51 protein-coding genes and 1 tRNA gene (2 of these 52 running past the window's edge) are annotated in these 57671 nt (G+C 69.1%); 28 read left to right on the top strand and 24 right to left on the bottom strand.

Annotated features, from left to right (window positions below; all coding sequences use genetic code 11):
- The 5 genes in view from ACIPV2_RS06825 to ACIPV2_RS06805 are tightly spaced (at most 32 nt apart) and all read right to left on the bottom strand, a layout consistent with a single transcriptional unit that may run on beyond the window.
- A protein-coding gene (locus ACIPV2_RS06825; protein WP_400839596.1) for an SIS domain-containing protein crosses the window boundary here: on the bottom strand, positions 1–495 show its 5' portion. 126 nt of this gene lie to the left of the window's left edge; 495 of the gene's 621 nt are visible here — the first part of the coding sequence; the start codon lies at positions 493–495; its stop codon lies beyond the left edge, outside the window.
- The gene (locus ACIPV2_RS06820) at positions 492–1736 is read right to left on the bottom strand and encodes a glycosyltransferase (protein ID WP_400839594.1); all 1245 of its coding nucleotides are present in this window, start codon (positions 1734–1736) and stop codon (positions 492–494) included. The genes ACIPV2_RS06825 and ACIPV2_RS06820 overlap by 4 nt, the downstream gene beginning before the upstream one ends.
- Complete coding sequence (locus ACIPV2_RS06815; RefSeq protein WP_400839592.1) at positions 1733–2773, bottom strand: glycosyltransferase; 1041 nt, start codon at positions 2771–2773, stop codon at positions 1733–1735. The genes ACIPV2_RS06820 and ACIPV2_RS06815 overlap by 4 nt, the downstream gene beginning before the upstream one ends.
- Positions 2770–3825 (bottom strand): glycosyltransferase family 9 protein, encoded by a 1056-nt coding sequence (locus ACIPV2_RS06810; protein WP_400839951.1) that lies wholly within the window; start codon positions 3823–3825, stop codon positions 2770–2772. The genes ACIPV2_RS06815 and ACIPV2_RS06810 overlap by 4 nt, the downstream gene beginning before the upstream one ends.
- A 32-nt stretch (positions 3826–3857) precedes the next feature.
- Complete coding sequence (locus ACIPV2_RS06805) at positions 3858–4409, bottom strand: HAD family hydrolase (RefSeq protein ID WP_400839590.1); 552 nt, start codon at positions 4407–4409, stop codon at positions 3858–3860.
- Between the two features lie 138 nt (positions 4410–4547).
- On the opposite strand from ACIPV2_RS06805, the gene ACIPV2_RS06800 reads away from it, so the two are divergent.
- Positions 4548–5498: a glycosyltransferase family 9 protein gene (locus ACIPV2_RS06800; RefSeq protein ID WP_400839588.1), complete on the top strand. Its 951-nt coding sequence runs from the start codon at positions 4548–4550 to the stop codon at positions 5496–5498.
- A gap of 41 nt (positions 5499–5539) precedes the next feature.
- Here the strand turns inward: ACIPV2_RS06800 and ACIPV2_RS06795 are convergent, their stop codons facing one another.
- Complete coding sequence (locus ACIPV2_RS06795; RefSeq protein ID WP_400839586.1) at positions 5540–6580, bottom strand: sigma-70 family RNA polymerase sigma factor; 1041 nt, start codon at positions 6578–6580, stop codon at positions 5540–5542.
- 18 nt (positions 6581–6598) lie between these two features.
- On the opposite strand from ACIPV2_RS06795, the gene leuS reads away from it, so the two are divergent.
- From leuS to holA, 4 genes are all read left to right on the top strand, one after another.
- Positions 6599–9091, top strand: a complete 2493-nt coding sequence (gene leuS / locus ACIPV2_RS06790) for a leucine--tRNA ligase (RefSeq protein WP_400839584.1) — start codon at positions 6599–6601, stop codon at positions 9089–9091.
- A 106-nt stretch (positions 9092–9197) separates the two neighbouring features.
- A complete protein-coding gene (locus ACIPV2_RS06785) occupies positions 9198–9860 on the top strand; it encodes a helix-hairpin-helix domain-containing protein (RefSeq protein WP_400839582.1) in 663 nt (220 codons plus the stop codon).
- Positions 9857–12115, top strand: coding sequence for a ComEC/Rec2 family competence protein (locus tag ACIPV2_RS06780; protein WP_400839580.1), 2259 nt, complete (start codon positions 9857–9859; stop codon positions 12113–12115). Before ACIPV2_RS06785 ends, ACIPV2_RS06780 begins: the two co-directional genes overlap by 4 nt.
- A gap of 29 nt (positions 12116–12144) precedes the next feature.
- Positions 12145–13185, top strand: a complete 1041-nt coding sequence (gene holA, locus ACIPV2_RS06775; RefSeq protein ID WP_400839578.1) for a DNA polymerase III subunit delta — start codon at positions 12145–12147, stop codon at positions 13183–13185.
- A 125-nt stretch (positions 13186–13310) separates the two neighbouring features.
- On the opposite strand, the gene rpsT is transcribed toward holA, so the two are convergent.
- From rpsT to ACIPV2_RS06745, 6 genes are all read right to left on the bottom strand, one after another.
- Positions 13311–13571: a 30S ribosomal protein S20 gene (rpsT, locus tag ACIPV2_RS06770; RefSeq protein ID WP_101186779.1), complete on the bottom strand. Its 261-nt coding sequence runs from the start codon at positions 13569–13571 to the stop codon at positions 13311–13313.
- 166 nt (positions 13572–13737) lie between these two features.
- Complete coding sequence (locus ACIPV2_RS06765; protein WP_400839576.1) at positions 13738–14460, bottom strand: alpha/beta fold hydrolase; 723 nt, start codon at positions 14458–14460, stop codon at positions 13738–13740.
- Positions 14461–14527: 67 nt separating this feature from the next.
- Positions 14528–16234, bottom strand: coding sequence for an ABC transporter family substrate-binding protein (locus ACIPV2_RS06760; RefSeq protein ID WP_400839574.1), 1707 nt, complete (start codon positions 16232–16234; stop codon positions 14528–14530).
- Positions 16235–16378: 144 nt separating this feature from the next.
- The gene (locus tag ACIPV2_RS06755; RefSeq protein ID WP_400839573.1) at positions 16379–18316 is read right to left on the bottom strand and encodes a dipeptide ABC transporter ATP-binding protein; all 1938 of its coding nucleotides are present in this window, start codon (positions 18314–18316) and stop codon (positions 16379–16381) included.
- Positions 18313–19245 carry an ABC transporter permease gene (locus tag ACIPV2_RS06750; protein WP_400839571.1) on the bottom strand — a complete coding sequence of 311 codons (933 nt, stop codon included), beginning with the start codon at positions 19243–19245 and terminating at the stop codon, positions 18313–18315. The genes ACIPV2_RS06755 and ACIPV2_RS06750 overlap by 4 nt, the downstream gene beginning before the upstream one ends.
- Position 19246: 1 nt before the next feature.
- On the bottom strand, positions 19247–20230 hold the full coding sequence (locus tag ACIPV2_RS06745) for an ABC transporter permease (protein WP_101186774.1): 984 nt from the start codon (positions 20228–20230) through the stop codon (positions 19247–19249).
- A gap of 260 nt (positions 20231–20490) precedes the next feature.
- On the opposite strand from ACIPV2_RS06745, the gene lepA reads away from it, so the two are divergent.
- The 13 genes from lepA to leuA all read left to right on the top strand — a co-directional run bounded on the left by lepA (position 20491) and on the right by leuA (position 34468).
- Positions 20491–22359 carry a translation elongation factor 4 gene (gene lepA, locus ACIPV2_RS06740; protein ID WP_400839568.1) on the top strand — a complete coding sequence of 623 codons (1869 nt, stop codon included), beginning with the start codon at positions 20491–20493 and terminating at the stop codon, positions 22357–22359.
- Positions 22360–22419: 60 nt separating this feature from the next.
- A complete protein-coding gene (locus ACIPV2_RS06735) occupies positions 22420–23070 on the top strand; it encodes a DUF1990 family protein (protein WP_101186772.1) in 651 nt (216 codons plus the stop codon).
- 33 nt (positions 23071–23103) lie between these two features.
- The gene (gene hemW, locus ACIPV2_RS06730; RefSeq protein ID WP_400839566.1) at positions 23104–24351 is read left to right on the top strand and encodes a radical SAM family heme chaperone HemW; all 1248 of its coding nucleotides are present in this window, start codon (positions 23104–23106) and stop codon (positions 24349–24351) included.
- A gap of 93 nt (positions 24352–24444) precedes the next feature.
- Entirely contained in the window at positions 24445–25479 is a 1035-nt protein-coding gene (hrcA, locus tag ACIPV2_RS06725) for a heat-inducible transcriptional repressor HrcA (protein WP_400839564.1), read from the top strand.
- A gap of 43 nt (positions 25480–25522) precedes the next feature.
- Positions 25523–26632, top strand: a complete 1110-nt coding sequence (dnaJ, locus tag ACIPV2_RS06720; protein WP_400839562.1) for a molecular chaperone DnaJ — start codon at positions 25523–25525, stop codon at positions 26630–26632.
- A 28-nt stretch (positions 26633–26660) separates the two neighbouring features.
- On the top strand, positions 26661–27389 hold the full coding sequence (locus ACIPV2_RS06715; protein ID WP_400839560.1) for a 16S rRNA (uracil(1498)-N(3))-methyltransferase: 729 nt from the start codon (positions 26661–26663) through the stop codon (positions 27387–27389).
- 38 nt (positions 27390–27427) lie between these two features.
- A complete protein-coding gene (locus tag ACIPV2_RS06710) occupies positions 27428–27775 on the top strand; it encodes an HIT domain-containing protein (RefSeq protein WP_400839558.1) in 348 nt (115 codons plus the stop codon).
- Between the two features lie 130 nt (positions 27776–27905).
- Positions 27906–28931 (top strand): PhoH family protein, encoded by a 1026-nt coding sequence (locus tag ACIPV2_RS06705; RefSeq protein WP_400839949.1) that lies wholly within the window; start codon positions 27906–27908, stop codon positions 28929–28931.
- On the top strand, positions 28928–29386 hold the full coding sequence (gene ybeY / locus ACIPV2_RS06700) for an rRNA maturation RNase YbeY (RefSeq protein WP_101186767.1): 459 nt from the start codon (positions 28928–28930) through the stop codon (positions 29384–29386). Before ACIPV2_RS06705 ends, ybeY begins: the two co-directional genes overlap by 4 nt.
- Positions 29383–30675 (top strand): hemolysin family protein, encoded by a 1293-nt coding sequence (locus ACIPV2_RS06695; RefSeq protein WP_101186766.1) that lies wholly within the window; start codon positions 29383–29385, stop codon positions 30673–30675. The genes ybeY and ACIPV2_RS06695 overlap by 4 nt, the downstream gene beginning before the upstream one ends.
- Entirely contained in the window at positions 30653–31588 is a 936-nt protein-coding gene (gene era / locus ACIPV2_RS06690) for a GTPase Era (protein WP_400839947.1), read from the top strand. Before ACIPV2_RS06695 ends, era begins: the two co-directional genes overlap by 23 nt.
- A gap of 1 nt (position 31589) precedes the next feature.
- Positions 31590–32537 carry an NADP-dependent oxidoreductase gene (locus ACIPV2_RS06685; protein WP_400839557.1) on the top strand — a complete coding sequence of 316 codons (948 nt, stop codon included), beginning with the start codon at positions 31590–31592 and terminating at the stop codon, positions 32535–32537.
- A 170-nt stretch (positions 32538–32707) separates the two neighbouring features.
- Complete coding sequence (gene leuA / locus ACIPV2_RS06680) at positions 32708–34468, top strand: 2-isopropylmalate synthase (RefSeq protein ID WP_400839555.1); 1761 nt, start codon at positions 32708–32710, stop codon at positions 34466–34468.
- 114 nt (positions 34469–34582) lie between these two features.
- Here leuA and ACIPV2_RS06675 read toward each other — a convergent pair whose 3' ends face one another.
- A complete protein-coding gene (locus ACIPV2_RS06675; RefSeq protein ID WP_400839553.1) occupies positions 34583–35269 on the bottom strand; it encodes a trimeric intracellular cation channel family protein in 687 nt (228 codons plus the stop codon).
- A 36-nt stretch (positions 35270–35305) separates the two neighbouring features.
- Here ACIPV2_RS06675 and recO point away from each other — a divergent pair, with 36 nt between their 5' ends.
- Both recO and ACIPV2_RS06665 read left to right on the top strand, forming a co-directional pair.
- Complete coding sequence (gene recO, locus ACIPV2_RS06670) at positions 35306–36049, top strand: DNA repair protein RecO (protein WP_400839551.1); 744 nt, start codon at positions 35306–35308, stop codon at positions 36047–36049.
- Positions 36046–36849, top strand: coding sequence for an isoprenyl transferase (locus ACIPV2_RS06665; RefSeq protein ID WP_400839550.1), 804 nt, complete (start codon positions 36046–36048; stop codon positions 36847–36849). The genes recO and ACIPV2_RS06665 overlap by 4 nt, the downstream gene beginning before the upstream one ends.
- Before the next feature lie 55 nt (positions 36850–36904).
- Here ACIPV2_RS06665 and ACIPV2_RS06660 read toward each other — a convergent pair whose 3' ends face one another.
- Positions 36905–38527, bottom strand: a complete 1623-nt coding sequence (locus ACIPV2_RS06660; RefSeq protein WP_400839548.1) for an HNH endonuclease — start codon at positions 38525–38527, stop codon at positions 36905–36907.
- A 146-nt stretch (positions 38528–38673) separates the two neighbouring features.
- Here ACIPV2_RS06660 and ACIPV2_RS06655 point away from each other — a divergent pair, with 146 nt between their 5' ends.
- Complete coding sequence (locus tag ACIPV2_RS06655) at positions 38674–39342, top strand: DsbA family protein (RefSeq protein WP_400839546.1); 669 nt, start codon at positions 38674–38676, stop codon at positions 39340–39342.
- Here the strand turns inward: ACIPV2_RS06655 and ACIPV2_RS06650 are convergent, their stop codons facing one another.
- The gene (locus ACIPV2_RS06650) at positions 39343–39846 is read right to left on the bottom strand and encodes a glutathione peroxidase (protein ID WP_400839545.1); all 504 of its coding nucleotides are present in this window, start codon (positions 39844–39846) and stop codon (positions 39343–39345) included.
- Between the two features lie 60 nt (positions 39847–39906).
- Between ACIPV2_RS06650 and dusB the strand changes: the two genes are divergently transcribed.
- The 5 genes from dusB (at position 39907) to ACIPV2_RS06625 (ending at position 45389) form a co-directional block, all read left to right on the top strand.
- Positions 39907–41109 carry a tRNA dihydrouridine synthase DusB gene (gene dusB, locus ACIPV2_RS06645; RefSeq protein WP_400839543.1) on the top strand — a complete coding sequence of 401 codons (1203 nt, stop codon included), beginning with the start codon at positions 39907–39909 and terminating at the stop codon, positions 41107–41109.
- Positions 41099–42556 carry a deoxyguanosinetriphosphate triphosphohydrolase gene (locus ACIPV2_RS06640; RefSeq protein WP_400839541.1) on the top strand — a complete coding sequence of 486 codons (1458 nt, stop codon included), beginning with the start codon at positions 41099–41101 and terminating at the stop codon, positions 42554–42556. The genes dusB and ACIPV2_RS06640 overlap by 11 nt, the downstream gene beginning before the upstream one ends.
- A complete protein-coding gene (gene dnaG, locus ACIPV2_RS06635) occupies positions 42556–44406 on the top strand; it encodes a DNA primase (RefSeq protein ID WP_400839539.1) in 1851 nt (616 codons plus the stop codon). Before ACIPV2_RS06640 ends, dnaG begins: the two co-directional genes overlap by 1 nt.
- A gap of 36 nt (positions 44407–44442) precedes the next feature.
- Complete coding sequence (locus ACIPV2_RS06630) at positions 44443–45210, top strand: ATP-binding cassette domain-containing protein (RefSeq protein WP_400839537.1); 768 nt, start codon at positions 44443–44445, stop codon at positions 45208–45210.
- Positions 45211–45316: 106 nt separating this feature from the next.
- Positions 45317–45389: transfer RNA gene (locus ACIPV2_RS06625), tRNA-Asn, on the top strand.
- A 109-nt stretch (positions 45390–45498) separates the two neighbouring features.
- On the opposite strand, the gene ACIPV2_RS06620 is transcribed toward ACIPV2_RS06625, so the two are convergent.
- Together ACIPV2_RS06620 and def are read right to left on the bottom strand one after the other, a co-directional pair.
- Entirely contained in the window at positions 45499–46485 is a 987-nt protein-coding gene (locus ACIPV2_RS06620) for a diaminopimelate dehydrogenase (RefSeq protein ID WP_400839535.1), read from the bottom strand.
- A gap of 48 nt (positions 46486–46533) precedes the next feature.
- Positions 46534–47100 (bottom strand): peptide deformylase, encoded by a 567-nt coding sequence (gene def, locus ACIPV2_RS06615; protein ID WP_400839533.1) that lies wholly within the window; start codon positions 47098–47100, stop codon positions 46534–46536.
- A gap of 73 nt (positions 47101–47173) precedes the next feature.
- Between def and ACIPV2_RS06610 the strand changes: the two genes are divergently transcribed.
- On the top strand, positions 47174–48145 hold the full coding sequence (locus ACIPV2_RS06610) for a DMT family transporter (RefSeq protein WP_400839531.1): 972 nt from the start codon (positions 47174–47176) through the stop codon (positions 48143–48145).
- A 96-nt stretch (positions 48146–48241) separates the two neighbouring features.
- Here the strand turns inward: ACIPV2_RS06610 and pgl are convergent, their stop codons facing one another.
- From pgl to tkt, 6 genes are read right to left on the bottom strand one after another with little or no spacing between them, the layout of a single operon-like run.
- The gene (gene pgl / locus ACIPV2_RS06605) at positions 48242–49021 is read right to left on the bottom strand and encodes a 6-phosphogluconolactonase (protein WP_101186749.1); all 780 of its coding nucleotides are present in this window, start codon (positions 49019–49021) and stop codon (positions 48242–48244) included.
- 4 nt (positions 49022–49025) lie between these two features.
- Complete coding sequence (locus tag ACIPV2_RS06600; RefSeq protein WP_400839529.1) at positions 49026–49961, bottom strand: glucose-6-phosphate dehydrogenase assembly protein OpcA; 936 nt, start codon at positions 49959–49961, stop codon at positions 49026–49028.
- A complete protein-coding gene (gene zwf / locus ACIPV2_RS06595) occupies positions 49958–51502 on the bottom strand; it encodes a glucose-6-phosphate dehydrogenase (protein ID WP_101186747.1) in 1545 nt (514 codons plus the stop codon). The genes ACIPV2_RS06600 and zwf overlap by 4 nt, the downstream gene beginning before the upstream one ends.
- 34 nt (positions 51503–51536) lie before the next feature.
- Positions 51537–53135, bottom strand: a complete 1599-nt coding sequence (locus ACIPV2_RS06590) for a glucose-6-phosphate isomerase (protein ID WP_400839527.1) — start codon at positions 53133–53135, stop codon at positions 51537–51539.
- Positions 53132–54244, bottom strand: a complete 1113-nt coding sequence (tal, locus tag ACIPV2_RS06585) for a transaldolase (RefSeq protein ID WP_400839525.1) — start codon at positions 54242–54244, stop codon at positions 53132–53134. The genes ACIPV2_RS06590 and tal overlap by 4 nt, the downstream gene beginning before the upstream one ends.
- Before the next feature lie 25 nt (positions 54245–54269).
- Entirely contained in the window at positions 54270–56366 is a 2097-nt protein-coding gene (tkt, locus tag ACIPV2_RS06580; protein WP_400839523.1) for a transketolase, read from the bottom strand.
- Positions 56367–56626: 260 nt separating this feature from the next.
- Between tkt and ACIPV2_RS06575 the strand changes: the two genes are divergently transcribed.
- Complete coding sequence (locus tag ACIPV2_RS06575) at positions 56627–57562, top strand: heme o synthase (RefSeq protein WP_400839521.1); 936 nt, start codon at positions 56627–56629, stop codon at positions 57560–57562.
- A 70-nt stretch (positions 57563–57632) separates the two neighbouring features.
- Here the strand turns inward: ACIPV2_RS06575 and ACIPV2_RS06570 are convergent, their stop codons facing one another.
- Positions 57633–57671, bottom strand: the 3' end of a protein-coding gene (locus tag ACIPV2_RS06570) for a heme A synthase (protein WP_400839519.1). The gene runs 1074 nt beyond the window's last position; 39 of the gene's 1113 nt are visible here — the last part of the coding sequence; its start codon lies beyond the right edge, outside the window; it ends in the stop codon at positions 57633–57635.

Below are 57671 nucleotides of genomic sequence, written 5' to 3'. Positions count from 1 at the left end.
GTCTGCGAGGGGGTTCGCGCCGGGCCCGGTGAGCGACCACACGACCGCGCCCACCTGCCTTGCCGCTTCGGCGGCGCGCAGCAGATTCGCGCTGCGTCCGCTGGTGGAGATCAGCAGCACCACATCGCCTGCACGCGCGTGAGCGTGCACCTGCCGCGCGAAGATCTGATCGAAGCCGTAGTCGTTGCCGATGGCGGTCACACTGGAGCTCTCCGAGCTCAGTGCGAGCGCCGAGAAGGCGGGGCGGTCGTGCTGGTACCGTCCGACGAGCTCGGCGGTGAGGTGCTGCGCCTCGGCAGCGGAGCCGCCGTTGCCCGCGACCAGCAGACGATGCCCGTCGCTCAGGCGCGCGGCGAGTTCTCGTCCCCACTGCTCCAGGCGCGTCGCGTGCTGCTCGGTGGCGGTGATCGCCGCTCGCAGCCCCTGCAGGTGCTCGCGCACCGGGTCGTGCCGCGCCGCCGCGGTGCGCGGCTGATCGGTCTCGATGATGCTCACAGTGCTGCTCCTTCCGTCCGGCCCGCCACGCGGCGGACCTGCGCCATCCGATAGATGCGCTCGGTCTGCGCTGCCACCCGCTCCCAGGAGTAGCGGCTCTCCACGCGGGCGCGGCCGGCGCGTCCCCACGCGCGGCGCCGTGCCTCGTCGCCCAGGAGCTCCTGCAGCGCGCTCGCGATGGCGTCCGGGTCGCGCGGCGGCACATGCAGACCCGTGACGCCGTCGGTCACGCTGTCGATCAGGCCGCCGACGGCGGCCGCGACCACCGGCGTGCCGCAGGCCATCGCCTCCAGCGGCACGATGCCGAACGGCTCGTACCACGGAGCGCACACCACGGCATCCGCAGAGCGCAGCAGCGCCGGCATCCGGTCGCGACTCACCTTTCCGTGGAACCGCACCCGATCAGCGATGCCGAGCTCGTCGGCGAGCGCCGAGAGGCGGGCTGCCTCGGGGTCGGCCTCCGCGGTGCCGTCGCAACCTGCGATGACCAGTTCGATGTCGCCGAAGCCCGATTCCACGAGCGTGGCGAGTGCGCGCACGACCAGATCGACGCCCTTGCGGGGCACCAGCCGTCCGACGCTCAGCACCCGGTGCCTGGCTCCCTTCGGCTCGACCTCACCCTCCACGCCGAAATGGGCGAGGTCGACCCCGCACGGGGCGATGGCGATGCGGGAGGAGGGCACGCCGAGGGCACGCAGCTCGAACGCCTCGTCCGAGCAGGTGGCGATGACGGTGTCGGCTCGGCGGCCCACACTCGGCTCCAGCCACTCCCGCTCGGCGGGGCTGGTGTCAGCCGCACCCTGATGGCGGCGCTTCACCGCTCCGAGGGCATGGAACGTGTGCAGCACGGGCGGTGCGCTGACGTCCGAGTCGGCCAGCATGGCGACCGCATCCAGGGCCGCCAGGCCGGACATCCAGAAGTGGCTGTGCACCACATCGGGCGGATCCGCCCGCCAGTGCTGCGCGAGGCCTTCTGCGAGCTCGGTCATGTGCGGCAGCAGGTCGTCCTTGGGGATGCGGGCGGCGGGGCCCGCGTCGACGTGCACGACGTCGACGCCCTCGTCGAGCTGCACGCGCTCATCGAGCGCGGGGTCGTCGCGACGGGTGAACACGGTCACGCTGTGCCCCCTTCTCGCCAGCATGCGCGAGAGTGCGGCCACGTGGACGTTCTGCCCGCCGGCATCGACGCTGCCGGGATCGGCGAGGGGACTGGCGTGCTCGGAGACCATGGCGATCTTCATCCCCGCACTCCTTCCAGTTGTGATGAGGGACCGCCTGGGAACGGCTGCGGCGCGTCGGGATGCTCTGCGCGAGCGCCGGTCCGGCTGCGGCGGAGGTGCATGGTGTGCTGCTCATCCAGCACGGTGTCCCAGTCGGACAGGAACCGCTGCAGCCCGTAATGCTCCAGCGCGAACTCACGAGCGTGTGCGCCGCGGATGCGGGCCTCGTCGGGGTCTGCGAGGAGCGCCGCCGCCATCGTGGCGAGTTCGCCGGGGTCGGCCGATATGGCGCCGGCCTCGGGCGGCACCGCCCGCGACGCCTCGGTCGTCGCCAGTGCGAGCACCGGCATGCCCATCGTCATCGCCTCGAGCAGAGCGAGACCCAGAGAGGTCCATCGGAACGGATGCAGGTAGGCGCGTCGCTTCGCCAGCTCGGCGTGCATCCGGCCGGTGGGCAGATCGCCCACGATCCGCAGTCTCTCTTCGGGCAGACCCAGTGCCGCAGGCAGCAGATCCGAGTCGATGCCGAACGCGTGCAGCGGCGCGACCTGCGCGAATCGGGGCAGCAGATCCGTGCCGGTGACCCGCCAGCGCCGGACGGGCTCGTTGATCACCACGCCCAGCGCCGGCCCTTCTCCGCTGTACAGCGGTCCGGGATCGGGGACCCCGTGCTCGATCACGCGGGTCGGGGCGTCGCCGTTGTCCCACACCAGGCGGTTGAAGTGCGTGACGTGCACGACCGGGATGCGGTCCTGATCGGCGAGCGGATGACGCTGCTCGGTCGGGTGCTGCTTGGGGGTGTTGTGCTCGACGAACACCGCGGCGACGTCGCGTCCAGGCACGCGGCCCAGCAGGCGCTCGGCTGCCTCCAGCTCCGCCTTGCTCTGCAGCACGACGACGTCGACGTCCTCCTCGCGCAGCGCGCGCTCGGGGACTGCCCGCACACCGGCGGGCAGCCGCGGAGGCTCATCGCCGGCGAACGGCACGATGTACTCGTGCTGTCCGCGGAGGAAACCGTCCATCCACCCGCCGTGGACCATCCACACCATCACCCTCATGCGCTCACTCCTTCATGTGTGCTGGATCGCTCTGACGCCTCTGTTCGCGCCCCGGGCTGCATCTCTGCTCCGCGGTCGGCACTCAGCCGGTGCACCGCGGCGACGACCTGCTCTGCCGTCACCGAGGTCAGGCAGGGATGCCCGGGCACGGGGCACTCGCGTGCCCGCGTGCCGCGGCACGCAGCGTGCTGATCGCCGAGCAGCTCCACCGGCACGCCGTACGGCGCCCAGCGTTCCGCCGGCACGACGGGGGAGAAGAGGCTGACCACAGGCGTGCCGACGGCAGCGGCGAGGTGGGCAGGACCGGTGTTGCCCGACACGAGGGCGTCCGCGCCGGCGAGCACGCCGGCCAGGTGCGTCAGGTCGCACGCCCCGGTCAGATCGATCGCCTCCGGGCAGGCGGAGACGATGGTGCGGGCCAGGTCGCGCTCAGCGTCGCCGCCGGAGATCACGACGCGGCGGCCGGCGTCGGCGAGCAGCCGCGCAGTGCGGGCGAAGCCGTCGGCGGTCCACATCCGGGCGGGCACCGCCGCGCCGGGATGCAGGACGACGTAGCCGGTGCCCCGGGTGAGCGTCGATGTGTCCGGCAGCGGACCCAGCCGCAGCCGGTCGTCGTCGTCGCGCGGGAAGCCCGCGGCTTCCGCGATGCGCCGAGCACGCTCGGGCTCCGGGATGCTCTCGTCCAGGTCCTCGCCGGGGCGCAGCCGCACGTCCAGAAGGGAGCCGGCGTAGTCGACCGAGGCGCCGGTGATCCGGGTGACCCCGGCGAGGCGCAGCAGCAGCGCCAGGGGCAGCGGCGACTGGTGGAAGGAGGTGAGGATCACGGCCTCGTCGACCCCGGCCGCGCGCACCTGGGCGACGAGCTCCGCTACGGCGTGCGCGTGCACAGGTGGAGCGGGCGCCGAGATCCATGGGGCATCCCAGACGATGCGGGCATGCACTCCCGGCAGCAGGGCTGCGGCATCCGCGCCGCGCGGGCCGCACAGCATCACCACTTCGGCCTGCCTGGCCACTGCGCGCACCGCGGGGCCGGATACCAGCACATCTCCCATGCTGTCCAGCCGCGCCACGAGCACGCGCCGGGTCACGACGCGACCTCCACCGGGGCGCCGGCGAGCAGCAGTGCGACGGCCGACGCGAGGTCGGGCGCGACGACCGCTGCCGCCTGCACCTCCTCCGGGCGGGTGCGGGCTGTCGGCACGAGGACTCCCCGTGCGCCGGCCGCTGCGGCCGCCTGAACGTCAGCGCCGATGTCGCCGATCATCGCGACCTCCGCGGGGGAGACACCCAGCTGCTCGGCCGCGGAGAGGATCATTCCGGGCTCGGGTTTGCGGCAGCGGCATCCGTCCTCGCTGCCGTGCGGGCAGTAGCGCCACAGGTCGAACGGGCCCAGCATCCGCTCCACGCGAGCGTTCACCGCATCCACCTGCGCGACGGTGAGGATGCCGCGGGCGATACCGGACTGGTTGCTCACCACGCCCGTGCGCAGCCCGGCGCGGCGCACCTGCTGCAGAGCGTCGAGCGCGCCCGGCATCGGCACCACACGGTCGGGATCGCCGTTGTACGGCACATCCTCGATGAGGGTGTCGTCGCGATCGAAGAGGATCGCACGCAGGCGAGGCTGAAGGACATCCATGAGAGAAGCACTTCCCCCTTCGGCGGAGAAGCAAACTCCTCGAGAAGAAGTTCTTCTCGACGGTCGCGCCTTTGTCAGTTCGACCGCCCTTCACGCAAGGGTTTTCCCGGAGAGCGCGGCGGCGGCCAGGATGAGAGCATGCGCCTGTTCTCCGCAGCCGGATCCCGGCCCGTCCTTCTCGCGCTGCGCGCGCTGAAACTCGGCGACCTTCTCGTCGCGGTGCCCGCACTGCACGGCCTGCGCCGTGCCTTTCCCGATCACGAGCTCGTGCTCGCCGTGCCCGGCTGGCTGCAGCCGATCGCGGAGCTCGTCCCGGGGGTGGATGCCCTGCTGCCCACCCCTGGGCTCGACGATCTGCTGCCGCTGCCGGCCGGCTCGGTCGATGTCGCGGTGAACCTGCACGGCAACGGCCCCGAGAGCCGAGCCATCATCGATGCCCTGCAGCCGCGGCGGCGGATCGTGCACCTCTCCGAGACGGATCCGGACGGGGTGCCCTGGCTCGACGGCATCCTGGAGCGGTGGCGCTGGGCCCGCCTCGTCAGCGGGCACGGCGTGCCCGCTGACGCCGACGAGGTGTCGATCGCGGTACCCGAGCGAGCCCCGCTCGTGGACGGCGCGGCCGTGGTGCACGTGGGAGCCTTCTACGGCTCGCGCGCCTGGCCGGTGGAGCGCTTCGCGGAGGTGGTGCGGGCGCTGCGGGAGGACGGTGCCGTCGTGGTGATCACCGGCGGCCCGGCCGATCGCGAGAGGGCGGATGCCGTGGCCCGCCTGGCCGGACTCGACGAGAGCATGGTGCGCGCTGGCCGGGATGATCTCACGGATCTCGCCGCACTCATCGCGCACGCCTCGGTGCTCGTCTCCGTCGACACGGGCGCCGCGCATCTCGCATCCGCCTACGGCACCCCGTCCACGATCGTGTTCGGCCCCGCTCCGCCCGAGGAGTGGGGGCCGCCCGCGGGTCCGCACATCGTGCTCACCGATGCGCGGCTGCGCAAGGGCGACACCTTCTCATCCGAGCCCGACCCCGCCCTGCTGGCGGTCACGGCCGACCAGGTGATCGAGGCGGCTCTTTCGGTGCGGCGTCGCTGAGCCCCAGGCTTCGCTGAGCGCGGCGTCGCTGAGCACGCCGGTCAGGCTGCGAGCAGCTCCGGACTCAGGTGCGAGCGGAGGGTGGTCATGATCTTCGTCAGCAGACGCGAGATCTGCATCTGCGTCACGCCGCATTCACGTGCGATCTCGGACTGGGTGTACTCCCGCACGAACCGCAGGTGGATGATCTTCCGCTCCCGGGGCGTGAGCGTGGCGCATGCTCGTTCGACCGCCACACTCAGCTCTGCTCGGGCGAAGTCGTCATGGCCGGCACGCAGCGTGTCGCCGAGCGCGAGACCGTCGGCCCAGTCGCCGCGCTGCGGCGTGTCCAGCGATACCGGCCGCCGGCCCTGAGCGCAGGCCATGGCCTCCGCGACCCGTTCGACGGGCAGGTCCAGCTCCTCCGCCACCTCCTCCAGCGACGGCTCGCGGCCCAGACTCTGCGCGATCCGGGGAACCTCGCTGCGCAGCTCCACGCTGAGCTCCTGCAGCTGCCGGGGCGGGCGCACCACCCAGCTGCTGTCACGCAGATAGCGCTTGATCTCGCCGGAGATCGTGGGCACCGCGAAGGAGACGATGTCCACGCCCATCGTCGGCTCGAACCGCTGCACGGCCTTCGTCAGCCCGAGATACGCCACCTGGCGGAGATCCCGACTGTCCTGAGCGGAGGACTGGTATCTGCTGGCCACGGCGTCCGCCACGTCGAGGTACTCCAGCACGACACGCTGGTGCAGTCGCCGTCGCGCGGGCTCCGGCAGGGATCGGGCGCTGATGAGCATCTTCACCGATCGCGCGTTGCGGGCTTGCGTCTCCTCAGGGGTGCGGCGGTGGCGCCGGCGGTTCATGGGTTGCGACATATCCACCTTCTCTCGATCATCACTGAGCACTGAAAGCGTTCGGAGCACACTCAACAGCGAAACGAGGAGAAGGAGAAGCGGCTTGCAGAAGAGGAGAAGCAGCGGTAGTAGTGAACCTTTGTACGACAGGGGAACGCGATAACTCGCGATACCCTGGAAGGGCCCGATTTCCGGGCTGTCCCGCATCGTCAGATTGGCCGTTCCTTGACCGAGCACGCGTCCCACGCCGAGTCCCCTGAAGTGATGTCCGCGCACGACATCCAGCTCAAGTGGCAGGAGTACTGGGCCGAGAACGAGACGTTCGTGGCGGGCGGCGACGCAGACGAGCGGCCCCGCAAGTACATCCTCGGCATGTTCCCGTACCCGTCCGGTGACCTGCACATGGGGCACGCCATCAACTACCTCTACCCCGACATCGTCGCCAGGTACTGGCGCCACCGCGGGCACAACGTGCTCAACCCGATCGGCTGGGACTCGTTCGGCCTGCCCGCCGAGAACGCGGCGATCAAGCGCGGCGCAGACCCGCGCGAGTGGACGTACAAGAACATCGACCAGCACAAGGCCGGGTTCCGCGGCTACGGCATGTCGTACGACTGGTCGCGCGTGCTGCACACCTCCGACCCCGAGTACTACCGGTGGAACCAGTGGCTGTTCCTGAAGCTGTACGAGCGGGGCCTGGCGTACCGCAAGAAGAGCGCCGTCAACTGGTGCCCCAACGACCAGACCGTGCTGGCCAACGAGCAGGTCGTCGACGGCCGCTGCGAGCGCTGCGGCGCCGAGGTCGTGAAGAAGAAGCTCACGCAGTGGTACTTCAAGATCACCGAGTACGCCGACCGCCTGCTCGATGACCTGGACTCGCTCGAGGGGCATTGGCCGCACAAGGTGCTGCAGATGCAGCGCAACTGGATCGGCCGCTCCACCGGCGCCGACGTCGACTTCGTCATCGAGGACCGCGACGAGCCCGTGACCGTCTTCACGACGCGTCCCGACACGCTGCATGGCGCGACCTTCTTCGTGATCGCCCCCGACTCCGACCTCGCTGCAGAACTGGCATCCGGGTCGTCGTCGGACGTGCGGATGCGCTTCCGGGACTACCTCGAGACGGTGCAGAAGCAGACGGAGATCGAGCGCCAGTCGACCGACCGCCCGAAGACGGGCGTCTTCCTCGAGCGCTACGCGGTCAACCCCGTCAACGGCGAGCGGATGCCGATCTGGGCCGCCGATTACGTGCTGGCCGACTACGGCCACGGCGCTGTCATGGCCGTGCCCGCGCACGACCAGCGCGACCTCGACTTCGCCCGCGCCTTCGACCTGCCGATCCGCGTCGTGCTCGACACGACCGTCGCCGGCGGCGCGAACGAGGGAGAGGACCTCGCTGAGCTCGACCCCGCCGCCACCGGTGTCGCGCTGGTGGGCAACGGCCGGATGACCGGGTCGGGTGAGCTCGACGGCCTGGAGAAGAACGAGGCGATCGCCCGCACCATCGCCCAGCTCGGCGAGGCGGGCACCGGTCGCGAGGCGAAGAACTACCGCCTGCGCGACTGGCTGATCTCGCGCCAGCGCTTCTGGGGCACCCCGATCCCGATGCTGCACCTCGACGACGGCAGCGTCGTGCCCGTGCCCGAGGACCGCCTGCCCGTGCAGCTGCCCAGCGTCGACGGCCTCGACCTGCGCCCGAAGGGCTCCTCGCCCCTGGGCGCGGCCGAGTCGTGGGTGCGCACGGTCGACCCCGCGTCTGGTGAGCCCGCGCTGCGCGACGCCGACACCATGGACACCTTCGTCGACAGCTCGTGGTACTTCCTGCGCTTCCTGTCGCCGAACAGCTCCGAGTTCGCGTTCGACCCCGCCGAGGCCAAGCGCTGGGCACCGGTCGACGGGTACTTCGGCGGCGTCGAGCACGCGATCCTGCACCTGCTGTACGCGCGCTTCATCACGAAGGTGATGTTCGACCTGGGCCTGATCGACTTCGAGGAGCCGTTCTCGAACCTGGTGAATCAGGGCATGGTCATCATGGACGGCGCGAAGATGTCGAAGAGCAAGGGCAACCTCGTCGAGCTGTCCGATCTGCTCGGTCAGTACGGCGCCGACGCCCTGCGCCTGGGCCTGGCCTTCGCCGGCCCGGTGGAAGACGACAAGGAGTGGAACGGCGTCTCGCTGTCGGGTGCGCAGAAGTTCCTCTCCCGCGCGCTGCGGGTCGCCGACGAGGTTGCGAGCGAGCCCGGAACGGCTTCGGATGCCGGTGACGCGGCCCTGCGCCGCATCACCCACCGCCTGCTGGCCGATGCGCCGGCGCTCGTCGAGCAGACGAAGTTCAACGTCGTCGTCGCGCGTCTGATGGAGCTGGTGAACGGCATCCGCAAGACGATCGACACCGGAGCAGGCGCCGGCGACCCCGCCGTGCGCGAGGCGGCCGAGACCGTCGCGATGATCGTCGAGCTCATCGCCCCCCACACCGGCGAGGAGATGTGGGCCCGGCTCGGGCACGAGCCGTCGGTCAGTGCCGTGCAGTGGCCGGATGCCGATCCCGCGCTGCTCGTGGAAGACACCGTCACCACCGCGGTGCAGGTGAACGGCAAGGTGCGCGCGACCCTCGAGGTCGCCGCCGACATCTCGGAGGCCGACCTGGAGGCCGCGGCCCGCGCCGACGAGAAGGTGCAGCGTGCGCTGGAGGGCAAGGAGATCGTGCGTGTGATCGTGCGCGCGCCGAAGATCGTCAACTTCGCCGTCAAGGGCTGATCCGCTCCCGTCGGGGATTTCGCACAGCTCGCCCTTCGGCGTGAGTTGTGCACAGTCGCCGGGTTCCGTGTGGCCGGGCCTGCGCCGGCTCGCCTAGCGTGACAGGGTGTCAGCCGACGACCCCGCACCGCCGGATGCCCGGGTGCGGCCGCGCCTGAGGCTGGGCATCGGCGCCGCGGTGACACTGGGGCTGGTCGTGCTGTCGGCCGCGGTCGGCTGGGGCATTCTGCGCGGGCAGGCAGCGCCCACCGAGAGCATCGGGCTGGACGGGAGCTCATCGGCGTCGGCTGACACCGGCGATGGCTCTGGCAACGGCTCTGCTGTGGCGCCGCCTGAGGGCCTGTACGTGCATGTGCTCGGCGAGGTGACGACTCCCGGTCTGTACATCGTCGATCCGGATGCCCGGCTGGTGGATGCCCTGGCCGCCGCCGGCGGCACCCTCGAATCCGCCGACCTGCAGGCCGTGAACCTCGCTCGTCCGCTGAGCGACGGTGAGCAGATCGTCGTGCCGAAGATCGGCGCGGAGGCGCCGCCAGGTGCCCCGGATGGGGGAGGTGGCGGCGGCGCCGGGGCAGATGGCGTAGTGAACCTCAACACCGCGGATCAGACCGCGCTCGAGACTCTGCCGCGCATCGGCCCGGCGCTGGCGCAGCGGATCATCGACTGGCGTGATGAGAACGGGCGCTTCCGATCGGTCGACGACCTGCTGGCCGTGCCGGGGATCGGTGAGAAGCTGCTCGCCGGCATGCGCGAGAAGGTGCGGGTGTGAAGGATCTGCGCACCTCCGTGCTGGCGGCGGCACTCTGGGGGATAGCGCTGCTGCTCATCCACGTGCCGGCTCTTGTCGTGGTCTCGATCCCGGTCTCGCTCACCGGTGCCGTGCTGCTCGTGGCGACCCGCCGCCGCCGAGCGGGCCTCGTCGTGCTCGTGCTGCTGTGCGGTGCGGGTCTCGCCACGACCATCGCCGGTGCGCAGCCGGCCCGCGACGCGCTCGGAGAGCAGGACGGGCACGTGATCGAGGCGCTCGTCGAGGTCACCTCATCCGCCTCGCTCGGCAGCGACGGTCGGCTCTGGTTCGACGCCCAGACCATCGACATCGGTCCGCCCGGGCATCCGCAGCGCATCTCCGCTCCGGTGCGGGCCGGCGTCGAACCGATCGACGGGGTGGATCTCGGCGCCGTGCTGCGGATCAACGGCCAGGGCAAGCGGACGGATGCCGGCGAGCGGGCCGCTCTCGTGATCTTCGGCACGCGCGCAGAGGTGACGGAGCGGGCATCCGGGATCTTCGCCGTCGCGGCGGCCACACGCGCCGACTTCATCGCTCGTGCGAGCGGACTGCCCGAGCCCGGTGCCGGCCTTCTCCCCGGCCTCGCGGTGGGCGACACGCGAGCGGTGTCGGAGGAGGTGAGCGCCGCGATGCTGGCATCGGGGCTCAGCCATCTCACGGCCGTCAGCGGCGCCAACTGCGCGATCGTCGTCGCGGCCCTGTTCTGGCTGGTCTCGCTGCTCGGCGGCGGGCGTCTGCTGCGCATCGTGCTCTCGCTGCTCGCACTGGGGGCGTTCGTCGTGCTCGTCACGCCCGAGCCCAGCGTGATCCGGGCGTCGGTGATGGCGGCGCTCGCAATGCTCACCGTGCTGCTCGGGCGGCCCAGCGCCGGTCTGGCGATGCTGTCGCTGGCCGCCTGCGGACTGCTCATCGCCGACCCCTGGCTGGCCGCGACACCGGGCTTCGCGCTGTCGGCCGCCGCGACAGCGGCGCTGCTCGTGCTGTCGCGTCCGCTGCTGCGCGGGCTCCGCCGCTGGATGCCCGTGCCGCTCGCCCTCGCACTGTCGGTGCCACTCGCCGCTCAGCTGGTGTGCGGTCCGATCGTCGCGCTGTTCTCAGATACGCAGTCAGTGATCGGCGTCATCGCGAATCTCCTGGCCGCACCCGCCGCCCCCATCGCGACCGTGATCGGCCTGCTGGCCTGTCTCGCCTCTCCCGTGCCCGCTCTGGCGGATCTGCTCGCGGCCGCCGCCTGGCTGCCCGCCGCGTGGATCCAGACGACCGCGACGGTCTCGGCCGCCCTGCCCGGCGCGACGGCGGCCGTGCCCGCCGGTCCCGTGGCCGCGACCGTCGTCGCCGTGCTCAGTGCCGCCGCGACGCTGGTTCTCGTCCGGCCGCGGTCGCGCCGGCTGCGCCTCGCCGCCACAGCCGTGGTCGTCATCGCGTTGGCGGCCTCGATCGCACGGATGCTGCTGACCGGCCCGCTCGCATCGATGACGACCCCCGGTGAGTGGACGATCGCCGCCTGCGACATCGGGCAGGGCGATGCGGTGCTCGTGCGAGCGGGTTCGCAGACCGCGCTCGTCGACACAGGTGCAGACCCGGATGCTCTCGGCGAGTGTCTCGCGCAGACAGCAACCGACCGCATCGACCTGCTCGTGCTCACGCATTTCGATCTCGACCACGTGGGAGCGGCGACCTCGCTCGCCGGTCGTGTCGGCACGGTGCTGCACGGGCCGGTGGCCGAGCCCGACGATCAGCGGATCCTCGATGAGCTGGCGGCCGGTGGCGCGACTCTGCGGGGCGGAGCCGTGGGCACACACGGATCGCTGGGTGCCGCCGAGTGGCGCGTCGTCTGGCCGCCACCCGACTCCGCGGCCTTCCCCAGCGGCAACGACGCCAGCATCGTCGTCGACATCGCCGGCGGGGGAGTGCCCCGGATGCTCATGCTCGGCGACCTCTCGGCTGCTCCGCAGCGCCAGCTGCTGGCCAGCGGCCGCATCCGGGGCGAGTACACCGTCGTCAAAGTCGCCCACCACGGCAGCCGTGACCAGGAACCGGCGCTGTACGCGCAGATCGCCGCGCCCGCCGCGCTGGTCAGCGTGGGGGAGGACAACGACTACGGGCATCCGCGGAAGGAGACACTGGACATCCTGGAGGCGGCAGGTTCCCGCACTCTGCGCACCGATCAGCGCGGTCTCGTGCTGCTTGGAGAGAAGGAAGGACGACTGGTCGTGTGGACTGAGCGTCAGGAGTGAAGGTCGGCACCCGCCGGTAGGCTGAGAGCATGGCAGCTCCTCGCTCTTCGGCACGCAGCACGGCCGCCAAGGGGACCAAGATTCCGCAGGTGTCGTGGCGTGAGCCGCGGCCCGCGCCGATCGTGCTCGTCTCGGGCCCGGAAGAGGTGCTCGCCGAGCGCGCGATAGCCGGTGTTCGCGACTACCTGCGCGCCGAGGACCCGGCGCTCGAGGTCAGCGACATCCGCGCCGACGACTACGCCGCTGGCACGCTGCTCGGTCTCACCTCTCCTTCGCTGTTCGGGGAGCCGCGGCTCGTGCGCGTGGCGGGCGTCGAGAAGTGCACCGACGCCTTCCTGCAGGAAGCCGTGCGCTACCTCGAAGCGCCTCAGGACGGCGCGACGGTGATCCTCCGCCACACGGGCGCGACGGTGCGCGGCAAGAAGCTGCTCGACGCCGTGCGAGCCGGAACGGGCGGTGGCATCGAGATCCCGTGTGCGGCGGTCAAGCGCGACTCCGATCGCGTCGACTTCGCCGCCGGCGAGTTCAAGGCCGTGAAGAAGCGCATCCAGCCCACGGCGCTGCGCGCCCTCGTCTCAGCCTTCGCCGACGACCTCACCGAGCTCGCCGCCGCCTGCCAGCAGCTGATCGGCGACGTCGAAGGCGACATCACCGACGACATCATCACCAAGTACTACGGCGGTCGCGTCGAGGTATCGGCCTTCGTCGTCGCCGACACGGCCATCGCCGGTCGCTACGGCGACGCCCTCGTCGCGCTGCGCCACGCCCTGGCATCCGGAGCCGACCCCGTGCCGATGGTGGCCGCCTTCGCGATGAAGCTGCGCACCATGGCGCGTGTCGCCGGACGCCGTGAGCCGAGCCGACAGCTCGCGCAGCAGCTCGGCATGAAGGACTGGCAGATCGACCGCGCACGCAAAGACCTCGCGGGGTGGAACGAGCGCTCGCTCGGCATGGCGATCCAGGCGACAGCCCGCGCCGACGCCGAGGTCAAGGGCGCCGCGCGCGACCCGATCTTCGCGCTCGAGCGCATGGTGACCGTCATCGCCACCCGCGATGCCTTCACTCGCTGACGCCGCTCAGTACCTGCGCCGCCTGCGCGTCTCTCACACTCTCGGGTACGCAGAAGGCCCGCCCCGCGAACGGGACGGGCCTTCGAAGCATTGGGCCTATCTGGGCCCCTGAGCCTGTCGAAGGGTCAGAGAGCGGCGACCTTCTTGGCGATGGCCGACTTGCGGTTCTTCGCCTGGTTCTTGTGCACGACGCCCTTGCTGACGGCCTTGTCGAGCTTGACGGCCGCGACCTTGAGAGCGCCCTCTGCGGCCTCCTTGTCGCCCGAGGCGATGGCCTCACGGGTCTTGCGGACCAGCGTCTTCAGCTCGCTCTTCACGGCGCGGTTGCGCTCCTGAGCCTTCAGGTTGGTCTTGTTGCGCTTGATCTGCGACTTGATGTTTGCCACGTGTGGACACTTTCTGTCTGGATGGTATTCGGAGTGCTGCCGACGGTAGAGGGACGCCGCACAGCGGTCGTGAGGGACGAACCCACACGCAAGCCAAGAACCAATACTACCAGCAGCGAGGGGCAGGTGCTGAACCGGTCAGTGGCGCGCCTGATCGAGGGTGCCCTCAGCTTCCGGCATCCAGCGTCGCCAGCGCCAGCCGCAGCACCGCGTTGAACACCGGCGGGCGCATGGCCGTCACCAGGTGCGAGGCGCGGGGCACGACGATCAGCTCCGCGTGCGGTGCCAGCCGCTGGAACAGCGCCTCGTTCACGCGCAGCTGATCGAACTGTCCGTTCACGAACCACAGCGGCATGCGTATGCGCGCCAGCGCGGCCTCCAGATCGAGGGCGGCGAGACTGCTCAGCGCGGCATCCTGCGCGTCGAACGCGTACCCGCCCGCGGCGAAGTCGCCGCGGGTGTCGATCGGGAGGGTCGCAGCCAGCACCCGATCGGTGAGCCACTGCCCGCGGCCCGGCAGCGTATTCATCGCTCCGGCCAGCACACGGTAGGCCCGCAGCGCCGTCCCGCGGGGGAGAGCAGTGCAGGAGACGGCGACGACACCCGCGACCGGCGGCGTCTGCTCGCCGCCGGCGTAGGCGAGCGAGAGCAGCCCGCCCATCGAGTGACCCACGAGCAGCACGGGCCCGTCGGCTGCGGCGGCGCGCACCGCAGCATCGATCGTGTGCAGCGCCTCGTGCAGGGTGAAGTCCTCATCCATTCGCGTGCCGTGCGCGGGAAGGTCGACCGCCGTGGCCGGGATGCCGTTCTCGGCGAGCCACGCCAGCTGCGAGCGCCACATCGTCGCGGACGTGCGGATGCCGTGGACGAGGACGACGTGGACGGTCACCTCTCCAGGATATGAAGAAAGCGGGGCCGGTGGATCAACCACCGGCCCCGCCCATACCGTGCAGTGCTTACTTCTCCCAGCCGACGTTCTCGACGGGCTGGATGCCGAAGCCGTCCAGGCCGACATAGGGCTCGGGGGTGAGGTTGGCGAGACCGGTCTTGACGGCCGAGATGGTCGGGCCGTTGTAGAGCGGGATCAGGCCCCAGCCCTTCAGCAGCTCGGGCTCGAGCTTCATCGCGGCAGCGATCTGGTCGTCGCCGTCCTTGATCTTCTCGACCTCGTGGATCTTCTCGTCGGTCTCGTCGCTCCAGACACCAGACAGGTTCAGACCCTGGTCAGCACCGTAGATCTGGAAGAAGTCTCCGACGCCGTAAGGGTCGGACGAGGTGAAGCGCAGGCTCGCGATGTCCCAGTTCTTGCCGTTGTAGTCCTCAGCGAACTTGTTGGAGGGGCGCACATCGATCTTGACGTCGATGCCGATCTCCTTCTCGGACTTCTGCAGCGACTGCGCGAGAGCCGCCTGGGTCGGGTCGTCGCTGAAGATCGGGTAGGTGACCGAGAGCTTCACGCCGTCCTTCTCGCGGATGCCGTCAGAGCCCTTCTCCCATCCGGCGTCATCGAGGAGCTTGTTGGCTGCCTTCGGGTCGTGCTTCCAGCCCGCCTTCTCGAGCGAGTTGCTGTAGCCCGGCTGGAACGGGTACATCACGAAGGAGCCGGCATCGGCCTCTTCGTAGTCCAGGCCGTTCCACGCGATCTGCTTCTGCTGCTCGATGTTCACGGCCTTGAAGAAGGCCTCACGGACCTCCACGTCCGCGAACTGCGGCTTCTCGGCGTCGACCTCGAGGAGGGTGTTGGCCGTCTGCGTGGCGCGGTGGATCGTGATGTCCTTCATGTCCGACACCTGAGCGAGACGGTCCTTGCTGTTCACGCCCACCTGGTCGATCTGGCCGTTCTTGAAGGCGTTGATCGAGGCCTGGGCGTCCATGCCCTGGAACGTCACCTTCTCGAGCAGCGGCTTGTCGCCCCACCACTCGGGGTTCGGCTTGAAGGAGACGAAGTCGGTGTTCGCGTCGAAGCTGTCGATCGTGAACGGGCCGGCGCCCCACTCGGCGTGCGGGTTGTCGATGAACGCCGTGTTGAACAGGTCAGGCGTGTTGATCGCCGGGTGCAGCAGGATGGTGAAGCCCTTGGCGATCCAGGGGTACTCGCCGTCGTAGGTGACGACCGCGGTCTTGGCGGTGTCGCCCATCTCGACGGACTTGACCTCCTTGTAGCCGCTGGTCGCGTTGGGCACGAAGCCGTCCTCGTCGGAGCGGTTCGCCTTCCACGTGGCGTCGATGGCGGTCCAGTCCATGTCGGTGCCGTCGTTCCAGTGCGCGTCCTTGTTGAAGGTGAAGGTGATGACGGTGTTGCCGTCCTTCACCTCCGTCTTCCACTCGTCGAGGTACGCGTCGTTCTTATACGGGGTGCCGTCGTCCTTGAACAGGATGAGCTGCGGCATGTACCAGGCTGCGATGCGGGCGGTGTCAGCGCTGCCGTCGCCGTTGAACTGGTTCAGCTGCTCGGGGACCTCGTTGATCGGGAAGTTGGCGACGCCGCCTTCCTTGAGGTTCTCGCGAGGCTGCGGGTTGTAGTCCGCGAAGTTGGTGGTGGCCTTGTCGCCGCCGTTGCCGCTTCCGTCTCCGCTGTTACCGGAGTCGGCTGCGCACCCGCTGAGAGCGAGTGCGAAAGCGCCGGTCAGTGCCAGCGCTCCCATCAGCTTGTGCTGCTTCATGGTGCTCCTTTCGCCTTTCGGCGTGTCATAAGGGGAGACTAGTTCGCCCTGCAGGAGGGCGACGCGGCCGCGAGTGAATCTCGACTAACCGTTATCGGAGAGTGACCCGACGGGTGCCGCGCTGGAGCGGACGACATCGGTGGATCAGACCGTCGCCGGCCGGGTGCTCATGGTCTCGGCGTCGAAGACCACGCGCTGACGGGTGCGCTCGACGTCGGGGTCCGGCACGGGGATCGCCGACAGCAGCGCCTGCGTGTACGGATGCCTCGGGTTGTCGAACACCTCGTCCACGTCGCCGTGCTCGACGAACTCGCCGAGGTACATCACGGCCACGCGGTCGGCGATGTGGCGCACGACGGACAGGTCGTGCGCGACGAACAGGTATGACAGACCGAGTTTGACCTTGAGTTCCTCGAGGAGGTTGATCACACCTGCCTGTATCGACACGTCCAGCGCCGAGACCGGCTCGTCGAGCACGACGATCTTCGGGTTCGTCGAGAGGGCACGGGCGATGCCGATGCGCTGACGCTGCCCGCCCGAGAAGGCACCGGGGAAGCGATCACGGTGCGCGGGGTTCAGGCCTACCAGATCCATCAGCTCCTGGACGCGTGCCTGCGTCTCCTCCTTGGAAGTGCCGATGGCACGCAACGGCTCCGCGATGATGTCTGAAACGGTCATCCGGGGGTCCAGGGCACCCATCGGGTCCTGGAACACGATCTGGATGTCGCGTCGCAGCCGGCGCTCGACCTTCCGGTCGTGCAGCTCGTTGACGCTGGTGCCGGCGATGACGATGTCGCCTTCCGCCTGCTTCTCGAAGTCCATGATCTGCAGCAGCGTGGTGGTCTTGCCGGAGCCGGACTCGCCGACGATGGCCATGGTCTCGCCCTCACGCACGTCGAAGCTGATGCCCTTCACGGCCTGCACCTCGCCCACCTTGCGCTTGAACAGCGCGCCCTTGAGCAGGGGGAAGGTCTTGACCATGTTGCGCACCTCGAGCGTCACCGGACGCTCTTCACGCGGCCTGCGCGTCAGCTCGCTCTCGGGGATGACGGGCGGCGGGTACACCGGCAGCCCGCCGATGAGCCCATCCGAGTCGATCTGCTCGGCGCGGATGCACGCGGCGAGGTGCGACGGATCGCCGTGCACCGGGGCGAGGTCGGGCTCACGCGTCAGGCAGGCCTCGACGGCGATCGGGCAGCGGGATGCGAACGGGCAGGCATCCGGCAGATCGATCAGCAGCGGCGGGTTGCCCTTGATCGGGATCAGCGGTTCCTTGACCGCCTTGTCGACGCGAGGGATGGCACCGAGCAGGCCGATGGAGTAGGGCATCCGGGTGTTGTGGAACAGCTCATGCGCGCCGGCATGCTCGACGGGCTTGCCCGCGTACATCACCATGACGTCGTCGGCCGTGCGCGCGACCACGCCCATGTCGTGAGTGATCATGATCACCGCGGCGCCGGTCTCGTCCTGTGCCTTCTCGATCAGGTCCAGGATCTGAGCCTGGATGGTCACATCCAGAGCCGTGGTCGGCTCGTCGCAGATGATCAGGCGCGGGTTGTTCGCCATGGCGATGGCGATCACGACCCGCTGGCGCATGCCGCCCGAGAACTCATGCGGGAACGACTTCATCCGTCGTTCCGGGTTGCTGATGCCGACAACGGTGAGCAGCTCGAGCGACCGGTTCCACGCCTCCTGCTTGGAGAGCCCGCGGTGCACGGTCAGCGCCTCGATCAGCTGGTCGCCGACGGTGAAGACGGGGGTGAGCGAGGTGAGCGGGTCCTGGAAGACCATCGCCATGCCGTTGCCGCGGATCATCGACATCTGCTTGTCGCTCTTGCCGAGCAGCTCCTGGCCCTCGAACTGGATCGAGCCGGTGATCTTCGCGTTCTCGTCCAACAGGCCCATGATCGCGAGGGAGGTGACGGACTTGCCCGACCCGGACTCGCCCACGATGCCGAGCGTCTTGCCCGCCTCGAGGTCGAAGGAGACGCCGCGGACGGCGTCCACACGGCCGGCCTCGGAGGCGAAGCTGACCTTGAGGTCGCGGACGGAGAGAACGGTCTTCGAGGTGGGGGTGCTCATGCGCGGCCTCCTGCCGCCGAGGTGGGATCGAGGGCGTCGCGCAGGCCGTCGGCGACGAGCGCCATGGACACGGTGAGAAGCGTCAGGGCGAGCGCCGGGAAGTAGAACAGCCACGGGGCGCTGGTGACGCTCGCCGCGCCGGTGCCGATCAAGGAACCGAGCGAGACGTCAGGCAGCTTCACGCCGAAGCCGATGAACGACAGACCCGTCTCGGTCATGACCGCGCCCACGACGCCGAGGGTGAAGTTGATCACCAGGAGCGAACCGATGTTCGGGATGAGGTGGCGGAGCACGATGCGCATGCCGGGGACACCCATGTAGCGGGCAGCGTCGATGTACTCGCGCTCGCGCAGCGACAGAGCCAGCGTCCAGATGACTCGAGCGGGGAAGAACCAGCTCACGAAGATCATCGCCAGCGAGATCACGCGCCAGTCGCCGCCCGCGCTGTTGGAGATGAGAGCCAGGATCAGGAAGGTCGGCACCACCATGAGGAAGTGGATGAGAAGCAGGGTGAACTGCTCGATGCGACCGCGGAAGTACGCAGCCGCAGTGCCGACGATGGCGGAGAGTGCGGTCACGCCGACGGAGACCGTGACGGCGATCATCAGGGAGCGCTGCAGGCCCACCGCGGTAAGCGTCCAGGTGTCGTTGCCGCCGGTGGTGGTTCCGAACCAGTGCTCCGCCGAGGGGCCGGTGCTGAGGTTCAGGAAATCCTGATCGTCGATCGCGTACGGCGACGTGAGCGGCACGACGATCGAGTAGATCACCATCAGGATGAAGATGATCACGCCGACCACGGCCGGCTTGTTGCGCATGAAGCGCCGCGTGTACAGCGTCCACTTGCTCAGCTGCTTCGCGGGGATGCGCTCGGCCGTCGTGTCAGGGCCGACGGGCGGCTGAACTTCGGGATCGATCATTTCGGTGCTCATGTCAGCTCACCCTCACTCGGGGGTCGAGGACCACGACGGCGATGTCCGCGAGCAGCGCGCCGATGGCTGTCAGCACGGCGCCGAAAGCGGCGACGGCCACCACGCCGTGCACGTCGTTTCCGTTGATGGTGGTCAGGAAGTAGCGACCCATGCCCTGCCAGGCGAAGATCGTCTCGGTCAGAATCGCGCCGGTGAAGATCGCCGGAATGGAGAACGCGACCTGCGTCGCCACGGGGATGAGCGAGGTGCGCAGCGCGTGCCGGCGAATGGCCTGCTGCTTGGTGAGGCCCTTCGCCCGCGCCGTGCGGACATAGTCGGCGGAGATGTTGTCGAGCAGCAGCGTGCGCTGCAGGAAGTGATACTGCGCGTAGCCGATGATCACCAGCGCGATCGTGGGCAGGATCAGGTGCTGCAGCGCGTCGATGATCACCGGGAAGAACCCGGTCACCCCTTCTGAGGAGGACCCTGTCACGTAGAAGACGCGGGTGCCCACCCAGTTGTTGAAGTTGATCGCGAGGATCACCACCGCGAGGCCCGCGACGATGATGTTCACGTTCATGGTGATGATCGAGATGCCCTGCCAGATCCGGTCGCCCAGTTTGTACTGGCGGGATGCGGTGTAGACGCCGATCCAGATGCCGAGGAGAGTGGCGATGATCGTGGCGCCGAGAACCAGCTCGGCGCTGACCCACATGCGGAACCCGACCTGCTCGTTCACCGATCCACCCGTCGGGCTCACGCCCCAGTCCCAGCGCAGCAGGATTCCCGTGAACCAGGTCCACCACCGTTCGATCAGCGGAACGCTCGCATCCAGATTGCGCGGGCGGAGCAGATTCTCAATCTGCTCTGAGCTGAGGGGCGGCTTGCGGCCGACGTAGTTGCTTCGCGGATCGAGGAATGACCAGGCAAGGAGGTAGGTGACATTCGTCGCGACCACGATCATGAGCAGCCAGCCGAGGGTCCGGCGCACGAGATACTTGATCAAGGTGGAGGGTCTTTCTCTTCTACAGCCTGCCCGGGATCTCCGACGCGACGCTGAGTCGGGATGACGTTCTGCGTCATTCCTCTTCAAGCCTACGCCGACACGTGCAGGAGGGCTGTGACGGAGTCATATAGCCGGCGGAACTCAGTCTCACTGGGTCGCCCCGGGCAACTTCGCGAGACTATCACCGGTGCACTCGAATGGGGATTGAGCCGGGCTGAACGTAGACTTGCCTGAACCCTCTCGGACGCACCAAGGACCACATGTCACCCCGCGCTCTCACCCCGCTGTCGCCTGCGGCGACGCCCGCCACGCAGATCCGCAACTTCTGCATCATCGCCCACATCGATCACGGCAAGTCGACCCTGGCCGACCGCATGCTGCAGGTCACGGGCTCGGTGGCGGATCGCGACATGCGCGCCCAGTACCTCGACCGCATGGACATCGAGCGTGAGCGCGGGATCACGATCAAGAGCCAGGCGGTGCGGATGCCCTGGGCCCTTCGACAGGGTCAGGGACCCAGCGAAGAGGTCTTCGCGCTCAACATGATCGACACGCCGGGACACGTGGACTTCACCTACGAGGTGTCCCGTTCCCTGGCTGCGTGCGAGGGAGCGATCCTGCTGGTCGATGCGGCGCAGGGCATCGAGGCGCAGACCCTCGCGAACCTGTACCTGGCCCTCGAGAACGACCTGCACATCATCCCCGTGCTGAACAAGATCGACCTGCCGGCCGCCGATCCAGAGAAGTTCGCCAAGGAGCTCGCCGACCTGATCGGCGGCAGGCCCGAAGACGTGCTGCGCGTCTCGGGCAAGACCGGCGTCGGCGTCGAGGACCTCCTCGACCGCATCGTGCAGGAGATCCCCGCCCCGGTCGGCGACCCGGATGCCCCGGCACGCGCCATGATCTTCGACTCGGTGTACGACTCGTATCGCGGCGTCGTGACCTACGTGCGCATGGTCGACGGCAAGCTGAACCCGCGCGAGCGCATCCAGATGATGTCGACCAAGGCGACCCACGACCTCCTCGAGATCGGCGTCTCCAGCCCTGAGCCGGTTCCCTCGAGTGGGCTCGGTGTGGGTGAGGTGGGCTATCTGATCACCGGCGTGAAGGATGTGCGCCAGTCGAAGGTGGGCGACACCATCACGACGGCTCGGGGAGCCGCGACCGAGGCCCTCGCCGGATACACCGACCCGAAGCCGATGGTCTTCTCGGGCATCTACCCGATCGACGGCAGCGACTACGCCGAGCTGCGTGAGGCGCTCGACAAGCTGAAGCTGTCGGACGCGTCGCTGCAGTACGAGCCCGAGACGTCCGTCGCGCTCGGCTTCGGGTTCCGCTGCGGGTTCCTCGGGCTGCTGCACCTCGAGATCATCACCGAGCGCCTGTCACGCGAGTTCGGACTCGACCTCATCACCACCGCGCCGAGCGTGATCTACGAGGTCGACACCGACACCGGCGAGAAGGTCATCGTCACCAATCCGAGCGAGTACCCGGACGGGCGCGTCGCGTCGGTGTCCGAGCCCATGGTGAAGACCGCGATCCTGCTGCCCAAGGACTACGTCGGCACGGTGATGGAGCTCTGCCAGTCGCGTCGAGGCACGCTGCTGGGCATGGAGTACTTCTCCGAGGAGCGCGTCGAGCTGCGCTACCGCATGCCGCTCGGCGAGATCGTGTTCGACTTCTTCGACCAGCTGAAGTCCAAGACGCAGGGCTACGCGAGCCTGGACTACGAGCCCGACGGGCAGCAGGAGGGCGATCTGGTCAAGGTCGACGTTCTGCTGCAGGGCGACAAGGTCGACGCGTTCAGCGCGATCGTGCACCGTGAGAAGGCCTACGCCTACGGGACGATGATGGCTGAGCGCCTCCGAAAGCTCATCCCTCGGCAGAACTTCGAGGTCCCCATCCAGGCGGCCATCGGCGCGCGCATCATCGCGCGCGAGACCATCCGCGCCCTTCGCAAGGACGTGCTCGCCAAGTGCTACGGCGGTGACATCAGCCGCAAGCGCAAGCTGCTCGAGAAGCAGAAGGAGGGCAAGAAGCGCATGAAGATGGTCGGTCGCGTCGAGGTGCCGCAGGAGGCCTTCATCGCGGCACTGTCGGGCGATGTCGAGACCAAGGACAAGAAGTAGGTCGCTCGGGACGCGGTGTCGTTCGGAGACTGTTCAGACAGGTCGCTTAGGCTGGAGATCATGCGTCGGGGGACTTTCCGAGAAGGCACGGTGGACTATGCCGCGGTGGGTGCGACCCACGCACCCGACCTCATGCAGTACCCGCCGGAACGCAGCATTCCTGCTGAGGCATCCTGGCGTCTGGGCAGCGGTGAGGACCGTTTCCGCACCGCCGGCGAATCGCTGCTGTCGTGGACCGCGCAGCGCGCCGCCGGCCTCGAGCTGCGCGATGTGCGCCCCGCCGCAGGCTCGGCGTACACCGGCGTCAGCTTCGATGCCGAGGGCGCGCCGATCGCCCCGAACCGCACGCAGGTCGAGCAGCGGTTCGCCGCCGACGGGACGCCCTTCGTCGCGCCGGGCATGACCCTCAGGCTGCACGGCCGCGTCAAGGGGATGAAGGCGGATGCCGAGCTGCGCGTGATCTCAGTGACCGAGGAGCGCCGTCGCATCGGCTTCGTGCTCGGCACCGTCGGCGGCTCGGTGGTCAGCGGCGAGGAGTCGTTCGACATCGAATGGCGCGAGGACACCGACGAGGTGTGGTTCACGGTGCGGGCGTTCGACGCCCCGGTGGCCGTGCTGTACCGCCTTCCCGGCATGGTGCGTCGTCGCCGGCGCGAGCTGTTCGCCCTCTACCTGCGCGCGATCTCGCCGCTGTACGCGACCCCGATCTGATGGCGCACGCACTCTGATGGCACGGGCACTCTGATGGCCGGGCCTCTTCCGCTGGGGGATCCAGCGCCGGCCGATGGCCGGCTTCCGAATGACCTCCCGGTCGACCGCTCAATGCCGTTCTCGGCGTACCTGCACGTGCCGTTCTGCCGAGTGCGCTGCGGCTACTGCGACTTCAACACCTACACGGCGACCGAGCTGCGCGGGGCGAAGCAGGACGAGTACGCCGACACGCTGATCCGCGAGATCGCGCTTGCGGGCGCGGTGCTCGGCGAAGCCGGCGGCATCCGCCCGCTCGACACGGTCTTCTTCGGCGGCGGCACGCCCACTCTGCTGCCCGCCGGCGACCTGGCACGGATGCTCGCCGCGGCGACATCGACGTTCGGCATCCGCGACGGCGCGGAGGTGACCGTCGAGGCCAACCCCGACACGGTGACACCCGAGGTGGTGCGGACTCTGGTGGATGCCGGGGTCACCCGCCTCTCCATCGGGATGCAGTCGGCCGTGCCGCATGTGCTGGCCGCTCTCGACCGCACGCACCTGCCCGAGAACGTCCGCACGGCCGTCGACGCCGCGCGCGACGCCGGCCTCGATGTGAGCGTCGACCTCATCTACGGCGCACCGGGGGAGACGCTGGCTGACTGGGAGCAGTCCCTCGACGCGGCTCTCGCCCTGGACCCCGATCACATCTCGGCATACGCCCTGATCATCGAGGACGGCACCAAGCTCGCCAGGCAGATCCGGCGCGGGGAGGTGCCGGCTCCCGACGACGACCTGCAGGCCGACATGTACGAGGCCGCCGATCAGCGGCTCGGCGCCGCGGGTTTCCAGTGGTACGAGGTGAGCAACTGGGCGCGTCCTTCGACAGGCTCAGGAACCCAGGCGTCAAGGGACCACCGCTCGCGCCACAACATGGCGTACTGGCGCGGGTCGGACTGGTGGGGCTTCGGACCCGGAGCGCACAGCCACGTCGCAGGTCTGCGGTGGTGGAACGTCAAGCATCCGGCTGCGTACGCGCAGCGGCTCGCCCTCGGCGAATCACCCGCCGCCGGCCGCGAGCGGCCGGATCTCGAGGCGCGCACGCTCGAGCGCGTGCTGCTGCAGAGCCGTCTCGCCGAGGGGCTGCCGATCGACGACATCGCCGAGGGTCGCCGGGACCGGGTGGCTGAGCTGATCTCGGACGGACTCGTCGATCCGGCTGCGGCTCTGCGACAGCGTCGGGTGCGGCTCACCCTGCGGGGCCGGCTGCTGGCGGATGCCGTGGTGCGCGCACTCACCGGTTAGCGGGCGCGACCCGCACAGCGCCGGCGAGCCGACGGCCAGGTTCGAACGGGTAGGATTGGCACTCGGAACGTTCGAGTGCCAGCGGGAGGGATGATGGTCACACAACGAGGCCTTGAGGTCCTCCGCGCGATCGTGCAGGACTATGTCGCGACGCACGAGCCCGTCGGCAGCAGGTCGATCGTCGAGCGCCACGCGTTCGGCGTCTCCGCGGCGACGATCCGCAACGACATGGCGCAGCTCGAGGACGAAGAGCTCATCACCGCGCCGCACACCTCGTCGGGGCGCGTGCCCACCGACAAGGGATACCGAGTCTTCGTCAACCACCTCGCCCAGGTTCGGCCGCTCTCCGTGCCGCAGCGCACGGCGATCGAATCGTTCCTCGCCGCACCCAGCGACCTCGACGACCTCATGGCGCGCACGGTGCGGGTGCTCACCCAGCTCACCGGCCAGGTCGCCCTCGCCCAGTACCCGTCGTTCGCGCGCGCGAGCATCACCCACGTCGAGCTCGTCGCGCTGGCCCCGAATCGGATGCTGGTCGTGCTGGTCACCGACGCCGGCGGCGTGTCGCAGCGCATCTCGCCGCTGCCCATCGACATCGACGACGCCGACCTGGCGGTGCTGCGCGCTCAGCTCGCCGCGCTCATCACCGGCCGGGCGGTCGGAGAGGCGTCCGAGCGCATCGCATCGGCAATCGACCCGCAGGCCGGGTCCCGCCTGCAGCCGGCGCTGGCGGCACTGGCCGCGGTGATCGCCGAGGAGCTGGCGGAGTTCCGGCAGGAGCGGCTGGTGATGGCGGGTGCGGCCACGCTCGCGCGGCGTGAGCAGGACTTCCGCGGCAGCATCCATCCTCTGCTCGAGGCGATCGAGGAGCAGGTGACCCTGCTGCGGCTGATGAGCGAGATGGTGACCGACGAGCACGGTCTCGCCACGAGCATCGGCACCGAGAACGCCCCGTTCGGGCTCGGCGAGGCATCGATCGTCGCCAGCAACTACGCCGCCCCCGGCGGCACGGCGCGCGTCGGCGTGATGGGGCCGACCCGCATGGACTACCCGAGCAACCTCGCCGCGGCGCGGGCCGTGGCCCGCTACCTGTCGCGGATGCTCGAAGAAGACGAGGCGGCCCGCTGATGCGGGCGGCCACACACACGAACGCACACGAAGAAAGGTGACCGTGGCGGATCACTACGAGGTCCTCGGGGTGTCGAAGGACGCCTCCCAGGATGAGATCAAGAAGGCATACCGCAAGCTCGCGAGGCAGCTGCACCCGGACGTGAACCCGGGGGACGACGCGGCTGAGAAGTTCAAGCTCGTCACGCACGCATACGACGTGCTCAGCGACGAGGACTCCCGGCGCCGCTACGACATGGGCGGCGACCAGAACGGCGGCTTCGGCGGCGGCTTCGGCGGGTTCGGCGACATCTTCGAGACGTTCTTCGGCGCGGCAGGGGGCGCCCGTTCGGCGCGTCCGCGGTCGCGCCGCGAGCGGGGTCAGGATGCCCTGGTGCGCCTCGACCTCGAGCTCGGCGACGTCGTGTTCGGCGTGCACAGGGACATCGAGGTCGACACCGCGGTGCTGTGCGAGACCTGCCACGGCAGCTGCTGCCAACCCGGCACGTCTCCCGTCACCTGCGATGTCTGCGGCGGCAGCGGCCACGTGCAGCGCCAGGTGCGAAGCCTGCTGGGCAACGTCGTCACCTCGCAGCCGTGCGGCACCTGCGAGGGCTACGGCACCGTCATCCCCAACCCGTGCGGGTCGTGCGCCGGCCAGGGCCGCGTGCGGTCCCGCCGCACGGTCGCCCTCGACATCCCCGCCGGCGTCGAGACCGGACTTCGCCTGCAGCTGCCCGGCTCGGGAGAGGTCGGCCGCGCGGGCGGCCCGAACGGCGACCTGTACGTGGAGGTCGCGGTCGCGCCGCATCCGGTCTTCAGCCGGGACGGCGACGATCTGCTGGCGACTCTCGAGGTGGCGATGACGGATGCCATCCTCGGCACCACCACGACCATCGAGGGCCTGGACGGCACGGTCGACCTCGAGCTGCGCGCGGGCGTGCAGTCCGGCGACGTGCTCACTATCGGCGGCCGGGGCATCACGCCCCTGCGCGGATCCCAGCGCGGCGACCTGCGCGTGGGCGTGCAGGTGGTCACTCCGACCAAGCTCGACGGGGCGCAGCGCAAGCTCATCGAGGACTTCGCGAAGAAGGCGAAGGCCCCGGGTCCCAGACTCGCGCAGTTCCAGCAGGGGCTCTTCTCGAAGCTGCGCGACCGCTTCCGCAGCCACTGACCCCCGCACCACAGCCGATCGGAGCCCCATGGCCCTGCACTTCGTCGTACCCGACTGCACCGACGCCGCCATCGGCGAACTCATCCGCCTGACCGGATCGGAGGCGAAGCACGCCTCGGTGGTGCGTCGGGTGCGCGTCGGCGAGACCATCACCATCGGCGATGGGCGCGGCGTGTGGCTCGAGGGCGAGGCTGAGGACGTCACCGCGTCGCAGGTGAGCGTGCGGGTCACGAACCGCCGTGTTCAGGACGGTCCTGAGACGCGCATCGTGCTCGCGCAGGCGCTGGCGAAGGGCGACCGGGACGAGCTGGCTGTGCAGGCCGCGTGCGAGCTGGGCGTCGACGAGATCGTGCCCTGGCAGGCCGCGCGCAGCGTGTCGCGCTGGGAGGGGTCGAAGGCGGCGAAGGGGCGGGAGCGCTGGGCGACGATCGTCCGCGAAGCCGCCAAGCAGGCGCATCGTGCGTGGGTTCCCGACGTGGCGCCCGTGCAGTCCACCGCGGAGCTCGCCGAGCGGGCGGCGGATGCCCGGCTGCTCGTGCTCGATCCGTGGACGCAGACGCCGCTCACCAGCATCCGTCCCGACGGGCGGGACCTCGTGCTCGTGGTCGGGCCGGAGGGCGGGATCGCTCCGGACGAGCTGGAGCGTCTCGAGGCGGCGGGCGCGGAGCGGGTCCGCTTGGGCGATACGGTGCTGCGCACCTCGACGGCGGGCCCCGCGGCGATCGCGGTGCTCTCGGCCAACCTGGGCCGCTGGTGACCCCGCGACAGGCTCAGGGACACAGATAAGCTGGAAGCATGAGCGAACCCTCGATCTTCACCCGCATCCTGAACGGGGAGATCCCCGGTGAGATCCTCGCCGAGACCGACCGCGTGTTCGCGATCCGCGACATCGATCCGCAGGCGCCGCTGCACGTGCTCGTGATCCCCAAGACCGAGCAGTACCGCGACGTCACCGAACTCGCCGCAGGTGACCCCGGGCTGATGGCCGACATGGTGGCCGTCGCCAAGCAGGTCGCCACCAAGCACGCCAACGGCGAGTACCGCCTGATCTTCAACAACGGCGCCAGCGCCGCGCAGTCGGTCTTCCACGTCCACGCGCATGTGCTCGGCAACATCGAGGAGGGCAAGCTCGTTGGCTTCTGACGACAGCGCACGCGCTGACGGCGCACACTCTGACAGCGCACACTCTGACAGCGCACCCCTGGAGAGCGCACCTCCGCGGTTCCCCGCACAGCCCGAGCGCACCGAGCGCATCTTCGCCGACGGCATCGCCATGGTGCAGTTGCTCGGTCCGCAGGACCGCCTGCTGCGGATGCTCGAGAAGCAGCATCCGAGCGTGCAGGTGATGGTGCGAGGCAACGAGATCACGCTCGGCGGATCCACCGCTGATGTCGCCGCGGCCAAGCGCCTCGTCGACGAGCTGATCGAGATGACCCGCTCCGGGCACGATCTCGCGCCCAGCGACGTCGAGCACTCCGCGCGCATCCTGCGCCGCGACGACGGACCACGGCCCAGCGAGGTGCTCGGCGAGGCGATCCTGTCGACTCGCGGCAGGGTCATCCGCCCGAAGACCCTCGGGCAGAAGGAGTACGTCGACGCGATCGAGCAGAACACCATCGTGTTCGGCATCGGACCGGCCGGCACGGGCAAGACCTACCTGGCGATGGCGAAGGCCGTGCAGGCGCTGCAGCGCAAAGAGGTGCAGCGCATCATCCTCACCCGGCCCGCGGTCGAGGCGGGGGAGCGCCTCGGATTTCTGCCCGGGTCGCTGACCGACAAGATCGACCCGTACCTGCGCCCGCTGTACGACGCGCTCAACGAGATGATGGACCCCGAGGTCGTGCCCCGCCTGATGGCGACCGGCACCATCGAGGTGGCGCCTCTCGCCTACATGCGCGGTCGCACGCTCAACGACTCGTTCGTCGTGCTCGACGAGGCGCAGAACACGACTCCCGAGCAGATGAAGATGTTCCTCACGCGTCTCGGGTTCGGCACGAAGATGGTCGTCACCGGCGACATCACCCAGGTCGATCTGCCGCAGGGCGCCTCGGGACTCCGTCTGGTGACCCGGGTGCTCGGCGACATCGACGACATCCACTTCTCGCGGCTGACGAGCGACGATGTCGTGCGGCACTCGCTGGTGGGCCGCATCGTCGATGCGTACAGCGAGTACGACGAGCAGCGCACCGCGGCGCGCGTGGAGCGCGAACAGGCGCATCAGTTCGCGAACCGCGCCGAGCGCCGCAACGGGCAGCCGCAGAAGCCCCGAGACCGCATGCCGAAGCGAGGCCTGAAGTGATCGAGATCAACAACGAATCAGCGATCGCGGTCGACGAGACCGTGCTGCAGCGGCTCACCGACTTCAACCTCGCGCAGCTGAACGTCAGCCCCGACGCCGAGGTCGCGATCGTGCTCGTCGACGAGGGCGCGATGGAGTCGCTGCACGTGCAGTGGATGGACGAGCCGGGGCCCACCGACGTGCTGAGCTTCCCGATGGACGAGCTGCGTCCCGGCAGCCCCGAGAACCCCACGGCTCCCGGCCTGCTCGGCGACATCGTGCTGTGCCCGCAGGTCGCCGAAGCGCAGGCGCAGACCGCCGGACACGCGCTGATGGACGAGCTCATCCTGCTCACCACGCACGGTCTGCTGCACCTGCTCGGCTTCGACCACGCCGAACCCGACGAGGAGCGTGAGATGTTCGGGCTGCAGAAGTCGTTGATCGAGGGCTTCGCGCGCGTCGAACGCGGTCGATGACACCCGCGATACTCCTCGCAGCCGCCGTGCTGCTGGTCGCCTTCGGCGGCCTGATGGCCGCCGTCGATGCCGCCTTCTCGGTCAGCTCGAACAGCGACCTCGAGAACATGTCGGCCGATGGCCGCAACGCCGAGGCGCTGGCGCGCATCGCCGCCGATCCCGCACCGCACGTGAACGCCGTCGCCTTCATGCGCGTGCTCTCCGAGACCACGGCGGCGGTGCTCGTCACCGTCGCGCTCGATGCCCTGCTGCCGAGCATCTGGTGGGCGATGCTGGCGGCCGCCGTGCTGATGACCGGCATCACGTTCGTGCTCGTCGGGTCCAGCCCGCGATCCTTCGGTCGCCTGCACGCGACGACGATGCTGCGAACCTGGGCGCCGGTCGTGCGCGGCATGCGCATCCTGCTCGGGCCGCTCGCCCAGGCTCTCGTCTCCGCCGGCCAGCGCGTGACGCCGGGGACCGGGCGCAGCAGCTTCGCCTCCGAGGAGCAGCTGCTGAGCATGGTCGACGAAGCCGCGTCGAACCTCCTCATCGAAGAGGACGACCGTGACCTGATCCATTCGGTGTTCGACTTCACCGATCAATTCGTGCGCGCGGTGATGGTGCCGCGCACCGAGATGATGACGGTGGATGCCGAGGCGACCACCACCGAGGCGATGGAGCTCTTCCTGCGCACGGGCGTCTCTCGCATGCCGGTGGTCGACGATGACGCGGATGACGTCGTCGGCGTGCTCTATCTCAAAGATCTCGTGCAGTTCGCCTATCGCGACGAGAGCGCGTGGCGCGGGCGGCCGGTGCGGCCGATCGCGCGTCCGGCGGTCTACGTGCCCGAGTCGATGCGCGCCGAGACGCTGCTTCAGCAGATGAAGCGCGACGCCGTGCACGTGTGCATGGTGATCGATGAGCACGGCGGCATCTCCGGGCTCGTCACGCTCGAGGATCTCATCGAGGAGCTGGTCGGCGAGATCGCCGACGAGTACGACCGCCAGCCTGCCGAGGTCGTCGAGCTGCCCGACGGTCGCTACCGCGTCAACTCGCGCCTGGGTCTCGAGGACGTGGGCGACCTGTTCGGGCTCGAGCTCGAAGACGACGACGTGGACTCGATCGGCGGATTGCTGGCGAAGGAACTGGGCCGTATCCCGCAGCCGGGTGCCACGGTGACCGTGCAGGGCCTCGTGCTCACCGGCGGCGCCTCGCGCGGTCGGGGCAGGGGGATCGCCACGGTGTTCGTGGAGCGGGCGCCGGGAGGCTGGGACGATGAACGCGATGGAGGACACGGCGATGGCTGAGCAGACCGGACGAGCAGACCAGGAGAAGGCCCGCAGCGGCTTCGTGACGTTCGTCGGGCGACCGAACGTCGGCAAGTCGACGCTGACGAACGCCCTGGTGGGGGAGAAGATCGCCATCACCAGTGAGAAGCCGCAGACCACGAGGCGCGCGATCCGCGGCATCCTGAACCGGCCCGACGGCCAGCTCGTGATCGTCGACACCCCCGGCATCCACAAGCCCCGCACGCTGCTCGGCGAGCGGCTGAACGACCTGGTCGAGCAGGTGCTCGGCGATGTCGACGTGATCGGCTTCTGCGTTCCGGCCACAGAGAAGGTCGGACCCGGCGACCGCCGCATCGCGGCATCCCTCGACGGCTACTCACGGGCGAAGAAGGTCGCGATCGTGACCAAGACCGACGCCGCCGATAAGGACGCGATCATCGAGCGGCTGATGGAGGTCGACTCGCTGCGCGAGGACTGGGCTGCTGTCATCCCGCTCTCGGCGCTCACCCGCGAGCAGCTCGACGTGCTGGCCGACGAGATGCTGCAGCTGCTGCCGGTGGGCCCACGGCTGTACGAGGACGGCATCGTCACCGACGAGTCGGACGAGGACCGCATCGCCGAGATCATCCGCGAGGCGGCGCTGGAGGGCGTGCGCGACGAGCTGCCGCACTCGATCGCGGTCGTCGTGGACGACATCGCGCCCCGCGAGGACAGCGATCTCACCGATGTCTACGCGTCGATCGTCATCGAGCGCGACAGCCAGAAGGCGATCATCATCGGGCGCAAGGGCGCCCGGCTGCGCGACGTCGGCGCGGTCGCCCGGGAGGACATCGAGGAGCTGCTCGGCACCCGGGTGTTCCTCAAGCTGCATGTGAAGGTTGCGAAGGAATGGCAGCGCGATCCGAAGCAGCTGGGACGTCTCGGGTTCTGAGATGGCCGCGCACTGGGTCGCCCGCGAGTGGGGCTCGCCCGAGCGGTGGAGCTTCGAGCAGTACGAGGTCGCGGCTCCGGATGCCGGGGAGCTGACCATCCGCGTGCGGGCCGCCGGTGTGAATCCGGCCGACGCGAAGCATGTCGCCTCGTCGAGGCCCGGCGTCGACCTGCCCGTGCCGATCGGATACGAGGTCTCGGGCGTGGTCACTGCAGTGGGCCCCGGGACCGACATCGTGACCGGGCCCGTCGCGGTCGGCGACGAGGTCATCGCGTTCCGTGTGAACGGCGGATACGCGACGGAGCTCACCGTGCCGGCGCAGAAGGTGCTGCGCAAGCCCGCCACCCTCAGTCACGCGGAGGCGGCCAACCTGCTGCTCGCGGGTACGACCGCATCCGCCATGCTGCACGCGGTGGATGCGCAGCCGGGGGAGACGCTGCTGCTGCACGCCGCGTCCGGCGCAGTTGGCGTGAGCGTGCTCCAGCAGGCCGCGATGCGGGGCATCCGGGTCATCGGCACCGCCGGCCGTGCGCGCTTCGAGGAAGTGCGCCGCTTCGGCGGCATCCCGGTCGAGTACGGTGACGGGCTGCTGTCGCGCATCCGTGCCGCGATGGCAGATGCCGGCATCGGGGCGATCGACGCCGCCCTCGACGCGGCGGGGACCACCGAGGCGACAGAGACCTCCCTCGCGCTCGTGAGGGATCGCCGACGCATCGTCACGATCGTCGACCCGCGTGCCGCTGCCGAGCACGGGTTCCTGATCAGCGCCGGCTCCGATCCGGACACCGCCCGATACCGTGACGCCGTGCGCATCGAGCTCGTCGAGGCGGCCGAGCGGGGAGAGCTCATCGTGCCCGTCGCCCGCGAGTATCCGCTCGATCAGGCGCCGCAGGCGCTCGCTTTCCTCGCAAAGGGGCATCCGGGCGGAAAGCTCGCGTTGATCCCCTGAATCGCCTCGCGGGTGAGCATCCTGCCAAGCAGGGTGCTAGCATCGATGCATGCCTCTGGGCGGTCTGCTTCTTCTTAGCTGCCGCGACGAGTCCTGACAATCGGGCCTCTCTCGTCGCGGCGCTTGTGTTGGCCTGAGCACGTTTTCTGACGAAGAGAAGCAGCCCCATCATGAAGAACAACCAGAAGCCCACCTCGATGCCGGTGCACAAGTACCGTCCGTTCCACGAGCAGATCCGCATCGATCTCGAAGACCGCACCTGGCCGTCGAAGCGCATCACCGAAGCGCCGCGCTGGTGCGCCGTCGACCTCCGCGACGGAAACCAGGCCCTGATCGACCCGATGTCGCCCGAGCGCAAGCGAGTCATGTTCGAGCTGCTCGTGAGCATGGGCTACAAGGAGATCGAGGTCGGCTTCCCGTCGGCCAGCCAGACCGACTTCGACTTCGTGCGGCAGCTGATCGAAGAGGACCTCATCCCCGACGACGTCACCATCCAGGTGCTGACGCAGTGCCGCGAGCACCTGATCGAGCGCACCTACGAGTCGATCGTCGGGGCCAAGCAGGCCATCGTGCACTTCTACAACTCGACCAGCGTCCTGCAGCGGGAGGTCGTCTTCCGCTCCGACCGCGAGGGTGTCAAGCAGATCGCGTTGGAAGGCGCGCGCCTGTGCCGGCAGTTCGAGAAGCGGATCCCCGACACGCAGGTGTACTACGAGTACTCGCCCGAGAGCTACACCGGCACCGAGCTGGAGTACGCCGTCGAGGTCTGCAACGCCGTGCTCGACGTGCTCGAGCCGACACCCGACCGCAAGGTGATCATCAACCTGCCCGCGACCGTCGAGATGGCGTCGCCCAACGTCTACGCCGACTCCATCGAGTGGATGAACCGTCACCTGGCGCACCGCGAGAACGTGATCCTGTCGCTGCACCCCCACAACGACCGTGGCACGGCGATCGCCGCGGCCGAGCTCGGGTACCTGGCCGGCGCGGACCGCATCGAAGGATGCCTGTTCGGCAACGGCGAGCGCACCGGCAACGTCGACCTGGTGGCGCTGGGCATCAACCTGTTCACGCAGGGCATCGACCCGCAGATCGACTTCAGCGACATCGACCAGGTCAAGCGCACGGTCGAGTACTGCAACCAGCTGCCCGTGCCCGAGCGCAGCCCGTGGGCCGGCGACCTGGTGTTCACGGCGTTCAGCGGATCGCATCAGGATGCGATCAAGAAGGGCTTCGAGGCCATGGCTGCGAAGGCCGCAGAGCAGGGAGTCTCGGTCGACGAGATCGAGTGGGGCGTGCCCTACCTGCCCGTCGACCCCAAGGACCTCGGCCGCTCGTACGAAGCCGTGATCCGCGTCAACTCGCAGTCGGGCAAGGGCGGCGTCGCCTACCTGCTGAAGACCGACCACGCCCTCGACCTGCCGCGCAAGCTGCAGATCGAGTTCTCTGGAGTCGTGCAGGCGAAGACGGATGCCGAGGGCGGCGAGGTCACCAGCGAGCAGATCTGGTCGATCTTCCACGACGAGTACCTGCCCGCCGACGACGACACCGCGAAGTGGGGCCGCTTCGAACTGCTCGGCACCCAGACCCGCAGCGACATGTCGGGCGAGGTCTCGCTCGATGTCGTGCTGCGTGACGGCGAGACGAGCGAGCAGGCATCCGGCCGAGGCAACGGCCCGATCGCGGCCTTCATCGAGGTGCTGCGCGAGCGGGGCTTCGAGATCTCGCTGTACGACTACGTCGAGCACACCCTCTCGACCGGCGGTGACGCGCAGGCGGCCGCCTACGTCGAGCTGCAGGTAGACGACCAGCGGCTGTGGGGCGTCGGCATCGACGGCGACATCTCGACCGCGTCGCTCAAGGCGATCGTCTCGTGCGTGAACCGCTCGATCCGCTCGCGTGAGGCTGCCGGCGAGCTCGTCGCGATCTGACCCGCGCTTCGACAGGCTCAGCGGCCCAGGATCCGAATCGGCCTGGGTCCCTGTCTGGGTCCCTGAGCCTGTCGAAGGGCCGCGCCTGGCGAACTGCGGCTCCGATGATCCCGGTCAGGGCTTGATGATCGGGATCATCCCCGTCTCGGTGGCCACCTTGCGGCGGTAGAGACGGCGCTGCTCCGGAAGCGACACGTCGAACACCACGGCGAGCACCCGGATCACGGCCGTCACGACGATGCCGATCACTGCCGCGAGCGTGATCGAGACGTCGAACGCGTGCAGGATCACGATCGCCGTGCATCCGACCCCCGCTGCGACGGCATAGAGCGAGCCGACGTGCATGATCGCGACGGGCAATCCCATGAGCACGTCGCGCAGCACGCCGCCGCCGACGGCGGCGCACACGCCGATGAAGACGGCGGGGACGGGCGGGATGCCGAACGCGATCGCCTTGCTGACGCCGAAGGCGCCGAACATGCCGATCACGGCGGCATCGAGCACGACGATGAAGGTGTTGATGCGGTTGAAGACGCCGGCGAGCAGCATCCCGAGCAGCGCGGCACCGGCGGCGGTGATGAGGTACCAGTCGTTCTGCAGGGTCGCGGGCGGCTGACCGATCAGCAGATCGCGAATGAGACCTCCGCCCATGCCGATCATGACGCCGATGATCGCGACGCCGAGCCAGTCGAGGCGGCGCTGACCCTGGAAGCCGGAGGCGAACATGGCCCCTTGGATGCCACCGAGCCCGACGCCGAGAAGATCAGCCCACAGCGGGATGGTGAAGAGCGGTTCCGTCACTCGTCCATTCTCTCGTGCCCGGGAGATAATCGTTGAGTGCCCACCTATCGAGACGAAGCGGTGATCCTGCGCACCCACAAGCTGGGCGAGGCCGATCGCATCGTCACGATGCTCTCGCGGCGCAACGGCAAGATCCGCGCGGTCGCGAAGGGCGTGCGGCGCACATCGTCGAAGTTCGGCTCACGACTCGAGCCGTTCATGGTCGCCGACGTGCAGATGTACAAGGGCCGCTCGCTCGACATCGTGCAGCAGGCCGAATCCCTCGGCGCCTATGGAGCAGACATCGCGGTCGACTACGACCGCTTCACGGCTGCGAGTGCGATGGTCGAGACCGCCGACCGGCTCAACGAGGCCGAGGCGACCGCTGAGCAGTACCTGCTGCTCGTCGGCGGACTGCGGTCGCTCTCGCGCGGCGAGCATGCCGCGCGAAGCATCCTGGATTCCTACCTGCTTCGGGTGATGGCTCTGTCGGGCTGGGCGCCGGCCCTCGACGACTGCGCCCGCTGCGGCGCACCGGGACCACACCGGCACTTCGGTGCGCAGCTGGGCGGATCGGTGTGCGATGCGTGCGCCCCTGCGGGCAGCCCGCGGATCTCGTCGTCGGCGCTGTCGCTGCTTCGGGCTCTGATCGGCGGCGACTGGACGATGGTGGATGCTGCCCCCTCCGCCGACATGGCCGCCGCATCCGGCACGGTCGCCGCATACGCCCAGTGGCATCTCGAACGCGGCATCCGCTCGCTCGAGCACGTCACCCACCCGTCGAGCATTGGAGCACGGTGACCCCGAAGCCGTACACGCATAAGGACGCGGTGCCGTTTCGCCCGCTCGACTGGACGGGCAAGACCGCGCCGGCGTTCCCCGCCGTGCCGGAGCACGTGGCGATCGTGATGGACGGCAACGGGCGCTGGGCGAACCGTCGCGGGCTCAACCGTGTCGAGGGGCACAAGGCCGGCGAGGAGGTGCTGCTGGATGTCGTCGCGGGCGCGATCCAGGCGGGCGTCAAGCACCTGTCGGTGTACGCCTTCTCGACGGAGAACTGGGCCCGCTCGCCGGAGGAGGTGCGCTTCCTCATGGGCTACAACCGCGACGTGCTGCATCGCCGGCGCGATCAGCTCAACGAGTGGGGCGTGCGCGTGCGCTGGGCGGGACGCAAGCCCCGTCTGTGGGGGTCTGTCATCAAGGAGCTGCAGTTCGCCGAGCAGCTCACCAAAGACAACGACGTGCTCACCCTCACCATGTGCGTGAACTACGGCGGCCGCGTCGAGCTCGTCGATGCCATGCGGGCGATGGCCGAAGAGGTGAAGGCGGGCCGGATGCGCCCGAGCGCGATCACCGAGAAGCAGATCCGCAAGCACCTGTACGTGCCCGACATGCCCGACGTGGATCTGTTCCTGCGCAGCTCGGGCGAGCAGCGCACCTCGAACTTCCTGCTCTGGCAGGCGGCCTACGCCGAGATGGTCTTCCTCGACACGCTCTGGCCGGACTTCTCCCGCGAGGAGCTGTGGCGGGCGATCGAGATCTACCTGTCGCGCGATCGTCGCTTCGGCGGCGCGGTGGACACGCCTGACGCTTCAGCCTGACGCTTCAGCCTGACGCTTCAGTGTGCTCCTGAGGCTCGTGCCTGCCGGGTGCTGGTCAGGTGGCGCTTGCCTCCCAGGGCGGCACCTCGCCGCTGACCGTCCAGCGGCCGGGCGGGTCCGGGGGACGCGGCGCGGAACCACTGACCTGCTCGGCCTCCGGGGGCGAGTGGTCGCTGGGCGCGAACATGACGCGTCGTGGCGGCTTATCCAGGTGCGTTCGCCCGGCGGGGCTGGTCCATTCGAGGGTCCAGTCGGGCAGCTGTCTCGCAGTCCAGCGGAACTCATCCGGAACATCTGGATGCTTCAGGGCGTGGTGGGTGAGGCAGAGGTGCGCGAGGTTGTCGACGCTGGTGGGTCCGTCCAGCGCCCAGTCGATGGTGTGATCTATCTCGCAGCGGTGCACGGGCATGCGGCAGCCGGGGAAGCGGCAGTGCTGGTCGCGCGTGCGCAGGAACCGGCGCATGGGTTCGGTGGGCGTGTAGGTGTCGGTTTCGGTGACCAGCCCGGTGGGATCCAGGAACAGGCGGGTCCACCCGGTGGTGGCTCCGGCCAGGTGGCGGGCGATGTCGGGGTGCAGGGTTCCGTGCCCGTCGAGTTGGCCGGGATGATCGTCGTCGCCGGCGAGGGTGGTGGCGGCGACGGTGACCTGGATTCGGGCATGGACGTTGTCGAGTCCGCTGCCCATGACCTCGCTCGGGTTCGCGCTGAGCAGGAGGTCACTGAGCAGTTCAGTGCGGATCTCGTCCAGACCACGGCTGTCGGTGGGAATCTCGATCACGGTGGGACCTGCGGCGATGATGCGCGCCATGGCGTCGTCGTACGCCTCCCACGCCCCCGGAAGCTCGAATGGATCGAACGGGTCGTCCGAGTCGAACGGGTCGGTGGTGTAGGTGTCGCTGGTGCCGAAGATCACAGTTGTCGCGGCCGCAGCTGCCCTCGCTGCAGCCTCCGCTTCGGCGCGGGCGGTCTCGAACTCGATGTCGGCGTCGATGTCAGTGGGGAGGGTGGGGCGGCGATTCTCGGGGTGCTGCTTCTGCGCGCGGGCCATCGCCGTGAGGCGGTCGAGGATCGCGACCGCCTTGTAGGTCGGCATGATGGCCTGCAGCATCGACATCTCATCGTCCAGTTCCCGCACGCTCACGACCTGCTCCGCCGTCGCCGCGCGATGCCGTTCGGTGACCGTCTGCGGCACGAGGGCGGCGACGAGCTCGCGCACATGGGCGCGGGTGCGAGCGGGAGCTTCGGTCTCGGCGAATTCCAGGGCAGCCGCCTCGTACAGTGCCCAGTCAGCCGGTGTCGCCGTACCCGCACCCATTGTCTCCATCAGCGGGGCAGCCGCGCGGATGATCTCCCTCACGTGCGTGGCACTGACGCGGCCAGCCGCGTACGACGCGCGCAGGGCCGGGAAGTCGTCGCGCAGCGCGCACGCCTCCGCGAAGGCCTGCTCGACGCTGCCTTTGGCCATCCGCCCCGCGGCGGAGTACTCCGCCACCATCGAGCGGCGGATCGCCTCTCGATGCACCGGAGCGGTCGCGGCATCCGCATCCATCACTTCGATCCGCTGCGCCAGCAGCGCCGCACCCCGGGCCTCGAGCCGGTTGATCTGCGCACGCACGTCGAGCCACTCATCCAGCAGCTCACGCTGTCGGGCGAAGGGATCAGCAGGTGCGGTGGCCATACCAGAACTGTAGAACGTACCTCCGACATTCACTCCCTCGACTCATCCCGGCGAAGACGCGGCTCGCCGCACCTCACCGGCGAACGAGACGCGCCCGCACTACCGGATCGGGAATATGCGCGCCGGGGCATGCGGTTGTCTCCCATGTGAGCGAACCCATCTCCATCGACATCTGGTCCGACATCGCCTGCCCCTGGTGCTACATCGGCAAGCGCAACCTCGAGAAGGGACTCGCCGCCACAGCAGGCGATGACGACGCACCGCAGGTGCAGGTCACCTTCCACTCGTTCGAGCTCTCGCCCGACACCCCGGTCGACTTCGACGGCGACGAGATCGACTTCCTCGCCGGGCACAAGGGCATGCCCCGCGATCAGGTCGAGCAGATGCTCGGGCACGTGACGAACGTCGCCGCGGGAGCGGGGCTGGAGTACCGCTTCGATCTGCTGCAGCACACGAACACCGTCAAGGCGCACGAACTGCTGCACTTCGCGAAGGAGAAGGGCCTGCAGCACGAGATGGAGGAGCGGCTCATGTCCGCCTACTTCACCGAGGGCAGGCACGTCGGCCGCATCGACGACCTGACCGCGCTGGCCGAGGAAGTGGGGCTGGATGCCGATGAGGCGCGCTCCGCGCTCGAATCCGAGGCCTACCTCGACGCCGTCCACGCAGACCAGGCACAGGCGCGCGCCTACGGCATCAACGGCGTGCCGTTCTTCGTCATCGACGGACAGTACGGCGTGAGCGGCGCCCAGCCGTCGGAGGCGTTCGAGAACGTCATCCGCGACGTGTGGGCGCAGAAGACCGCCGTGAGCTGATCAGCGACCCGCCTCCGTGAGGGCCGTCTCGATCGCCGAGACGACCTCGACGGAGTCGGGAAGCTGCTTCGGACGGAAGCGCTGCACCGACCCGTCTGCGCCGACGAGGAACTTCTCGAAGTTCCACTCCACACGGCCGGCCTTGCCATCGGCATCCGGAGCATCCTTCAGTGCCTTGTAGAGGTCGTGCGCGCTGCGGCCGTTCACTTTGATCTTGTCGTTGATCGGGAAGGTGACACCGTAGCTCGTCGAGCAGAACTCGAGGATCTTCTCGACCGACCCCGGCTCCTGGCCGAAGAACTGGTTGCACGGGAAGCCGATCACCCTGAAGCCGCGGTCTGCGTACCGCTGCTGCAGCTGCTCGAGCTGCGTGTACTGAGGGGTGAGCCCGCATTTCGAGGCGACGTTGACCACCAGCAGCACGTCGGCGCCGGTGTCGTCGAGGGTCCTCTCGACGCCCTCGGCATCGGTGAACGGGATCTGTCGCAGGGTCGCATCGGCCATCTCCACAGCCTATGCGCGCCGTGCCCGGGCGCGACCGCCGTCTGGGAGAATGGGTGGGACATGACTATCGCCGCTGCCCTTCGACGCGCTCAGGGACCCACTGCCGCGCAGGCTCCCGCTCTGCGCATCGGCCCGATCGCACTCGACACGCCTGTCGTGCTGGCCCCGATGGCCGGCATCACCAATACCGCCTTCCGCCGACTCTGCCGCGAGTACGGTGCGGGTCTGTACGTCAGCGAGATGATCACCTCGCGCGCGCTCGTCGAACGCAACGCCATCACGATGCGGCTCATCCAGCATCACGAGAGCGAGACGCCGCGATCGATCCAGCTGTACGGCGTCGACCCGGCGACGATCGCCGAGGCGGTGCGGATCATCGTGGCCGAAGACCGGGCAGATCACATCGACCTGAACTTCGGATGCCCGGTGCCCAAGGTCACCCGCAAGGGCGGGGGAGCCGCGCTGCCGTGGAAGATCGGCCTGTTCTCCGACATCGTCCAGCGGGCGGTGAAGGCCGCCGGCGACGTCCCGCTGACGGTCAAGATGCGCAAGGGCATCAACAAGGACCACCTGACCTTCCTCGACGCCGGTCGTGCGGCCGAGGATGCCGGTGCCGCCGCCGTCGCGCTGCACGCGCGCACCGCCTCGGAGTACTACTCCGGCCACGCCGACTGGAGCGCCATCGGCGAGCTCAAGCAGGCGGTCACCAGCATCCCCGTGCTCGGCAACGGCGATATCTGGTCGGCGGCCGATGCGGTGCGGATGATGGACGAGACCGGCTGCGACGGCGTGGTCGTCGGACGCGGATGCCTGGGCCGACCGTGGCTGTTCGGCGAGCTCGCCGCCGCGCTCGGCCCTTCGGCAGGCTCAGGGACCCATTCCGCTCCCGTCGTCGACGCCACCCTCGGGTTCGTCAAGGAAGCCTTCCGCCGGCATGCCGAGCTGCTCGTGGAGTTCTTCGAGGACGAGGATCGCGGCTGCAAGGACATCCGCAAGCACGTCGCCTGGTACTTCAAGGGATATCCGGTGGGCGGCGAGCTGCGTGCGGCGCTGGCACGGGCATCCACTCTGCAGGAGATCGACGATCTGCTCGGCACGATCGGCGATGCCCCGTACCCCGGTGTCGGCGCCGAGGGTCAGCGTGGGCGCGCCGGTTCGCCCAAGCGCACCGCCCTGCCCGAGGGGTGGCTCGACTCCCGTGAGATCGGCGAGGGCGTGGGCGACATGATGCGCGGAGCGGAGACCGAGAACGATGGCGGCTGATCCTTCGGCAAGCTCAGGAACCCAGAGCTCGGCAAGCTCAGGAACCCAGAGTTCGACACGCTCAGGAGCCCAGAGCTCGACACGCTCAGAAGCCCAGAGTTACGGCGAGCATGACGCCGAGCGCTTCTTCTCGGAGACCCATCGATCCGAGCGCGACGACTTCTCCCGCGACCGCGCACGCGTGCTGCACTCCGCCGCGCTGCGCCGTCTTGCGGCGAAGACGCAGGTGCTCAGCCCCGCCAGCACCGCCGATTTCGCGCGGAACCGGCTCACGCACTCGCTCGAGGTCGCGCAGGTCGGACGAGAGCTCGCGAGTGCCCTGGGCGTCTCGGCCGACGTGGTCGACACGGCCTGCCTGAGCCACGATCTCGGGCATCCGCCGTTCGGACACAACGGCGAACGGGCGCTGAACGAGTGGGCGGAGGACATCGGCGGCTTCGAGGGCAACGCCCAGTCGCTGCGCATCCTGACCCGCCTCGAGGCGAAGGTGCTCGACGACGAGGACCACTCGGTCGGGCTCAACCTGACCCGCGCCAGCCTCGACGCGACCTGCAAGTACCCGTGGACCGTCGACGAGCCCGTGCCCGACCCGGGCGGCCGCCTCAAGTTCGGTGTGTACCCCGAGGACGAGCCGGTGTTCCGGTGGATGCGCGAGGGTGCAGCCGGCCGCGAGCGCTGCATCGAGGCCGAGATCATGGACCTCTCCGACGACATCGCCTACTCGGTGCACGACTTCGAGGACGCGATCGTCAACGGCTACGTCGACGTGGGGCAGCTGTCGGATCCGGTCGAGCACCATCCGCTCGTCGGTCGCATCCAGCAGTGGGTCGGCTATGACTACACTCGCGACGAGCTGGCCGATGCGCTGTACCGCCTCACTCGCGAGACGATGTGGATGCGCTCGTTCGACCGCTCGCGGCGTGACCTCGCCCGCCTGAAGAATCTCACCAGCGACATGATCGGCCGCTTCGCGCGCGGCTCGGTTGCCGCCACCAGGGCCGCCTACCCGGGCGAGACCCTCGCACGGTACAGCGCCCACGTGGTGATCCCGCGCGAGGTCGAGACGGAGATCGCGGTGCTCAAGGGCATCATGGGGCAGGCGATCGTCACGATCGATGCCCGCAAGGGCGTCTACAAGGAGCAGCGTCGCGTGCTGCACCGCCTGGCCGACGCGCTGTGGTCGACGGATGCGCTGTGGTCGGCGGGCGCCGACGTGCTCGAGCCGGCGTTCTCGGCCGACTTCCTCGCCGCTGACACCGATGCACAGCGCGCACGGGTGGTCGTCGACCAGATCGCGAGCCTGACCGATCAGACCGCCGTCGACTGGCACAACCGCCTGGTGGGCGAGATCGATCCCGCCGAGGTCGGGATCTGGTCGCCGCGGCACGCGCGCCCCGGCGTGCACCGTCGCGCCGAGTCGCGGGTGGTCGTCGAAGGGGCCGTCTGATGCCCCGCATCCTGCAGGCTGACGTCGAAGAGGTCAAGACCCGGACGAACATCGCCGACATCGTCGGCGAGCGGGTCGCACTGAAGTCCGCCGGCGTCGGCTCGCTCAAGGGCCTCTGCCCGTTCCATGACGAGAAGAGCCCGAGCTTCCACGTGCGCCCGCAGGTCGGGTACTACCACTGCTTCGGGTGTGGTGCCTCGGGGGATGTCTACTCGTTCCTGCGCGAGATGGACCACGTCAGCTTCACCGAAGCGGTCGAGAAGCTCGCTGCCCGTGCGGGCTACTCGCTGCACTACGAGGATGGCGGCGCGGCCCCGGAGACCAGCGGGCGCAGCCGGCTGTACGCCGCGAACACGGCGGCGGGGGAGTACTTCCGCTCGCAGCTGCTGAGCCCCGAGGCCGAGAGCGCCCGGCGCTTCCTCGGTGAGCGCGGCTTCGACGCGGGAGCCGCAGCCCACTTCGGCGTCGGCTACGCGCCACGCGGCTGGGACAACATGCTCAAGGCGCTGAGCGCCAAGGGCTTCACTCGCGACGAGCTCACGGCCGCCGGTCTCGTCTCGGCAGGCCAGCGCGGCGTGTACGACCGGTTCCGCGGCCGGGTCGTCTGGCCCATCCGCGACGTGACAGGTCAGACCATCGGCTTCGGTGCCCGCAAGCTCTACGACGACGACCAGGGCCCGAAGTACCTGAACACTCCCGAGACGCCGATCTACAAGAAGGCGCAGGTTCTCTACGGCCTCGACCTGGCCAAGCGCGACATCAGCAGGGGTGACCCGCGTCGCGTCGTCGTGGTCGAGGGGTACACCGACGTCATGGCCTGCCACCTCGCGGGGGTGACGACCGCGATCGCGACCTGCGGCACCGCGTTCGGCACCGAGCACATCAAAGTGCTTCGCCGGGTGATGGGCGACGACTCGGCGGCGGGCGAGGTCGTGTTCACGTTCGACGGCGACGAGGCCGGGCAGAAGGCGGCCCTGCGGGCCTTCTCGGAGGACTCCCGCTTCACCGCGCAGACCTTCGTCGCCGTCGCGCCCGACGGCCTCGATCCCTGCGACATGCGTCTGCAGCGGGGGGATGCCGCGGTGCGGGGGCTGATGGATGCCAAGGTGCCGATGTTCGAGTTCGCGATCGATCGCAAGCTCTCGGGGTACGACCTCTCCACCGTCGAGGGTCAGGTCGGCGCACTGCGCGCCGCAGCGCCGATCGTCGCGGAGATCCGCGATGAGCTGCTGCGTCCCGGCTACGAGCGGGTGCTGGCCCGCCGGCTCGGTATGGACCCGACGGCCGTGCACCAACAGGTGCAGCGCGCCGCCCGCGGAGAGCGCGAGCAGCCGGTGCAGCGTCAGCAGACCGCGGTTGGTGACGGCGTCGATGCCATCTCGCGCGTTCGGCTGGCGGATCTGCCGCGCACGCCCGAGGTCGCGCTCGAGCGCGACGCGCTGATGGGCGTGCTGCAGTACGGGCACCGGCTCGACCAGCAGACGCTCGCTCGAGCGTTGAGCGAGCCCTTCCGGCATCCGGCGCTGGAGGCGGTGCGCGACGCCGTGGCATCTCACGGGGACCGCACGCGTGTCGGCTGGGCGACGGCAGCGGCGGATGCCGTGCGCGAGCCGTACCGCAGTCTTGCCGGGGAGCTGCTGATGATGCCCTTCCCGGCCCGCGACGACGAGGGAGCGCTGGCCTCGTCTGCGGACCTGTGCCGGCGGCTGATTCTGCGCAGCATCGAACGAGAGAAGCAGGAGCTGCTGGGCGCCGTGCAGCGGGTGCCCGCCGACTCCGATGGCGGCCGCGCACTGCGCATGCGGCTGCGCGATGTGGACGTCGAGCGGCTGAGGTTCGCCGAGTCCTGAGCGCGTTCGGTCTGAGAACCCGGCAGGATGGACGGTATGCCTGCCGACAGCGAGTTCGCGATCGACTGCCACGACCTGGTCATCGACCGGATCGGGCATGGCGGGACGACCCGCGCCGTCGATGGAGTGACGTTCTCGCTGAAGCCCGGTGAGCTGATGTGCATCGGCGGTGCGACGGGCGCGGGCAAATCGACCCTCGTCACCGCGCTGGCCGGGATGGGTGACGCGTCTCTGAAGGTCGCCGGCGGCCGGGCGACGGTGTGCGGCGTGAACATCCGCAAGCCGGGGCGCAGGCGCCGCACACTCACCGCCCTCAGCGGTCACCTCGCGCAGGCGGCCGGGGCCTCGTTGCCACCCCGGCTCACGGTCGGCGAGGCGATCTCCGAGCCGATCACCTCGCGTGAGAAGAAGGTCAACGGCAGGGCGCTGGCGATCCGGGTGGCGTCGCTGCTCGACGAGCTGCACCTGCCGCTCGGGCTCGCCTCGAAGTTCCCCTACGAGCTGAGCGCCGGCATGCGCCAGCGCGTCGCGATCGCCCGCGCGCTCATGCTCGAGCCGCACGTGCTCATCGCCGACGAGCCGCTCGCCAACCTCGACCTCGAGGTGCGTCCCGTCGTCTTCGACGCGATCACCCGTCGGCGCACCGAGCGCTCCATGGCGGCCCTGCTGGTCACGAACGACGCCGCCTTCATCCGCGAACTCGACGCCGAGGCGCTGCTGCTGCGAGCGGGTCATGTCGTGGCTCGGGGGATCGGCTCGAACCTCATCTGGGCGCCGAACGCCGAAGGCGACGTCGCCCGCTGACGCCGTCGCTGACCACGCCACGCCCGGGCGACGCCCGTGTTCAGCAGCGCTCACGGAGTTTGCTAAGCTGGGGGAGTTGCCCGCACAGCGGGGAACGACCGAATGATCCTCGGTAGCTCAATTGGCAGAGCAGCCGGCTGTTAACCGGCAGGTTCTTGGTTCGAGTCCAAGCCGGGGAGCTCACGAAGCCCCGCTCCAGGTCCACCTGGTGCGGGGCTTCGCCCCGTTTGGAGCCTCCACCTCGTGGTGCGATGTCGGAGATCACGGACCGGATGCCCAGTCCGCGCGTCAGAGCAGCTCGGCGCGCAGCTGCTCGGATGACTTGGGGGAGAGCAGCCCGGGCGCGATGTCGAACGGCGTCTTCGCGCCGTGATCGCCGGATGCCGCGAGACGCGCAGCGGCGCGGGCGTATGCCACGAGCACGCTCGCGGTGAACTCCGGGTTCGACTCCAGCGCGAGCTGGAACTCCACGGTCTGCGAGACGCCATCCGAGGTCGTTCCGCTGCGGATCACGAAGCCGCCGTGCGGCGCCCCGGCATGGTCGCGGGCGAGCTCCTCCGCCGACACGAAGTGCACCGTCGTGTCGTACGGCTCGAAGTAGTCGGGCATGCTCACGATGGCTTCGCGCACGGCATCCGGATTCGCACCGTCCTCGAGAACCACGAAGCACTCCCTGGTGTGCTTGTCGCGAGTGCTCAGCTCCGGCCGGTCGCCCGCGCGCACGCGCGACACGGCCTCGTCGGAGGGGATCGTGTACTGCACGCCGCCGGCGACACCCGGAACACGCCGGATGGCGTCGGAGTGGCCCTGGCTCAGCCCGCGACCCCAGAAGGTGTAGGTCTCGCCCTGCGGCAGGATGGCCTCGCCGTACAGCCGCTGCAGCGAGAACAGACCGGGGTCCCAGCCGGTCGAGATCACCGCGGTCGTCCCTGCGGCATGCGCGGCGGTGTCGACGGCGGCGAAGTGCTCGGGGATGCGCGCGTGCGTGTCGAAGCTGTCGACGACCGAGAAGCGCGAAGCCAGCGCCGGCGTCTGCTCTGGCAGGTCGCTCTTCGAGCCCCCGCACAGGATCAGCACGTCGACCTCGTCCTGCATCGCGTCGAGCTCGTCGATGCGCCGCACAGCGACGTCGGGCGAGACCGTAGAGACAGAAGCGGGGTCCCTCCGGGTGAACACGCCGACGAGCCGCATGTCGGCGTTCAGCGCGAGGGAGCGCTCGACTCCTCGTCCGAGATTGCCGTAGCCGACGATGCCGATGCGCAGAGGTGCGTTCATACTGCTTCTTCCTGTTCCGAGCGGGAGAGGTCTGCCGTTCAGCACGGCTCAGCCCTCGAGGTCGTCGACCCCGGGCATCCAGCTGTGCGAGCCACGGTTCCAGCCACGCTTGCGGGCGATCTTCTGCACGGTCTTCCAGTCGGAGTCGTCGAGCCGGTCGACGTACAGAACGCCGTCGAGATGGTCGAACTCGTGCTGCATGATGCGCGCCCGCCAGCCGTCGACCTCGATCCGCACATCGCGGCCCTCGAGGTCGGTGCCCGTGACGAGCACACGATCGGAACGGCGCAGCGCGAAGCGCTCACCAGGGAACGACAGGCACCCCTCGGACTCCTCATCCGGGTCGGGGGAGCCGGGCTCGAGAGGTGCCATCCACAGCACCGGGTTGATGATCTCACCGCGCCAGGGGTTCTCGTCGTCGTCCACGTACGAATAGACATAGATGCGCAGGCCCACGCCCACCTGGGGAGCTGCCAGCCCCACGCCAGGAGCGATGTCCATCGTCTCGTACATGTCGGCGACGAGCGTGCGGATCTCGTCGGTCACCTCGCCGACCTCGCTCGCGGGTGCGTGCAGGACAGGATCGCCCATGATGCGAATCGGAAGAACAGCCACGCCACAACCCTAACGGGCGGGAAGTGCCAGGTAGGGTGAGACGGTGCAGCATGGGGTGGACTTCGCAGGGAACGTGAGCGATCAGCTTGTCGGGGTGTTCCAGAACCCCGCCCTGCTGCTCGGCATCCCGCTGGCGCTGGCCGGAGCCGTCTTCATGTCTCTCGGTGCCCAGTACCAGCATCGCGGCGTCGAGAAGGTCGAGCAGCTCAGCGGCACGCAGGGCGCGACGGGTCTCAGCGGCGCGCAGCTGCGCGCCCTGCTCACTCGTCCCTCATGGATCATCGGGACCCTGATGCTGGGCCTCGCCATCGCGTGCCAGCTCAGCGCGATCGCCATCGCCCCGCTCATCGTCGTGCAGCCGCTCGGCGCGATCGCACTCGTGGTCACCACGCTTCTGAACGCCCGGATCTCCGGCCATTCGCCGACCAGGCAGTCGCTGATCGCGATCGGCGCGTGTCTCGGCGGCATATTCCTGTTCGTCGTCCTCGCCGCGCTCTATGCGACCGAGCGGCCGATCAGCAACGACGACCTGTTCATGATCCTCACGACCCTGCTGGTCGTGATCATCGTGCTCGGCGCGTGCTGGCTGATCCTGCGCCGCCGCATGCGCGCGCTGTTCTACGTCACCGCTGCCGGAATCCTGTACGGCTTCGTCGCCACCCTCGCCAAGGCGGTCATCAGCCGCATCCAGGCGGGGAACTTCGAGTGGCTGACCGTGGTCTGCGTGATCGCGCTCATCGCGGCCGCTGCAGTGGGCGCGTACTTCGTGCAGACCGCGTACAGCTCGGGCCCACCCGACCTCGTCATCGCGGGGCTCACCGTGGTCGACCCGATCGTCGCCGTGCTCATCGGAGCGCTCGTGCTCGGCGAGGCTGCCGCCGCGCCCCTCTGGGTGGTCGTGCTCTTCGTCGTCGCCGGGGCGATCGCCATCTTCGGCGTCTTCAGCCTGGCGCGCTATCACCCGCAGGTGCTCAGCGACAGCCAGGACCTCGGGATCCGCCGAGGAAGCGACCCGTCCCCGGATTCCGGGGCACAGGAGGGCTGAGGGCCCTTCGGCAGGCTCAGGGACCCAAGGCAGAGTGCCGGGCCCTTCGGCAGGCTCAGGGACCCAAGAGGCTCAGGGACCCAGGGAGTGGCAGGCTCAGTAGTCCCGATCGATGAGCTCGGGGGAGACCTCGGCCGCAGCAGCCTCGTCGACGAAGAAGATGGTGCGGCGACGCCCCTTCGCACCCGCAGCGGGAACGCTGGCGTAGCTCGCGCCGGCGAGGGCGAGGCCAAGGGCGGATGCCTTGTCGGCACCGGTCAGCACGAGCCAGACGCGCTTGGAGGAGTTCAGCACCGGGCGGGTCAGCGTGACGCGTTCGGGCGGCGGCTTCGGGGAGTTCCGCACCGGCAGGGCCGCCGCATCCGTCACCGTCACCTCGGGGCGATCCGGGAAGAGCGACGCGATGTGCCCGTCGGGGCCGACTCCGAGGAAGCACACGGCGAACGAGGGCCACTCGCCGTGCACGCTGGCGAAGCGGGCGAGCTCCGCGGCATACGCCTCGGCCGCCTCGTCGAGGGTGACGCCGTCGCTGGGAGCGGCGACTTCGTGAACGTTCTCGGCCGGCACCGGGATGTGATCGAGCAGAGCCCTGCGAGACTGCAGCGAGTTGCGATCGGGATCGTCCCGCTCGACGAACCGCTCATCGCCCCACCAGAAATGCACCAGTGACCAGTCGATGTCCGCGGAGCGGGCGTCTTCAGCGGTGGCGGCGAGAACCGCTCCACCCATCGAGCCGCCCGTGAGGCAGACGTGCGCGATGCGGCCATTGCGCGTGCGAGCCTGCAGGCGGGTGATGAAGCGATCAGCCACGCGCGCCGCGAGCGCGGCGGGCGTCTCCTCGACGACGACGGACTTCACTGATCCCTGCACCTTCATTCGATCACGCTTCCTGCTCGGGCGGACCGAGGCGCGACCAGCCCTCGGTGATGACACGACCATAGAGCAGATCCGCGTCGAGGCGGCGCAGCTCCTCGGCGAGGCACTCGCGCAGCGTGCGCCTCGGCAGGTGCAGCTCGTGATCCGGCTGGCCGGGCTGGGTCAGCACCGCCATGCTCGGCGAAGGGCGCTCGAGCAGGATGTCGCCGCTCGCGCGGGTGAGGCGCACCGACTTGATGCCCTCCTCCCATTCGCTCGGGTCCTCGTACGACCACGTCACCGGCACCTCCAGCGCCATCTGCAGCCAGGCGGCCAGCAGCGCGGTGGACGGCGAAGCGGCAGCACCGCGCACTTCGGCGGCGGTGACGTCCTCGAACGGAGGCTGGTCCAGCACTGCGGCGAGCTGCTCGCGCCAGTGCGTCAGGCGCGTCCAGGCGAGGTCGGTGTCGCCGGGTGCGTGCGTGTGGCCGAGCTGTGTCAGCCGCTCGCGCACGTCGGAGCTCCTCGCGGCATCGGTGATGCGGCGCTGTGCGATCCGGCCGAGAGGGGAGTCCGCGGCATCCGCCGGCGCGTGGTCGGGCCACCACGCGACGACAGGAGCATCCGGCAGCAGCAGACCGGTGACCAGGCTCTCGGCGTTGCTCGCGGCGTCACCGAAGGCACGCAGCACCACGACCTCGCTCGCGCCCGCGTCGCCGCCGACGCGGATCTGCGCGTCGAGACGCGCCTCACCGTCGCCGACGGTGAGGACGATGACACGCATCGGATGCTCGCGCGATGCGTCGTTGGCTGCCTCGATGGCCTCTTCGGCCACACCATTGCGCGCGGCGATGATCAGGGTGAGCACGCGGCCGAGGGCGACAGCGCCGCCCTCTTCGCGCACCTTGACCAGCTGCTTGGCGACCTGGCTGATCGTCGTGTCGGGGATGTCGATGATCACGGGCGTCTCCAGACTCGTCCGTCGCGGGCAAGAAGGTCATCGGCCGAGGCAGGGCCCCACGAGCCGGGGGCGTACTGCTCGGGCTGCTCGTCGAGCGATGCCCAGTACTGCTCGATGGGGTCGAGGATCTTCCACGACAGCTCGACCTCCTCGTGCCGCGGGAAGAGCGGCGGGTCGCCGAGCAGCACGTCGAGGATGAGGCGCTCGTACGCCTCGGGGCTCGCCTCGGTGAACGCGTGGCCGTACCCGAAGTCCATGGTCACGTCGCGCACCTCGGCACCGGCGCCGGGCACCTTCGAGCCGAAGCGGATCGTGACACCCTCGTTCGGCTGCACCCGGATGACCAGGGCGTTCTGGCCGAGCTCGGAGGCGCGGCCCATGAGCTGCTGCGGTGCGCGCTTGAAGACGACGGCGATCTCGGTCACCCGGCGCCCGAGCCGCTTGCCCGTGCGCAGGTAGAACGGGACGTCCGCCCAGCGGCGGGTGGCGATCTCGAGCTTGAGCGCCGCGTAGGTCTCGGTGGTCGAATCCGGCCTCATGCCCTCCTCTTCGAGGAAGCCGTTCACCTTCTCGCCGCCCTGCCAGCCGCCCGCGTACTGCCCCCGCGCTGCGGCGAGCGACAGGTCCTCGGGCAGCTTCACGGCCGCCAGCACCTTCTCCTTCTCTGCGCGGAGATGTTCGGCGGAGAGGCTGATCGGCTCCTCCATCGCTGTGAGGGCGAGAAGCTGCAGCAGATGGTTCTGGATGACGTCGCGCGCCGCTCCGATGCCGTCGTAGTAGCCGGCGCGGCCACCCACTCCGATGTCCTCGGCCATGGTGATCTGCACGTGGTCGATGTGGTTGCGGTTCCAGATCGGCTCGTACAGCTCGTTCGCGAAGCGCAGCGCGAGGATGTTCTGCACCGTCTCCTTGCCGAGGTAGTGGTCGATGCGGAAGATTGAGTCGGCGGGGAATGCCACCTCGAGCGCACTGTTGAGCGCGCGAGCAGACTCCAGGTCGTCGCCGAACGGCTTCTCGATCACGACCCGACGCCAGCACGTGTCGTCGTCGCTGTGCTCGCCGACCAGGCCGGACTCCTTCAGCTGGCGCGCGACCGTGGGGAAGTCCTTCGGCGGGATCGAGAGGTAGAAGGCGTGGTTTCCCATGGTGCCGCGCTCGACATCGAGGGTCTCGACGGTCTCGCGCAGCCGCGCGAACGACTTCGGGTCGTCGAACGTTCCCTGCACGAACCGGATGCCCTGCAGCAGCTGCTGCCAGGTCTCCTCCCTGAATTCGGTGCGGGAGTGCTCCTTCACGGCGTCGTACACGACCTTCGCGAAGTCCTGGTCCTCCCAGTCGCGACGGGCGAAGCCGACGAGGGCGAAACCGGGCGGCAGCAGACCGCGATTCGCGAGGTCGTAGACCGCGGGCATGAGCTTCTTGCGCGACAGATCGCCGGTCACGCCGAAGATCACCAGGGCGCTGGGACCGGCGATCCGGTTCAGCCGGCGATCATCGGGATCGCGGAGGGGATTGTGTCCGCGGGAGATGGTGGCAGTCATCGGTGGAAAATATCTCCAAGTCGGGAGGATGATCTCACTGGGCGGCTTCGAAGAGCGCCAGCACGTCATCCACGGCGTCTGTGATGGTCAGGGTGACGACGGGGCGACCGAGTCCTGCGAGCACCGCCGCGTCGCCGGCGGCCTGCGCCTCGATCAGCTGTCCGAACGTGAACGGCCGTCCCGGGATCTCGAGATCGACATCCGTGCGCTCGGTGATCTGCAGGAACACGCCCTGGGCCGGGCCGCCCTTGTGGTACTGGCCCGTCGAGTGCAGGAAGCGCGGACCCCACCCGAACGTGGTCGGCCGCCCGGAGTCGGCGGCCACCATCTCGCGCAGCCCCTGGAGCTGCGGCATGCCGGTGCGGTCGACGTAGGCATGGATCGCGACGTAGCCGTCGGCGCCGAGGCGGGTCCAGAGGGCGTCGAGGACGCCGGCCAGCGTACCCGGGCCGAGCAGCGCCGGATCGGACGCGCGCACCTCGATGCCGCTCTCGACGAAGGCGGCCGTGGTCGCTTCGGGTCGGGCGTCGAGAAGCCCCCGCGCGGCGGTCTTCGCCGCTTCGACGTCGGGCTGGTCGAACGGATTGATGCCGAGCAGGCGCCCGGCGATCGCTGTCGCGTACTCCCAGAGCAGGAACTGCGCGCCGAGGGTTCCGCTGACGAGGATCTCGTCGTGGTGGCGCCGGTGGAACTCTCCGGCGTCGTCCACGAGCCGCACGATCTGCAGATCGGCCGGATGCGACTCCACTTCGGGGGAGACGGGCAGCAGCACGACGGGGAGGATGCCGGTGCCGGCCTTCCCGGTCGATTCGGCGATCAGCTGCTCGATCCAGTCGGGCAGGCCCTCGATGTGCGTGCCGTCGCTGATGAGCCCGAGCTTGTCGCGACGCGGCTCGGCGCACACGATCGCAGCGGCCAGTCGGAGCGCTGGGTTCTCGGGCGAGTCGACGGCGAACTGCAGCAGCGAGGCCTCCGCCTCGTCGAGCAGCTCACCGATGTCGGCGCCGGCGAGCCCTGCGGGAACAAGCCCGAAGGCCGTGAGCGCGGAGTAGCGTCCGCCGACGTTCGGATCGGCGGTGAACACCCGGTATCCGGCATCCCGAGCCGAGGTCTCCAGCGGAGATCCCGGGTCGGTGACGACGACGATGCGCTCCGCCGGGTCGATGCCGAGGTCGCTGAAGGCAGCCTCGAAGGCGCGCCGCTGCGAGTCGGTCTCGATCGTCGAGCCGGACTTGGACGAGACGACCAGGGCCGTGCGCCCGAGGCCCTCATCGATGGCGCGCAGCACCTGCGCGGGCGCTGTGCTGTCGAGGATGGTCAGCGGCACGCCGGCGGTGTTCGCGATGACCTCGGGGGCGAGCGAGGAGCCGCCCATGCCGGCCAGCACGATGCGGTCGATCCCGCGCGCGCGGAGATCGTCGCGCAGGGCGATGATCTCCGCGACGAGCGGACGGGAGTTCGAGACGGCGTCCACCCAGCCGAGGCGCACGGATGCCTCGGCCGAGGCATCCGCTCCCCACAGGTCGCTGTCCGAAGCGGTGACACGTGACGCGACGAGGTCGTCGACCAGCCCTGAAACGAGCTGCTCGACGGCGGCGTGCGCCGCCTGCGACACGTGCACCGAGACGGTCATCGTGCTGCTTCCAGGACCTTCGCGACGCTGTCGAGCAGGCCGTGCCACGAGTCGATGAACTTCGCGACGCCCTCCTCCTCGAGCAGGCGGGTGACGTCGTCGAAGTCGACGCCGACGGCCTTGAGATTCGCCATGACCTCGTGCGACTCGGCGTAGGTCGAGGTGATGGTGTCGCCGGTCACCTCTCCGTGGTCGAAGGTCGCCTCGAGCGTCTTCTCGGGCATCGTGTTCACGACACCGGGAGCGACGAGCTGGGTCACGTACAGCGTGTCCGGCAGGTTCGGGTCCTTGACACCGGTGGATGCCCACAGGGGACGCTGCAGGTTGGCGCCCAGGGCGATGAGATCCTGCGCGCGCTTCTCGGCGAACTTCTTCTCGAAGAGCTCGTAGGCGAGGCGGGCGTTGGCGAGTCCTGCCTTGCTCTTGAGCGCCAGCGCCTCTTCGGTTCCGATCTCCTCCAGACGCCGGTCGGTCTCGGTGTCGACGCGCGACACGAAGAACGAGGCGACCGAGTGGATGCTCGCCAGGTCGAAGTCGGCGGCGTGAGCGCGCTCGAGTCCCGTCAGGTAGGCGTCGATGACGTCGTTGTAGCGCTCGAGGCTGAAGATCAGGGTGACGTTCACGCTGATGCCGGTGGCGATCGCCTCGGTGATAGCGGGGAGGCCGGCCTTGGTGGCGGGGATCTTCACGAGCAGGTTCGGGCGGTCGATCTTCTGCCACAGCTCCTTGGCGGACGCGACCGTGCCTTCGGTGTCGTGCGCGAGGTCGGGGGAGACCTCGATCGAGACGCGACCGTCGACGTGGTTCGTCGCCTCCCACACCGGGCGGAAGACGTCGAGCGCGTCCGCGACATCCTGCGTGGTCGCGGCGAAGATCGCCTCGGATGCGCTGGCGCCGGCGACGGCGAGCTCGTGGGTCTGCTCGTCGTAGGAGGTGTCGTTCTGATCCATCAGCGCCGTGGCGAAGATCGTGGGGTTGGTGGTCACGCCGACGACGTTGCGGGTGTCGATCAGCTGCTTGAGGTTTCCGGAGCTGATGCGGGTGCGCGACAGGTCGTCGAGCCAGATGCTGACGCCGGCCTGGGCGAGGTTCTCAGTGGGGGTGCTCATGTCTCTCGTTCTCCTTCTGCAGCGCTCAGCGTGCCGCGGCGATGGTCTCGCGGGCGGCCTCGACGACCGCCTCGGCGGTGACGCCGAACTTCTCGAACAGGGTCTTGTAGTCGGCCGACGCACCGAAGTGGTCGATGCCGATCGAGCGGCCACGGTCTCCGACGATGCCGCGCCAGCTGGCGACGGATCCGGCTTCGACCGAGACGCGTGCGGTGACGGATGCCGGCAGCACCGACTCGCGGTACGCCTCGTCCTGCTCGGCGAACCACTCCAGCGACGGGGCGGACACGACGCGCGCGCCCACGCCCTCGGCGGCGAGCGTCTCGCGTGCGGCGACGGCGAGCTGCACCTCGGAGCCGGTGGCGATGAGGATCACATCCGGCGTGCCGTTCGGCGCGTCGACGAGCACGTAGGCGCCCTTGGCGGTGTTCGCGGCAGAGGCGAAGGTGTCTCCGGAGGCATCGCCGTCGCCGCGCTCGAAGACGGCGATGTTCTGCCGCGTCAGCGCGATGCCGGCGGGGCCGCCGTGGCGTCGCAGCAGCTCCAGCCAGGCTGCGGCGGTCTCGTTGGCGTCGGCGGGGCGCACCACGGTGAAGTTGGGGATCAGGCGCAGCGAGGCGAGCTGCTCGATCGGCTGGTGCGTCGGGCCGTCCTCGCCGAGCGCCACCGAGTCGTGGGTCCACACGAAGATGCTCGGCACGTTCATCAGCGCGGCCAGGCGCACGGCGGGGCGCATGTAGTCGCTGAAGATGAGGAACGTCCCGCCGAATGCGCGGGTCGGGCCGTGCAGCACGATGCCGTTGATGATCGCGCCCATGGCGTGCTCGCGGATGCCGAAGTGCAGCACCCGACCGTAGGGGTTGCCCTTCCACTCGTGGGTCGACCATTCCGTCGGGATGAACGACGGCGCGTCCTTGATGGTCGTGAGGTTCGACTCGGCGAGGTCGGCCGAGCCGCCCCACAGCTCGGGCAGCTGGGCGGCGAGGGCGTTGATGACCTGTCCGGACGCAGCACGGGTCGAGACGTCCTTGCCGGCCTCGAACACCGGCAGCGCGTCGACGATGCCCTCGGGCAGCTCGTGCGCCTCGAGACGGTCGAGCAGCGCCTTGCGCTCGGGGTTTGCCTCGGCCCACGCGTCGAACGACTTCTGCCACTCGGCGCGCGCATCGGCTGCGCGCTGTCCGAGCTCGCGGGTGTGCGCGATGACCTCGTCGTCGACGACGAAGTGCTGCTCGGGATCGAAGCCGAGCACCTTCTTCGTCGCGGCCAGCTCGTCGGCGCCGAGCGCCGATCCGTGGATCTTGCCGCTGTTCTGCTTTCCGGGCGAGGGCCAGCCGATGATGGTCTTCAGGATGATCAGCGAGGGCTTCGACTGCTCGCCCTGCGCGGCGGCGATGGCGGCGTGCAGCTCCGCGACGTCCTCGACGTACTGGCCGGTCTTCTTCCAGTCGACCGTCTGCACGTGCCAGCCGTATGCCTCATAGCGCGCGGCCACGTCCTCGGTGAACGCCACGTCGGTGTCGTCCTCGATGGAGATCTGGTTGGAGTCGTAGATGGCGATGAGGTTGCCGAGCTCCTGGTGTCCGGCGAGCGACGACGCCTCGCTGGTGATGCCCTCCTGCATGTCCCCGTCACCGGCGATCACGTAGACGAAGTGGTCGAACGGGCTGGTGCCGGCAGCGGCATCCGGATCGAACAGCCCGCGCTCGTACCGAGCGGCGTAGGCGAAGCCGACGGCCGACGCGAGGCCCTGGCCGAGCGGGCCGGTGGTGATCTCGACGCCCTTGGTGTGCCCGTACTCGGGGTGACCGGGGGTCTTCGATCCCCACGTGCGCAGCGACTCGAGGTCTTCCAGCTCGAGTCCGAAGCCGCCGAGGTACAGCTGCACGTACTGCGTCAGCGACGAGTGGCCGACCGAGAGGATGAAGCGGTCGCGGCCGAGCCAGTCGGTGTCGGCGGGATCGTGGCGCATGACGCGCTGGTAGAGGAGGTACGCCGCGGGAGCGAGGCTCATCGCCGTGCCGGGGTGACCGTTGCCCACCTTCTCGACGGCATCAGCCGCCAGCAGTCGGGCGGTGTCCACCGCGCGCCGATCGATCTCATCCCAGTGCAGTTCTGCCACAGCCATACTCCTTAAGACGCTTTGGGACGCTCCCGCATTCCTGCGCCTTCCGCGTCTTCACGGAGTGGAATTTGCACAGCAGCGGGTGCGCGAGTGGGTTTCAGCATAGCGGGGCGCACGTGCGCGACCAGAGTGTGTTGCGTGCGTCTGCGGATGGGCGGATAATCCCCCCCTCCTCGGGTCTGAGGACCCCGTGCCGAGTCGCACGTGCGACAACCCGGCACGACACGCCGGGTGGCATAGAATGGGGGACGTCCGCCATGTATAAGGAGGGGATCGCGATCTCGACGACATCGCAGGCCGCCGCGACTCATCACTCGTTCGGCCAGAAGATCCGCGGGTACATCGCCCTCACCAAGCCCCGCGTGCTGGAGCTGCTGCTCGTCTCCACCGTTCCGGTGATGTTCCTCGCCGAGCGCGGGATGCCCGACATCTGGCTCGTCATCGCGACGGTGATCGGCGGTGCGATGAGCGCTTCGTCTGCGGCCTCCTTCAACATGTACCTCGATCGCGACATCGATGTGCACATGAAGCGGACCGAGAACCGGCCGCTCGTGACCGGGGAGGTCTCGCCGCGCGGAGCCCTGGTGTTCTCGTGGCTGCTGGCCGTGGCATCCACCGTCTGGCTGCTGCTGACGACCAACTGGCTCGCCGCGGCGCTCTCGGTGACCGCGATCTTCTTCTACGTCGTGATCTACACGATGTTGCTGAAGCGCCGCACCGAGCAGAACATCGTCTGGGGCGGCATCGCCGGGTGCTTCCCGGTGCTGATCGGCTGGAGCGCCGTCACGGGTTCGCTGGACTGGCCGCCGTTCGTGCTGTTCGTGCTCGTCTTCCTCTGGACGCCGCCGCACTACTGGCCGCTGTCGATGAAGTACAAGGACGACTACGACGACGTCGATGTGCCGATGCTCGGCGTCACCCGCTCGGCCTCGCAGGTTGGCCTGCAGGTCATCCTGTACGCCTGGGCCACCGTGGCCTGCTCGATGCTGCTCGTGCCGGTCGCGCACATGGGACTCGTCTACACGGTCTCGGCCCTGGTCTTCGGCGGCTGGTTCATCTACGAGTCGCACCGCCTCTACAACCGCGCCGTGCACGGTGGCGAGGCGCGCCCGATGCGCGTGTTCCACGCGTCGATCACCTACCTGACGCTGATCTTCCTCGCGGTCGCGGTCGACCCGCTGCTGCCGTTCTGACCTTCAGCACGAGACGCTGAGAGGCCCGCACCGGATCGGTGCGGGCCTCTCGCGTCAGGTGCGATCCGTCTCAGCCGACGGGCTTCTTCAGCTTCGTGACGAGCACGGT

Origin of the sequence: Microbacterium sp. NPDC089987, from assembly GCF_044748505.1 — a bacterium.
In the GTDB taxonomy this organism is placed as follows: Bacteria; Actinomycetota; Actinomycetes; order Actinomycetales; family Microbacteriaceae; genus Microbacterium.
This window is presented reverse-complemented; position numbering and strand designations above follow the sequence as displayed.

Bases quoted from the DNA above. Each gene is read 5' to 3' on its own strand.
- ACIPV2_RS06820 (WP_400839594.1), bottom strand. From the start codon at position 1,736: ATGAAGATCGCCATGGTCTCCGAGCACGCCAGTCCCCTCGCCGATCCC.
- ACIPV2_RS06815 (WP_400839592.1), bottom strand. From the start codon at position 2,773: ATGAGGGTGATGGTGTGGATGGTCCACGGCGGGTGGATGGACGGTTTC.
- ACIPV2_RS06810 (WP_400839951.1), bottom strand. From the start codon at position 3,825: ATGGGAGATGTGCTGGTATCCGGCCCCGCGGTGCGCGCAGTGGCCAGG.
- ACIPV2_RS06805 (WP_400839590.1), bottom strand. From the start codon at position 4,409: ATGGATGTCCTTCAGCCTCGCCTGCGTGCGATCCTCTTCGATCGCGAC.
- ACIPV2_RS06800 (WP_400839588.1), top strand. From the start codon at position 4,548: ATGCGCCTGTTCTCCGCAGCCGGATCCCGGCCCGTCCTTCTCGCGCTG.
- leuS (WP_400839584.1), top strand. From the start codon at position 6,599: ATGTCCGCGCACGACATCCAGCTCAAGTGGCAGGAGTACTGGGCCGAG.
- holA (WP_400839578.1), top strand. From the start codon at position 12,145: ATGGCAGCTCCTCGCTCTTCGGCACGCAGCACGGCCGCCAAGGGGACC.
- ACIPV2_RS06760 (WP_400839574.1), bottom strand. From the start codon at position 16,234: ATGAAGCAGCACAAGCTGATGGGAGCGCTGGCACTGACCGGCGCTTTC.
- ACIPV2_RS06755 (WP_400839573.1), bottom strand. From the start codon at position 18,316: ATGAGCACCCCCACCTCGAAGACCGTTCTCTCCGTCCGCGACCTCAAG.
- ACIPV2_RS06750 (WP_400839571.1), bottom strand. From the start codon at position 19,245: ATGAGCACCGAAATGATCGATCCCGAAGTTCAGCCGCCCGTCGGCCCT.
- lepA (WP_400839568.1), top strand. From the start codon at position 20,491: ATGTCACCCCGCGCTCTCACCCCGCTGTCGCCTGCGGCGACGCCCGCC.
- ACIPV2_RS06735 (WP_101186772.1), top strand. From the start codon at position 22,420: ATGCGTCGGGGGACTTTCCGAGAAGGCACGGTGGACTATGCCGCGGTG.
- hemW (WP_400839566.1), top strand. From the start codon at position 23,104: ATGGCCGGGCCTCTTCCGCTGGGGGATCCAGCGCCGGCCGATGGCCGG.
- hrcA (WP_400839564.1), top strand. From the start codon at position 24,445: ATGGTCACACAACGAGGCCTTGAGGTCCTCCGCGCGATCGTGCAGGAC.
- ACIPV2_RS06715 (WP_400839560.1), top strand. From the start codon at position 26,661: ATGGCCCTGCACTTCGTCGTACCCGACTGCACCGACGCCGCCATCGGC.
- ACIPV2_RS06710 (WP_400839558.1), top strand. From the start codon at position 27,428: ATGAGCGAACCCTCGATCTTCACCCGCATCCTGAACGGGGAGATCCCC.
- ACIPV2_RS06705 (WP_400839949.1), top strand. From the start codon at position 27,906: ATGGTGCAGTTGCTCGGTCCGCAGGACCGCCTGCTGCGGATGCTCGAG.
- ACIPV2_RS06695 (WP_101186766.1), top strand. From the start codon at position 29,383: ATGACACCCGCGATACTCCTCGCAGCCGCCGTGCTGCTGGTCGCCTTC.
- era (WP_400839947.1), top strand. From the start codon at position 30,653: ATGGAGGACACGGCGATGGCTGAGCAGACCGGACGAGCAGACCAGGAG.
- ACIPV2_RS06685 (WP_400839557.1), top strand. From the start codon at position 31,590: ATGGCCGCGCACTGGGTCGCCCGCGAGTGGGGCTCGCCCGAGCGGTGG.
- leuA (WP_400839555.1), top strand. From the start codon at position 32,708: ATGAAGAACAACCAGAAGCCCACCTCGATGCCGGTGCACAAGTACCGT.
- ACIPV2_RS06660 (WP_400839548.1), bottom strand. From the start codon at position 38,527: ATGGCCACCGCACCTGCTGATCCCTTCGCCCGACAGCGTGAGCTGCTG.
- ACIPV2_RS06650 (WP_400839545.1), bottom strand. From the start codon at position 39,846: ATGGCCGATGCGACCCTGCGACAGATCCCGTTCACCGATGCCGAGGGC.
- dusB (WP_400839543.1), top strand. From the start codon at position 39,907: ATGACTATCGCCGCTGCCCTTCGACGCGCTCAGGGACCCACTGCCGCG.
- ACIPV2_RS06640 (WP_400839541.1), top strand. From the start codon at position 41,099: ATGGCGGCTGATCCTTCGGCAAGCTCAGGAACCCAGAGCTCGGCAAGC.
- dnaG (WP_400839539.1), top strand. From the start codon at position 42,556: ATGCCCCGCATCCTGCAGGCTGACGTCGAAGAGGTCAAGACCCGGACG.
- ACIPV2_RS06630 (WP_400839537.1), top strand. From the start codon at position 44,443: ATGCCTGCCGACAGCGAGTTCGCGATCGACTGCCACGACCTGGTCATC.
- ACIPV2_RS06620 (WP_400839535.1), bottom strand. From the start codon at position 46,485: ATGAACGCACCTCTGCGCATCGGCATCGTCGGCTACGGCAATCTCGGA.
- pgl (WP_101186749.1), bottom strand. From the start codon at position 49,021: ATGAAGGTGCAGGGATCAGTGAAGTCCGTCGTCGTCGAGGAGACGCCC.
- zwf (WP_101186747.1), bottom strand. From the start codon at position 51,502: ATGACTGCCACCATCTCCCGCGGACACAATCCCCTCCGCGATCCCGAT.
- ACIPV2_RS06590 (WP_400839527.1), bottom strand. From the start codon at position 53,135: ATGACCGTCTCGGTGCACGTGTCGCAGGCGGCGCACGCCGCCGTCGAG.
- tal (WP_400839525.1), bottom strand. From the start codon at position 54,244: ATGAGCACCCCCACTGAGAACCTCGCCCAGGCCGGCGTCAGCATCTGG.
- ACIPV2_RS06575 (WP_400839521.1), top strand. From the start codon at position 56,627: ATGTATAAGGAGGGGATCGCGATCTCGACGACATCGCAGGCCGCCGCG.